Source organism: Pseudomonas retamae, from assembly GCF_043496865.1.
In the GTDB taxonomy this organism is placed as follows: Bacteria; Pseudomonadota; Gammaproteobacteria; order Pseudomonadales; family Pseudomonadaceae; genus Aquipseudomonas; species Aquipseudomonas retamae.
Genome location: NZ_JBIEIL010000019.1, coordinates 1 through 57,281, shown reverse-complemented (window position 1 = coordinate 57,281; position 57,281 = coordinate 1). Strand labels below are relative to the sequence as shown.

51 protein-coding genes (1 of these 51 running past the window's edge) are annotated in these 57,281 nt (G+C 59.4%); 23 read left to right on the top strand and 28 right to left on the bottom strand.

Annotated elements, in window-relative coordinates; all coding sequences use genetic code 11:
* The 8 genes from ACGSLL_RS26865 to ACGSLL_RS26830 all read right to left on the bottom strand — a co-directional run.
* Positions 1-832 carry the 5' end (the start) of a dermonecrotic toxin domain-containing protein gene (locus ACGSLL_RS26865; RefSeq protein WP_394508535.1) on the bottom strand. It extends 4,892 nt beyond the left edge of the window, so only the first 832 of its 5,724 coding nucleotides appear in the window; it begins with the start codon at positions 830-832; its stop codon lies beyond the left edge, outside the window.
* Between the two features lie 145 nt (positions 833-977).
* Positions 978-2,693 carry an N-acetylglucosamine-specific PTS transporter subunit IIBC gene (gene nagE, locus ACGSLL_RS26860; RefSeq protein ID WP_394508534.1) on the bottom strand — a complete coding sequence of 572 codons (1,716 nt, stop codon included), beginning with the start codon at positions 2,691-2,693 and terminating at the stop codon, positions 978-980.
* Positions 2,694-2,727: 34 nt separating this feature from the next.
* On the bottom strand, positions 2,728-5,241 hold the full coding sequence (ptsP, locus tag ACGSLL_RS26855) for a phosphoenolpyruvate--protein phosphotransferase (protein ID WP_394508533.1): 2,514 nt from the start codon (positions 5,239-5,241) through the stop codon (positions 2,728-2,730).
* 34 nt (positions 5,242-5,275) lie between these two features.
* Positions 5,276-6,298 carry an SIS domain-containing protein gene (locus ACGSLL_RS26850; protein WP_394508532.1) on the bottom strand — a complete coding sequence of 341 codons (1,023 nt, stop codon included), beginning with the start codon at positions 6,296-6,298 and terminating at the stop codon, positions 5,276-5,278.
* Complete coding sequence (gene nagA / locus ACGSLL_RS26845) at positions 6,279-7,385, bottom strand: N-acetylglucosamine-6-phosphate deacetylase (RefSeq protein ID WP_394508531.1); 1,107 nt, start codon at positions 7,383-7,385, stop codon at positions 6,279-6,281. Before nagA ends, ACGSLL_RS26850 begins: the two co-directional genes overlap by 20 nt.
* Positions 7,386-7,412: 27 nt before the next feature.
* Complete coding sequence (locus ACGSLL_RS26840; protein ID WP_394508530.1) at positions 7,413-8,144, bottom strand: GntR family transcriptional regulator; 732 nt, start codon at positions 8,142-8,144, stop codon at positions 7,413-7,415.
* Between the two features lie 285 nt (positions 8,145-8,429).
* Positions 8,430-8,945, bottom strand: a complete 516-nt coding sequence (locus ACGSLL_RS26835; RefSeq protein WP_394508529.1) for a L,D-transpeptidase family protein — start codon at positions 8,943-8,945, stop codon at positions 8,430-8,432.
* A gap of 100 nt (positions 8,946-9,045) precedes the next feature.
* Entirely contained in the window at positions 9,046-9,597 is a 552-nt protein-coding gene (locus tag ACGSLL_RS26830) for an NUDIX hydrolase (protein WP_394508528.1), read from the bottom strand.
* Positions 9,598-9,744: 147 nt separating this feature from the next.
* On the opposite strand from ACGSLL_RS26830, the gene ACGSLL_RS26825 reads away from it, so the two are divergent.
* The 5 genes from ACGSLL_RS26825 (at position 9,745) to purT (ending at position 13,115) form a co-directional block, all read left to right on the top strand.
* Positions 9,745-10,344: a CoA pyrophosphatase gene (locus tag ACGSLL_RS26825; protein WP_208938614.1), complete on the top strand. Its 600-nt coding sequence runs from the start codon at positions 9,745-9,747 to the stop codon at positions 10,342-10,344.
* Positions 10,345-10,389: 45 nt separating this feature from the next.
* Entirely contained in the window at positions 10,390-10,914 is a 525-nt protein-coding gene (locus ACGSLL_RS26820) for a gamma carbonic anhydrase family protein (RefSeq protein WP_090281911.1), read from the top strand.
* Positions 10,911-11,123, top strand: a complete 213-nt coding sequence (locus ACGSLL_RS26815; protein WP_394508527.1) for a DUF1289 domain-containing protein — start codon at positions 10,911-10,913, stop codon at positions 11,121-11,123. Before ACGSLL_RS26820 ends, ACGSLL_RS26815 begins: the two co-directional genes overlap by 4 nt.
* A 242-nt stretch (positions 11,124-11,365) precedes the next feature.
* Complete coding sequence (locus ACGSLL_RS26810; RefSeq protein WP_016986366.1) at positions 11,366-11,833, top strand: VUT family protein; 468 nt, start codon at positions 11,366-11,368, stop codon at positions 11,831-11,833.
* 100 nt (positions 11,834-11,933) lie between these two features.
* A complete protein-coding gene (gene purT, locus ACGSLL_RS26805; RefSeq protein WP_394508526.1) occupies positions 11,934-13,115 on the top strand; it encodes a formate-dependent phosphoribosylglycinamide formyltransferase in 1,182 nt (393 codons plus the stop codon).
* 93 nt (positions 13,116-13,208) lie between these two features.
* On the opposite strand, the gene ACGSLL_RS26800 is transcribed toward purT, so the two are convergent.
* The 3 genes from ACGSLL_RS26800 to ACGSLL_RS26790 form a co-directional block, all read right to left on the bottom strand.
* Positions 13,209-14,525 (bottom strand): MFS transporter, encoded by a 1,317-nt coding sequence (locus tag ACGSLL_RS26800; protein ID WP_394508525.1) that lies wholly within the window; start codon positions 14,523-14,525, stop codon positions 13,209-13,211.
* 223 nt (positions 14,526-14,748) lie between these two features.
* Entirely contained in the window at positions 14,749-15,990 is a 1,242-nt protein-coding gene (locus ACGSLL_RS26795) for a transporter associated domain-containing protein (protein ID WP_394508524.1), read from the bottom strand.
* Positions 15,991-16,001: 11 nt separating this feature from the next.
* Positions 16,002-16,814: a cytochrome C assembly family protein gene (locus ACGSLL_RS26790; protein WP_090281917.1), complete on the bottom strand. Its 813-nt coding sequence runs from the start codon at positions 16,812-16,814 to the stop codon at positions 16,002-16,004.
* Positions 16,815-17,024: 210 nt separating this feature from the next.
* Between ACGSLL_RS26790 and ffh the strand changes: the two genes are divergently transcribed.
* From ffh to rplS, 5 genes are all read left to right on the top strand, one after another.
* A complete protein-coding gene (gene ffh / locus ACGSLL_RS26785; RefSeq protein ID WP_394508523.1) occupies positions 17,025-18,401 on the top strand; it encodes a signal recognition particle protein in 1,377 nt (458 codons plus the stop codon).
* 297 nt (positions 18,402-18,698) lie between these two features.
* Entirely contained in the window at positions 18,699-18,950 is a 252-nt protein-coding gene (gene rpsP / locus ACGSLL_RS26780) for a 30S ribosomal protein S16 (protein WP_003198088.1), read from the top strand.
* Positions 18,951-18,955: 5 nt separating this feature from the next.
* The gene (rimM, locus tag ACGSLL_RS26775) at positions 18,956-19,492 is read left to right on the top strand and encodes a ribosome maturation factor RimM (protein ID WP_085688896.1); all 537 of its coding nucleotides are present in this window, start codon (positions 18,956-18,958) and stop codon (positions 19,490-19,492) included.
* Between the two features lie 43 nt (positions 19,493-19,535).
* Positions 19,536-20,246: a tRNA (guanosine(37)-N1)-methyltransferase TrmD gene (gene trmD, locus ACGSLL_RS26770; RefSeq protein ID WP_231988031.1), complete on the top strand. Its 711-nt coding sequence runs from the start codon at positions 19,536-19,538 to the stop codon at positions 20,244-20,246.
* Positions 20,247-20,291: 45 nt separating this feature from the next.
* On the top strand, positions 20,292-20,642 hold the full coding sequence (gene rplS / locus ACGSLL_RS26765; RefSeq protein ID WP_003175895.1) for a 50S ribosomal protein L19: 351 nt from the start codon (positions 20,292-20,294) through the stop codon (positions 20,640-20,642).
* Between the two features lie 217 nt (positions 20,643-20,859).
* Here rplS and ACGSLL_RS26760 read toward each other — a convergent pair whose 3' ends face one another.
* Positions 20,860-22,668 (bottom strand): cation:proton antiporter, encoded by a 1,809-nt coding sequence (locus tag ACGSLL_RS26760; protein ID WP_394508522.1) that lies wholly within the window; start codon positions 22,666-22,668, stop codon positions 20,860-20,862.
* 108 nt (positions 22,669-22,776) lie between these two features.
* Here ACGSLL_RS26760 and xerD point away from each other — a divergent pair, with 108 nt between their 5' ends.
* From xerD to ACGSLL_RS26725, 7 genes are all read left to right on the top strand, one after another.
* Positions 22,777-23,673: a site-specific tyrosine recombinase XerD gene (gene xerD / locus ACGSLL_RS26755; RefSeq protein ID WP_394508521.1), complete on the top strand. Its 897-nt coding sequence runs from the start codon at positions 22,777-22,779 to the stop codon at positions 23,671-23,673.
* A 257-nt stretch (positions 23,674-23,930) separates the two neighbouring features.
* Complete coding sequence (gene dsbC / locus ACGSLL_RS26750; RefSeq protein WP_394508520.1) at positions 23,931-24,662, top strand: bifunctional protein-disulfide isomerase/oxidoreductase DsbC; 732 nt, start codon at positions 23,931-23,933, stop codon at positions 24,660-24,662.
* Between the two features lie 131 nt (positions 24,663-24,793).
* Positions 24,794-26,098, top strand: a complete 1,305-nt coding sequence (locus ACGSLL_RS26745; RefSeq protein ID WP_394508519.1) for a homoserine dehydrogenase — start codon at positions 24,794-24,796, stop codon at positions 26,096-26,098.
* A gap of 107 nt (positions 26,099-26,205) precedes the next feature.
* The gene (gene thrC / locus ACGSLL_RS26740) at positions 26,206-27,615 is read left to right on the top strand and encodes a threonine synthase (RefSeq protein ID WP_394508518.1); all 1,410 of its coding nucleotides are present in this window, start codon (positions 26,206-26,208) and stop codon (positions 27,613-27,615) included.
* Between the two features lie 120 nt (positions 27,616-27,735).
* A complete protein-coding gene (locus ACGSLL_RS26735) occupies positions 27,736-29,109 on the top strand; it encodes a transporter substrate-binding domain-containing protein (protein WP_394508517.1) in 1,374 nt (457 codons plus the stop codon).
* 116 nt (positions 29,110-29,225) lie between these two features.
* Positions 29,226-29,633, top strand: a complete 408-nt coding sequence (locus ACGSLL_RS26730) for a response regulator (protein ID WP_394508516.1) — start codon at positions 29,226-29,228, stop codon at positions 29,631-29,633.
* A 166-nt stretch (positions 29,634-29,799) separates the two neighbouring features.
* A complete protein-coding gene (locus ACGSLL_RS26725) occupies positions 29,800-30,081 on the top strand; it encodes a DUF3509 domain-containing protein (RefSeq protein ID WP_394508515.1) in 282 nt (93 codons plus the stop codon).
* A 176-nt stretch (positions 30,082-30,257) separates the two neighbouring features.
* On the opposite strand, the gene ACGSLL_RS26720 is transcribed toward ACGSLL_RS26725, so the two are convergent.
* The gene (locus ACGSLL_RS26720; RefSeq protein WP_394508514.1) at positions 30,258-31,211 is read right to left on the bottom strand and encodes a TIGR02285 family protein; all 954 of its coding nucleotides are present in this window, start codon (positions 31,209-31,211) and stop codon (positions 30,258-30,260) included.
* A complete protein-coding gene (locus ACGSLL_RS26715) occupies positions 31,159-32,358 on the bottom strand; it encodes a CaiB/BaiF CoA transferase family protein (protein WP_394508513.1) in 1,200 nt (399 codons plus the stop codon). Before ACGSLL_RS26715 ends, ACGSLL_RS26720 begins: the two co-directional genes overlap by 53 nt.
* 146 nt (positions 32,359-32,504) lie before the next feature.
* Between ACGSLL_RS26715 and ACGSLL_RS26710 the strand changes: the two genes are divergently transcribed.
* The 3 genes from ACGSLL_RS26710 to ACGSLL_RS26700 all read left to right on the top strand — a co-directional run bounded on the left by ACGSLL_RS26710 (position 32,505) and on the right by ACGSLL_RS26700 (position 36,184).
* Positions 32,505-33,047 carry a YaeQ family protein gene (locus ACGSLL_RS26710; RefSeq protein ID WP_394508512.1) on the top strand — a complete coding sequence of 181 codons (543 nt, stop codon included), beginning with the start codon at positions 32,505-32,507 and terminating at the stop codon, positions 33,045-33,047.
* A 55-nt stretch (positions 33,048-33,102) separates the two neighbouring features.
* On the top strand, positions 33,103-34,812 hold the full coding sequence (gene recJ / locus ACGSLL_RS26705) for a single-stranded-DNA-specific exonuclease RecJ (protein WP_394508511.1): 1,710 nt from the start codon (positions 33,103-33,105) through the stop codon (positions 34,810-34,812).
* A gap of 265 nt (positions 34,813-35,077) precedes the next feature.
* On the top strand, positions 35,078-36,184 hold the full coding sequence (locus ACGSLL_RS26700) for an NADH:flavin oxidoreductase/NADH oxidase (RefSeq protein WP_394508510.1): 1,107 nt from the start codon (positions 35,078-35,080) through the stop codon (positions 36,182-36,184).
* A 177-nt stretch (positions 36,185-36,361) separates the two neighbouring features.
* On the opposite strand, the gene ACGSLL_RS26695 is transcribed toward ACGSLL_RS26700, so the two are convergent.
* Complete coding sequence (locus tag ACGSLL_RS26695; protein ID WP_394508509.1) at positions 36,362-37,987, bottom strand: glucan biosynthesis protein D; 1,626 nt, start codon at positions 37,985-37,987, stop codon at positions 36,362-36,364.
* A 404-nt stretch (positions 37,988-38,391) separates the two neighbouring features.
* Here ACGSLL_RS26695 and ACGSLL_RS26690 point away from each other — a divergent pair, with 404 nt between their 5' ends.
* Positions 38,392-38,577 carry a hypothetical protein gene (locus tag ACGSLL_RS26690; RefSeq protein ID WP_208938597.1) on the top strand — a complete coding sequence of 62 codons (186 nt, stop codon included), beginning with the start codon at positions 38,392-38,394 and terminating at the stop codon, positions 38,575-38,577.
* A gap of 170 nt (positions 38,578-38,747) precedes the next feature.
* On the opposite strand, the gene ACGSLL_RS26685 is transcribed toward ACGSLL_RS26690, so the two are convergent.
* A complete protein-coding gene (locus ACGSLL_RS26685) occupies positions 38,748-39,242 on the bottom strand; it encodes a BRO-N domain-containing protein (protein ID WP_394508508.1) in 495 nt (164 codons plus the stop codon).
* Positions 39,243-39,600: 358 nt separating this feature from the next.
* Here ACGSLL_RS26685 and ACGSLL_RS26680 point away from each other — a divergent pair, with 358 nt between their 5' ends.
* On the top strand, positions 39,601-40,239 hold the full coding sequence (locus ACGSLL_RS26680; RefSeq protein ID WP_394508507.1) for a hypothetical protein: 639 nt from the start codon (positions 39,601-39,603) through the stop codon (positions 40,237-40,239).
* Between the two features lie 151 nt (positions 40,240-40,390).
* Here the strand turns inward: ACGSLL_RS26680 and ACGSLL_RS26675 are convergent, their stop codons facing one another.
* The 5 genes from ACGSLL_RS26675 to ydcS all read right to left on the bottom strand — a co-directional run bounded on the left by ACGSLL_RS26675 (position 40,391) and on the right by ydcS (position 46,151).
* Positions 40,391-41,815 carry a gamma-aminobutyraldehyde dehydrogenase gene (locus ACGSLL_RS26675; RefSeq protein WP_394508506.1) on the bottom strand — a complete coding sequence of 475 codons (1,425 nt, stop codon included), beginning with the start codon at positions 41,813-41,815 and terminating at the stop codon, positions 40,391-40,393.
* Positions 41,816-41,970: 155 nt separating this feature from the next.
* Positions 41,971-42,795, bottom strand: coding sequence for an ABC transporter permease (locus ACGSLL_RS26670; RefSeq protein WP_394508505.1), 825 nt, complete (start codon positions 42,793-42,795; stop codon positions 41,971-41,973).
* Complete coding sequence (locus ACGSLL_RS26665; RefSeq protein WP_394508538.1) at positions 42,785-43,705, bottom strand: ABC transporter permease; 921 nt, start codon at positions 43,703-43,705, stop codon at positions 42,785-42,787. Before ACGSLL_RS26665 ends, ACGSLL_RS26670 begins: the two co-directional genes overlap by 11 nt.
* A gap of 16 nt (positions 43,706-43,721) precedes the next feature.
* Positions 43,722-44,759 (bottom strand): ABC transporter ATP-binding protein, encoded by a 1,038-nt coding sequence (locus tag ACGSLL_RS26660; RefSeq protein ID WP_394508504.1) that lies wholly within the window; start codon positions 44,757-44,759, stop codon positions 43,722-43,724.
* 240 nt (positions 44,760-44,999) lie between these two features.
* Positions 45,000-46,151: a putative ABC transporter substrate-binding protein YdcS gene (ydcS, locus tag ACGSLL_RS26655; RefSeq protein ID WP_394508503.1), complete on the bottom strand. Its 1,152-nt coding sequence runs from the start codon at positions 46,149-46,151 to the stop codon at positions 45,000-45,002.
* Positions 46,152-46,449: 298 nt separating this feature from the next.
* On the opposite strand from ydcS, the gene ACGSLL_RS26650 reads away from it, so the two are divergent.
* Complete coding sequence (locus tag ACGSLL_RS26650) at positions 46,450-47,172, top strand: tellurite resistance TerB family protein (RefSeq protein WP_394508502.1); 723 nt, start codon at positions 46,450-46,452, stop codon at positions 47,170-47,172.
* A gap of 167 nt (positions 47,173-47,339) precedes the next feature.
* Here the strand turns inward: ACGSLL_RS26650 and ACGSLL_RS26645 are convergent, their stop codons facing one another.
* The 7 genes from ACGSLL_RS26645 to ACGSLL_RS26615 all read right to left on the bottom strand — a co-directional run bounded on the left by ACGSLL_RS26645 (position 47,340) and on the right by ACGSLL_RS26615 (position 57,137).
* Positions 47,340-47,810 (bottom strand): hypothetical protein, encoded by a 471-nt coding sequence (locus tag ACGSLL_RS26645; RefSeq protein ID WP_394508501.1) that lies wholly within the window; start codon positions 47,808-47,810, stop codon positions 47,340-47,342.
* A 74-nt stretch (positions 47,811-47,884) separates the two neighbouring features.
* Complete coding sequence (locus tag ACGSLL_RS26640; RefSeq protein ID WP_394508500.1) at positions 47,885-48,196, bottom strand: hypothetical protein; 312 nt, start codon at positions 48,194-48,196, stop codon at positions 47,885-47,887.
* A 185-nt stretch (positions 48,197-48,381) separates the two neighbouring features.
* Complete coding sequence (locus ACGSLL_RS26635; RefSeq protein ID WP_394508499.1) at positions 48,382-48,933, bottom strand: hypothetical protein; 552 nt, start codon at positions 48,931-48,933, stop codon at positions 48,382-48,384.
* A gap of 211 nt (positions 48,934-49,144) precedes the next feature.
* Entirely contained in the window at positions 49,145-49,408 is a 264-nt protein-coding gene (locus ACGSLL_RS26630; protein ID WP_394508498.1) for a hypothetical protein, read from the bottom strand.
* 10 nt (positions 49,409-49,418) lie between these two features.
* Positions 49,419-54,368 carry an RHS repeat-associated core domain-containing protein gene (locus tag ACGSLL_RS26625; protein WP_394508497.1) on the bottom strand — a complete coding sequence of 1,650 codons (4,950 nt, stop codon included), beginning with the start codon at positions 54,366-54,368 and terminating at the stop codon, positions 49,419-49,421.
* Entirely contained in the window at positions 54,365-55,105 is a 741-nt protein-coding gene (locus ACGSLL_RS26620; RefSeq protein WP_394508496.1) for a DUF4123 domain-containing protein, read from the bottom strand. Before ACGSLL_RS26620 ends, ACGSLL_RS26625 begins: the two co-directional genes overlap by 4 nt.
* Positions 55,095-57,137, bottom strand: a complete 2,043-nt coding sequence (locus ACGSLL_RS26615; protein WP_394508495.1) for a type VI secretion system Vgr family protein — start codon at positions 57,135-57,137, stop codon at positions 55,095-55,097. Before ACGSLL_RS26615 ends, ACGSLL_RS26620 begins: the two co-directional genes overlap by 11 nt.
* Between the last annotated feature and the right edge of the window lie 144 nt (positions 57,138-57,281).

Sequence of the window (57,281 nt, the reverse complement as noted above, 5' to 3'; positions counted from 1 at the left end):
ACGCGCGCTCGATATCCTGCGTACGTTTTTCGATCAGCGCGTCGTAGGTGTGCTCGAACAAGGGTTTGCTGTCGATGGGCGTGAGCGACAGCGGCCAGATTCCTGCGGCACCGACATCGTGGTAGCGCGTCGGCAGCAAATGCATGAAATCATCGTGGCCGCTGCGCGAGTTCAGCGACTCGCGCAGGTGGGTGTCGAGATCGGCCAGCGAATTGAACAACTCGATGCCCCGTGCGGGGCTGAACAGCACGGCGTAGCCAACGCGCTGGTCTGTCAGCAAATCAGTCACCTGCGGACTGTCCTTTTCCGTGACGACAAAGGCTCCGGCCAATTCGATGTTGGTGTTCTGATAACTGAACTGCAGCGCGTAGGTGGCGGGACGCAGCATCGGTCCCAGATCGAGTTTATTCAGCAGTTCGCCGGCTTGCGCGGGGAGCAGGCGATCGCTGACAGCTTGTCGCGCTTCGTGGCCAACGGCGGTGAATCCGGCGTCGTACTTGAGGAAGGTTTTCGCCGGTTTGCCGTCGATCTGGTCGCGCAGGTCCATGTTGATCAACTGGGTGTTGAGTCGGATCTTCAGCGTCGCGATGAGCTTCTTGCCGGCGACGCTTTGCAGGTCGCTGGTTTGCAGCGTCTGGTAGAGCGCGCGGCTACGTTGCAGGTAGCCGGTGCGGTAGGTTTGCAACTGCTCGCTGAGCTTCTTCAGGTAGGCCTGTTCGGTGGTCGGCTGGTGTTCGGGCAGTAAGGGGTTGGGGGTCTTGAACAGGAAGTCGCCGATCTGGTTTAGGTCACTTTTGATCTCTTCGGCGGTGGTGGCATTGGGCGTGCTCATGGGCACTTTCTCCAGGCTGGGGATGAAGGCCCAGCATGGCGAGGGGATGTTTTGCGAGGTGGTATATATGTAGCGTTTTTTGCCGTAGATCCAATGCGAGGAGAGCGGGCCCCCGTCGCGAAGGCCCGCCCGTGACGCTGAAAATTCAAGCCTGCGCGCTGATCTCCCGACGACTCACCAAGCGCTCGATCGCGTCACTCAAACTCGCGGCTTTGTCGCCGACCAGCAAGTGCCAGATCCCGTCCTGCAGTTGGCTGATGCCCTGACATCCCAGCGCTTTGAGCTGCGTCTCGGACAATGCCTCACCATTGGCCAGTTGCAGACGAATCCGGGTCAGGGCGATGCAGTCCAGTTGCAGCACATTGTCGCCACCACCCAATGCCTTCAGCCATTGCTGCGCCTCAGCACTGGCGATCGTCGGCGCTTGCGCTTGATCGACAACCGCCGCCGGCGAGTTGATCGGGGCACGACCCAAAGTCGGCAAGGCGAGGCGAATCTCATCGGCGATGCTGTCAGCCAGCGGCCCGACCACTACCTGCAAACTGCCGCCCTTACCGGGGCGAACCACCGCCATTGCGCCCAGCGCTTTCAACTCGCTATCCAGCGCCTTGTTGCGGTCGACCATCTCCAACCGCAACCGTGTCGTGCAAGCGCCCACGGTCAGCAGGTTTTCCGCGCCGCCCAACGCCTTGATATAGGCACTGGCGCGCTCGTTCTCGGTGAGTATGGCTTTCTCTGCGACCGCCACATCTTCGCGCCCTGGTGTCTTCAGTTTGAAACGACGGATGCAGAAGTCGAAAACGCAGTAATAGATCACGGCATAGGCAAGTCCTACCGGAATCACCAGCCAGCCATTGGTCGAGCGACCCCAGCCGAGAATCATGTCGATGAAGCCGCCGGAGAAGGTGAAGCCAAGATGGATGTTCAGACCATTGGTGATCGCCATCGACAAACCGGTGAGCAACGCATGCAGCAGATACAGCAGCGGCGCGAGGAACATGAAGGCGAATTCGATTGGTTCGGTCACCCCGGTCAAAAACGAGGTCAGCGCCATCGACAGGAAAATCCCGCCCATGACCTTGCGCCGCTCCGGCAGGGCGTTGCGGTACATCGCCAGACACGCCGCCGGCAGGCCGAAGATCATCATCGGGAACATCCCGGTCATGAACTGGCCGCCCTTCGGATCGCCGGCGAAATAGCGCGACAGATCGCCCGTCACCAGTGCGCCAGTGCTCGGATCGGTGAAGTTGCCAAACACGAACCAGGCCATGTTGTTGAGGATGTGGTGCAGACCGGTGACGATCAGCAGGCGGTTGAACACGCCGAACACGAACGCGCCGATACTGCCGCTTTCCATCATCAGCGCGCCGAACGCGTTGATGCCGTGCTGGATCGGCGGCCAGATGTAGCCGAACAGCACGCCCAGCCCGACGGCCGCAAATCCGGTGACGATCGGCACGAAACGTCGGCCGCCGAAGAACGCCAGATACTCCGGCAGCTTGATGTCCTTGAAACGGTTGTACAGCGCACCGGCCATCAGGCCGCTGACGATCCCGGCGAGCATGCCCATGTTGATGGTCGAATCGAGCACCTTCAGGGTCGAGATCATCACCAGATAACCGATCACCCCGGCGAGGCCCGCCGTGCCGTTATTGTCCCTGGCGAAACCGACCGCGATGCCGATGGCGAAGATCATCGCCAGGTTGGCGAAGATCACCTGCCCGGCGTCATGAATGATGGCGATGTTCAACAGATCGGTATCGCCCAGGCGCAGCAACAGGCCGGCGATCGGCAGGATCGCGATCGGCAGCATCAATGCACGGCCGAGGCGTTGCAGGCCTTCGATGAAAAGTTGGTACATGGTGGTTCTCCTGCTCTTTAGCGAGAGCTTGTTGTTAGGGCAGCGGCCAATGTTGCTGACAGGCGTGACGTACGGCGGCGGCGCTGCCGTGCTTGATCAGGTCGTGGCTCAGACGCTGGCATTCGCCTTCGTGCACTTGACGCACGCGGTCCTTGATTTCACCGATCTGCACCGGGCTCACCGACAGTTCGGTCACGCCGAGGCCGATCAGCACCGGCGTCGCCAACGGGTCGGAGGCGAGAGCGCCGCAGACGCCGACCCAGCGTTTGTGCACCGCTGCACCGGCGCAGGTCATGGCGATCAGGCGCAGCAATGCCGGGTGCAGGGCGTCAACGCGTGCGGCGAGACCGGCATGGTCGCGGTCCATGGCCAAGGTGTATTGCGACAGGTCATTGGTGCCGATGGAGAGGAAGTCGGCATGCTCGGCCAACTGTTCGGCTTGCAGCGCAGCGGCGGGGACTTCGATCATCACGCCGATTTCCGGGCGCTCGCTGATGTTCAGTTCCACGCACAAAGCGTCGACCTGCTGGCGAATCTGCAACAACTCGTCGACTTCGGTGACCATCGGCAAGAGGATCCGGCAACGGCGCAACGGCTTGACCTGCAACAGCGCGCGCAATTGCTGATCAAGGATTTCCGGGCGTGCCTGCGCCAGACGAATGCCGCGCAGACCGAGCACCGGGTTGGCTTCGGCGGGCAGCGGCAGGTAGTCCAGTTGCTTGTCGCCGCCGACGTCGATGGTGCGGATGATCACCGACTTGTCGCCCATGGCATCGAGCACCGCTTGATAAGCGGCGCGCTGCTCCTCGACATCGGGCGCAGTCTGGCGATCGACGAACAGAAACTCGGTGCGCAGCAGACCGACACCATCGGCGCCGTTGGCGAAGGCGTCTGCGGCTTCGCTGCCGGAGGCGACGTTGGCGACGACTTCGATGGCTACGCCATTGCGCGTTTCGGCTGGCAAATGGGCTTTGGCTTGTTGAGCATCGCGCCGCTGCTGGCGCTCGATTTGCGCTTGTTGCACATCGGCCAGACGTTCTGCATTCGGCGTCAGTTCGAGGCGGCCATCATCGGCATCCAGCACCACCGGCTGATCCTGTGCCTGATCGAGCAATGCCGAACCCAGCGCGACCAGGCACGGCAGACCTTTGCCGCGAGCCAAAATCGCCACATGCGAGGTCGCGCCGCCTTCGGCCATGCACAACCCGGCCACACCTTGCGCGCTGAGTTGCAGCAGATCCGACGGTGTCAGCTCATGCGCCGCGACAATCGCGCCGGCCGGCACATCGTAGTGCCAGGCCTCGCCGAGCAGGCCGCGCAAAACCCGCTGCTTGAGGTCGCGTAAATCATTGGCGCGCTCGGCCAGCAACGGGCTGCCGGTGTCCTGGAGCATGTCGCACTGTGCGTCGATCGACTGACTCCAGGCGTGGGTCGCCGCGCTGCCTTGCTGGATCAATTGCTCTGTGGCGTCGAGCAGCGCCGGGTCTTCGAGCAAAGCCATGTGCGCGGCGAAGATGGCTTCTTCGTTGGCGTTGTTGTGCTTTTTCGCCTGGGCGAGGGTGGCGGCGATGTCGCTGCGCACCGCGTTCAGTGCCGCATCGAGAATCTGTTGTTGCTGCACTGGATCGTTGTTGCCCGCATCCGCCGGCAAGCTGATCGCGTCCAAGCGAAACAACGGCCCGGCGACCAGCCCCGGCGCCGCGCAAACACCGTGCAACACACCCGCCTCGGCCGGGCGTTTCAGCGGCGCCGTGCTGACTGGCGCTTGCGCGTGATGATCGTCGGGCAGCGCGGTGGCCAATGCGCTGAGCAAGGCTTGCAGCGCCGCCTCGGCATCCGCGCCCTGACAGATGACCTGGACCTCGTCCTGCTCGCCAATCGCCAAACCCATCAGCCCGATCAGGCTGTTGCACGGCGCCGACTTACCGGCGAAGTGCAGCTTTGACTGACTGTTGAAACCCTGCGCAGTCTGGCGGATCAGTGCCGCCGGACGGGCATGCAAGCCACCGCGATGGGCCACGCGCACCTGCCCGCGGACTTCGGGGCCAGCGCTGGCTTCAACACCTGACACTGAGTCGTTGCGTGCGACGATGTGCAGCAACGGCTCGCCGACTTTCACCGCTTTGAGCGTGATCGGGCGCACCTGAAAGTCGTGGCTGTTGGTCAGGATCAACAGGCTGACCAGACTTTTGCAGTGCTGGCCAACCTGGTCCTGGTCATAGCGCAACAGCGGCTGGCCGAGGCTGACCCGCTGATTTTCGCTGACCAGCATCGAGAAACCGGCGCCGTTCAACTCAACGGTATCGAGGCCCAGATGCAGAAGAATTTCTGCGCCATTATCGGCGCGTACGGTGACGGCGTGAGCGGTGCGCGCGACGTGGATGATGACCCCGGCGCACGGCGAATACAGCGTGTCGTTGAGCGGGTCGATGGCGATGCCGTCGCCCATCGCGCCGCTGGCGAACACCGCGTCCGGGACTTTGGCGAGCGTCAGCACCGGGCCGCTGAGCGGGGCGCTGAGGGTCAGCTCTTTATTGTTGTTGTGCATGGCTCGGTCTCATCAGGTGTGCAGTCAGGGGCACTCAGTGGGTGCGGGTCACTTTGCTCAGGTGGCGCGGCTGATCCGGGTCCATGCCGCGAGCCACGGCGAGGCCTGCGGCCATGACGTAGAAGCTCTGGATCGCCAGAATCGGGTCGAGGGCCGGGTGTTCAGCGCGGCTCAGGGTCAGGTCACGCTCGGCCACGTCATCAGGGGCAGCCAGCAACACGCGGGCGCCGCGCTGACGCATTTCCGCCGCGAGGCTCAACAGCCCGGCCTGTTCCGCCCCACGCGGGGCGAATACCAGCAGCGGATAATGCTTATCGATCAGCGCCATCGGACCATGACGGACTTCGGCGCTGCTGAAGGCTTCGGCCTGAATCGCCGAGGTTTCCTTGAATTTCAGCGCCGCTTCCTGGGCGATGGCGAAACCAGCGCCACGGCCAATCACCATCAGCCGCTGGCAATCGCGCAGCGCATCGATGGCGGCGCTCCAGTCCTGGGTCGCGGCTTCGCGCAGCCCATCCGGCAGCGCGTTGTGTGCCTGCAACAGTTCGTCATCCTCTTTCCAGTGCGCGACCAGACGGGCGCTGGCGCTGAGGGTGGCGATGAAGCTTTTGGTCGCGGCGACACTGCTTTCGGTGCCGGCAAGCAGCGGCACGCTGAATTCACAAGCCGCTTCCAGCGGCGAGTCGGCGGCGTTGACCATCGACACGCTCAGCGCGCCACGTTTGCGCAACAGGCGCAGGCTGTTGACCAGATCCGGGCTTTGTCCCGACTGGGAAAAGGCGAACGCGACCTGACCGCTGACCTTCAATGGCGCCTGCTGCATGGTCACCACCGACATCGGCAACGACGCCACCGGCACGCCCAGTTGCTGCATGGTCAGGTAGGCGAAGTAGCTCGCCGCGTGGTCGGAGCTGCCCCGGGCCACGGTCATCGCCACTTGCGGCGGCTGACGGCGCAGGCGCCCGGCGATCTCGATCAGCTGTGGGTCGAGCTGTTGCAACTGGGCGTGCACGGCCTCGAACGAGGACAGCGCCTCCTCAAGCATTTTTGAAGTCAATGTCTTCTCCTTCGACCATGACGGCGGTCAGTGTGAGTGAGCGATCGAGCCGCACGCAGTCGGCCCAGGCGCCGGGGGCGAGGCGCCCGCGTTTGTTGAGGCCGAGGTAATCGGCGGGGAATTGCGACAGGCGCTGCGAGGCTTCGCTGATCGGCAGACCGATCTTCACCAGATTGCGCAGGGCCTGATCCATGGTCAGTGTGCTGCCGGCCAGGGTGCCGTCGGGCAGGCGCACGCCGCCCAGGCATTTGGTCACGGTGTGGCTGCCGAGCTTGTATTCGCCGTCGGGCATGCCGGCAGCGGCGGTCGAATCGGTGACGCAGTACAGGCACGGGATCGAGCGCAACGCCACGCGGATCGCACCGGGGTGCACATGCAGCAGATCCGGGATCAGCTCGGCGTACTGCGCATGGGCCAGTGCCGCGCCGACGATGCCCGGCTCGCGGTGATGCAGCGGGCTCATGGCGTTGTACAAGTGGGTGAAACTGGTGGCGCCGGCGTTCAACGCGGCAACGCCTTCTTCGTAGCTGCCGAGGGTGTGGCCGATCTGCATGCGGATACCGCGGCTGCTCAGCTCACGAATCAACTCGTCGTGGCCGGCAATTTCCGGCGCGATGGTGATCACCCGGATCGGCGCCAGGGCCAGATATTCTTCGACTTCTGCCATCAACGCGGTGTGGGCGAAGTTCGGTTGCGCGCCGAGTTTGCCCGGATTGATATACGGGCCTTCGAGGTGGACGCCGAGGACCCGCGCCGCGCCTTGCGCACGCTGCTCGCAGAATTCTCCGACCTCTTTCAGGACGCTGGCGATCTCGGCACGCGGCGCGGTCATGGTCGTGGCCAGCAGCGACGTGGTGCCGAAACGCACGTGGGTTTTGCTGATGGTTTCGAAAGCGCTGGCGCCTTCCATGACGTCTTTGCCACCGCCGCCGTGGACGTGCAGATCGATGAAGCCAGGCAGCAGGTACGGCAGGGCGTTGTCGGCCGGATCGCAGGGCTCGCCTTCGACCGCCACGATTTTGCCGTGAGCGTGGATCAGCCGGCCGCGAATCCAGCCGTCAGCGGTGAGGATGTTGTCTTCGGACATGATGTTTTCTCGGTTCCGGCGCCGCTTTCAGCGGCGCAGCTCTGCCACAAAGTCGTAGTAGTCGTTGCGGCAATAGGTGTCGGTGACTTCGATTGGCGTGTTGTCTTCCAGATAACCGACCCGGGTCATCAGCAACATGGCGGTGCCGGGGGCGATGCCGACCAGTGCGGCGAACTCGTCCGAGGCATTGATCGCCTGGATGTGCTGCAGGGCGCGGACGATCGGTTTGCCGATGCCGTCGAGGTATTCGTAGAGCGAATCGCCCACCGCTTGCGGTTTGGGCATGATCGAGGCGGGCAGGGTGCTCATCTCGATGGCCATCACCGTGTCGTCGGCTTTGCGCAGACGCTTCATGCGCGCCACTTTGTCGTTCGGCGACAGACCAAGGCGGATCAGTTCTTCGTGGGTCGGCAGGGTGATTTCCCGTTCCAGCCACTGAGAGCTGGGGACGAAACCCTTGAGGCGGAGCATTTCGCTGAACCCCGAGAGGCGCGACAGCGGTTGTTCCAGGCGCGGGGTAATGAACGTGCCAGAACCCTGCAAACGACGGATCAGGCCTTGCTCCAGCAGGACTTCCAGTGCCTTGCGCGCGGTCACTCGGGAAATCCCCAGCAATTCGCTGAGATTGCGCTCCGAAGGCATCGCCTGTTCGGCTTTCCATTGCCCGGCGTGGATCGCCGCTTCCAGATTGCGCGCCAGTTGCAGGTACAGCGGCGTTGGCTGGGCGTCATCGGGGCGTAGGGCGAGGAGATCATTCATGTAGGGCATTTCCGGCGCTGATATAGGATTGTTGTCGCTCGGTAGTCGGGCGAAAACTAATACCACTTGCATACCATGTCAACGCGGGGAAAAGCCGGTTTCAAGGCTTGCAGGGGGCTTGGCTGGAGGGTGGGATTCAAGTGGTATTAGTGGTGGGCGAGGAGCACAAAAAAAATCGCAGCCTGGGTCAGCCCTGTCGGTGAGAGTGGTATCACCGGGCAGACGCTGACGCAGGCTGCGATTTTTTTGATTTATTTTTCAGGCCGACCGGCGGTCGCGCTGAAATTACGGACGAATTTCGATCATCGTGCCGTCCGGCACCAGATTCCAGACTTCGCGCATATCGACGTTACGCATGGCGATGCAGCCATCGGTCCAGTCGAGTGTGTGGAACAACTGCTCTGGGTTGTCTGCGGAATCGGGCGTGCCGTGGATCATGATCATGCCGCCAGGCTCGACACCTTCACGGCGAGCACGGGCCGAATCGCTGATGTTCGGATAGGAAATGTGCATCGACAGGTTGAATTTGTCGCTGGTCTTGCGCCAGTCGATCCAATAGAAGCCTTCCGGTGTGCGCTTGTCGCCTTCGATCAGTTTCGGACCTTTCTTCGCGCCCTTGCCAAGGGAAATCCGATAGGTCTTCAGTGGCTTGCCGTCGGCGATCAATTGCAATTGATGCGCCGATTTGAGCACCAGGACTTTTTCGATCAGCGGCGTATTCGACGGTGTCACGGTGGTCACGAATGACGCTTGCGAAACCGTGGCGAACGACAGGCAAAACAGGGCAAGCAACCAGCGCATTGAAACGATTCCCCAAGAGTGACGCAAATACGAAGTGGACAGCGGTTGTGTCGCCGTGTGACCGGCGTTATGTGGTGTTATCGGCCGGCGGGCAACGAAATCAAGTGATCGCCGGTTGCGCCAGCGGTGGAATCGATTCCGAGCGCACCGGGTAACTTTCGGCGCGCCGGTCCGCGAAGAAGCACTCCAGCGTGCGCCCCACTGTGCGGAAGGCCAGATCGTCCCAAGGGATGTCGGCTTCGTCGAACAGCTGCACTTCGAGGCTTTCGGGACCGGCGGCAAAATCCAGATCGACCAGCTCGGCGCGGAAGAATACATGCACCTGGCTGATGTGCGGCACGTCGATCAGCGTATAGATGCTCAGGTTGCGCACCCGGGCGCAGGCTTCTTCGGCGGTTTCGCGCACGGCGGCCTGCTCGATGGTTTCGCCGTTTTCCATGAAACCGGCGGGCAGGGTCCAGTAACCGAGGCGCGGCTCGATCGCACGACGACAGAGCAGTACCTGGCGGCCCCAGGTCGGCACGCACCCGGCGACGATATTGGGATTCTGATAATGAATGGTCTGACAGCTTTCACAGACATATCGCAGTCGCGAATCGCCTTCGGGAATGCGCTGGGTGACCGGGTTACCGCAGTGGCTGCAAAATTTCATGCTGAGGTTCCTGAATGCTGCGCCTATCTTGGCGTGCAGCGGTGCCGGTCGGCAAGTTGTCGTTTCGCGACACGGCGGGTTTCGGGGGCTTGGGCGCTCGCATCGATTGGTGCATGATGCAGGGTAAGGTACCGATCGAGAACACTCATGCTGGATGAGCTACTGCACAGGGTCAGCAACCACACACCGCGCACGCTGGAGACCGACGCACGCTTTCCCGAGGCCGCCGTGCTGGTGCCGATCACCCGCAGCGACGAGCCGGAACTGGTCCTGACCTTACGGGCCAGCGGGCTCTCGACCCACGGCGGCGAAGTCGCCTTCCCGGGCGGTCGGCGCGACCCGGAAGACCCGGACCTGATCTTCACCGCGCTGCGAGAGGCCGAAGAGGAAATCGGTCTGCCGCCGGGGCTGGTGGAAGTCATCGGCCCGCTCAGTCCGTTGATCTCCCTGCATGGCATCAAGGTCACGCCGTACGTCGGGGTGATTCCCGATTTCGTCGAATACCAGCCCAACGACGCCGAAATCGCTGCGGTGTTCAGCGTGCCACTCGAGTTCTTCCGCAAAGACCCGCGCGAGCACACCCATCGCATCGACTATCAGGGCCGCAGCTGGTACGTGCCGAGCTACCGCTTCGGCGAGTACAAGATCTGGGGGCTGACAGCGATGATGATTGTCGAACTGGTCAATCTGCTCTATGACGCCAGAATCAACCTGCACCAGCCGCCGAAAAGCTTCATCAATACCTAGCCATCGTTCGAATGGCCCATCACCGCAAGCCCTGAGGACCACACCATGAAATACCGCCTGGGCGACGCCCGTGTCGAAACCCACCCCCAGAGCTGGGTCGCCCCCAATGCCGTGCTGGTGGGCAAGGTCAGACTGGAAGAGGGCGCCAACGTCTGGTTCAACGCCGTGCTGCGCGGCGACAACGAACTGATCCTGATCGGCAAGAACAGCAATGTGCAGGACGGCACGGTGATGCACACCGACATGGGCTATCCGTTGACCATTGGCACCGGCGTAACCATCGGCCATAACGCCATGCTGCACGGCTGCACGGTCGGCGATTACAGCCTGATCGGCATCAACGCGGTGATCCTCAACGGTGCGAAGATCGGCAAGAACTGCATCATCGGCGCCAATTCGCTGATCGGCGAGGGCAAGGAGATTCCCGATGGTTCTCTGGTGATGGGTTCGCCGGGCAAGGTCGTGCGCGAACTCACCGAGGCGCAAAAGAAGATGCTCGAAGCCAGCGCCGCGCACTATGTGCATAACTCGCAGCGTTATGCCCGCGATCTGGCCGAGCAAGAACAATGACCACCGCTGAACGACCTGTTGCCTCGCCCTGCGTGAATATCTGTGCGCTGGATGAGGCTGATGTCTGCACCGGGTGCCAGCGTACCGTCGAAGAAATCACCCGCTGGAGCCGCATGAACAATGACGAGCGCCGTGCGGTGCTGGGGTTGTGTCATGAGCGGGCGAAGGCCAGTGGGTTGGTGTGGATGTTGCCGGCGAAATCTTCGTGAACGGTAGAAGCCCCTCACCCTAGCCCTCTCCCGGGGGGAGAGGGGACTTACCGGGTGTCTTGCGCTATACGCCGACCTGGAACATTTTGGCGATTATGGATTCAACAAGGTTCTCGCTGGTCTCCGCACCTCTGCAGCATCCCCTAATCGGCTCCCTCTCCCTCGGGAGAGGGCTGGGGTGAGGGGTGGCTCTTGACCTTGCGGTCCAGTAACCTGTGCGCCAAACCACCAGGCCACCCTCCATGATTTTCCTCATCGCCTACATCAGCAGCGTCGTGCTGATCAACTTCGCCTTCTCCACCGCACCGCACCTGGACATCATCTGGTCGGCCTGGGGCGGGCTGGTGTTCGTGCTGCGTGACATGGTGCAAACGCGCTTCGGTCACGGTGCGATCGTGGCGATGCTGGCGGCGCTGGTGCTGTCCTACGTCACTTCCGATCCGTCCATTGCGCTGGCCAGTGCTACGGCGTTCGCGGTGTCCGAGTGTATCGACTGGCTGGTATTCAGCATTACCAAACGGCCGTTGCGCGACCGCCTGTGGATAAGTTCAGCGCTGAGCATTCCCCTCGATACCTTCATCTTTTTCGGCATGATCGACCTGCTGACCCCGCCAGTGATCATCACTGCCCTGGCCTCGAAATTCGCCGGGGTCACCGCCGTCTGGCTGATCATGGCCTGGCGCGAGCGCAAACAGGCCGTCGCCGGCTGAAGCCAAACCCTCGGGTTCATGTAAAATGCCGCGCTTTCTCCCCATGGAAAGCGCGGCTGGCGTTGCTTTCCTCGATGATCCGCTGCTTTGAGGACCTGAGATGACCCGTATCGGAACTCCACTGTCGCCAACCGCGACCCGCGTATTGCTGTGTGGCTGTGGTGAGTTGGGCAAAGAGGTGGTGATCGAGCTGCAGCGCCTGGGCGTTGAAGTGATTGCCGTCGACCGTTACGCCAACGCGCCGGCCATGCAGGTTGCGCATCGCAGCCATGTGATCAACATGCTCGACGGCGCCGCCCTGCGCGCCGTGATCGAAGCCGAGAAGCCGCACTTCATCGTGCCGGAAATCGAAGCCATCGCCACCGCCACTCTGGTCGAACTGGAAGCCGAAGGCTTCACCGTGATCCCGACTGCCCGTGCGGCGCAGTTGACCATGAACCGCGAAGGCATCCGTCGCCTGGCCGCTGAAGAACTCGACCTGCCGACCTCGCCGTATCACTTCGCCGATACGTTCGAGGACTACAGCAAAGCCGTGGAAGACCTCGGCTTCCCGTGCGTCGTCAAACCGGTCATGAGTTCGTCGGGCAAAGGCCAGAGCCTGCTGCGCAGCGTCGATGACGTGCAGAAGGCCTGGGACTACGCGCAAGAGGGCGGTCGCGCCGGCAAGGGGCGGGTGATCATCGAGGGGTTCATCGATTTCGACTACGAAATCACCCTGTTGACCGTGCGTCACGTCGGCGGCACCACGTTCTGCGCGCCGGTCGGTCACCGTCAGGAAAAGGGCGATTACCAGGAATCCTGGCAGCCACAGGCCATGAGCCCGGTAGCCCTGGCTGAATCCGAGCGTGTGGCCAAGGCGGTCACCGAAGCGCTGGGTGGCCGTGGCATCTTCGGCGTCGAGCTGTTCATCAAGGGCGATCAGGTGTGGTTCAGCGAAGTGTCGCCGCGCCCACACGACACCGGTCTGGTGACGCTGATTTCCCAGGATCTCTCGCAGTTCGCCCTGCACGCTCGGGCGATTCTGGGCCTGCCGGTTCCGCTGATCCGTCAGTTCGGGCCATCGGCTTCAGCGGTGATTCTGGTGGAAGGGCAATCGACCCAGGCGGCGTTCGCCAACCTCGGCGCCGCGCTGAGCGAGCCGGACACGGCGTTGCGTCTGTTCGGCAAACCTGAAGTCAACGGCCAGCGCCGCATGGGCGTGGCGCTGGCGCGGGACGAGTCGATCGAGGCTGCGCGTGCCAAGGCGACCCGTGCTTCTCAGGCTGTCGTAGTCGAGCTCTGACAGCGTCGCGGCATTTGCGAGCAGGCTCGCTCCCACGGTGGAATGCATTCCAATTGTGGGAGCGAGCCTGCTCGCGAAGCTTTTGATCTGCCGTCAGGCAACCCGATTCAGATCGTTATTCCTCGTTTCCTTCAGGCACAGCACCGCAATCAAACTCAGCACCGCGGCCGCCGACACATACCCGCCGACATAACTCAAACCGCCCATCGCCACCAGTTTCTGCGCAAAGAACGGTGCCGCCGAGGCGCCGACGATTCCGCCCAGGTTGTACGCCGCCGACGCGCCGGTATAACGCACATGGGTCGGAAACAGCTCCGGCAACAGCGCGCCCATCGGCGCGAACGTCACGCCCATCAGGAACAGTTCGATGCACAGGAACAGCGCCACGCCCCAGGTCGAGCCCTGCGTCAGCAACGGTTCCATCAGAAACCCGGAAAGCACCGCCAGCACGCCGCCGATGATCAGCACCGGTTTGCGCCCGTAACGGTCACTGGCCCAAGCCGATAACGGCGTGGCAGCGGCCATGAACAGCACGGCGAAACACAACAGGCCGAGGAAGGTTTCGCGGCTGTAACCCAGGGTGGACACGCCGTAGCTCAGGGAAAACACCGTCGAGATATAGAACAGCGCATAGCACACCACCATTGCCGCTGCGCCCAGAAGCGTCGGCGCCCAGTACTGGCTGAACAGCTCGACCAGCGGCACTTTCACCCGCTCCTGACGAGCAATCGCGTTGGCGAACACCGGCGTTTCATGCAGCTTGAGGCGTACATACAGGCCGACCATCACCAGCGCGGCGCTGAGGAGAAACGGAATGCGCCAGCCCCAGCTGCGGAACTGCTCGTCATCGAGGGTCATGGCCAGGGTCAGGAACAGACCGTTGGCGGCGAGAAAACCGATCGAAGGCCCCAGTTGCGGGAACATGCCGAACCATGCGCGCTTGCCTTTCGGTGCGTTTTCCGTGGCCAGCAACGCGGCTCCGCCCCATTCGCCGCCCAGCCCCAGGCCTTGGCCGAAGCGCAGCACACACAGCAGAATCGGCGCCCATGCGCCGATGCTGTCGTACCCCGGCAACACGCCGATCAAGGTGGTGCAGACGCCCATCAGCAGCAATGAGGCGACCAGCGTCGATTTACGCCCGATGCGGTCACCGAAGTGGCCGAACAGCGCCGAGCCCAGCGGACGGGCGAGGAAGGCGATGCCGAACGTCAGAAACGCCGAGAGCATCTGTGCGGTGCCGGACGTTTGCGGAAAGAACACCGGCCCGATCACCAGCGCGGCTGCGGTGGCGTAAACGTAGAAGTCGTAGAACTCGATGGCGGTGCCGATAAAACTTGCCGTCGCCACGCGGGTGGCGGAATTGGTCGGCTGGGCAGGCGCGTCGTCGCGCAAAGCGGTCGTGGTGGTCATGCGGTGATCCCTGACAGTCATGAGCTCCATTGGAGCGAATTATTATGGTCGAACACCCAGGGATGTGGGGTAGGGCGCGAGCGCTGTTTCGAGTAGGAACAGTCGTCGGTTTGCAACGGAAACAGTCGCGATCCGTGGCGTGCCGGGTAAGCACAGGGATCGACGGCGCTTGGGTAAGCTCGGCGATTATAGGAAGCGCGCTAACGATTGAACAAGAGGCGATCTAGCGTGCCGGTACCAGGGCTGGCACAGAGGCGGTCAGCCAGATCAGCACTTTGCTCACGCGGTTGTCTTCGGTCTCGAGGATTTCCAGCCGGTAACGGCCGATCTTCAGGCAAACCGCGCTTTCCGGAATGGTTTCCAGCGCCTCGGTCACCAGCCCGTTAAGGGTTTTCGGCCCGTCGCTGGGCAGGTGCCAGCCCAGGCATTTATTCAGTTCGCGGATCGACGCCGCACCATCGATCACCATGCGCCCGTCGGCTTGCGGGTGGATGTGCGGGTTATCGAGGCTGTGCTCGCTTTCGAATTCACCAACGATCTCTTCGAGAATGTCCTCCAGCGTGACAATGCCGAGGACTTCTCCGTATTCGTCGACCACCATGCCCAGGCGCCGCTGTTGCTTGTGAAAGTTCAGCAGTTGCAGTTGCAGCGGGGTGCTTTCCGGAACGAAGTACGGTTCGTAGCTGGCCGCCAGCAAGGCTTCGCGGGTCAGTTCGCCGTTGCTCAGAAAGTGGCCGACCTGACGGGTGTTGAGGACTGCTTCGACCTGGTTGATGTCGCTGTGAAACACCGGCAGACGCGTGCGTTCGTTATTGCGCAGTTGCTCGATGATCGCTTCGATCGGATCGTCGAGGTTGATGCCCTCGACGTCGCTGCGTGGTACCAGAATGTCGTTGACCGTGATGTTGTCCAGCGCGTGGATCCCGGAGGCCGGGTGTGCGCGAACCGGATGCTCGGCATCGTCGTGGCGGTCGGCGGGCACGTCATCTTCGCTGTGCTGAACGACTTGCGCCTTGCGCACGAACGGGCTCATCAGCAAGCCGCTGAGGCGGCTGAACAGCCAGGCAAACGGATAGACAATCTTCAGCGGCACCGCAAGCAGGGTGTTGCCGAGCGCCAGCACCGCATCGGGATAACGCTGGGCCACGCTGCGCGGGAAGTAATCGGCGAATACCAACAGGATGGCACCGACGCCGAGGCATGCCGCCCACGGGCCGTTTTCCGCGCAGAGGAAAATCGCCAGCAAAGTCGCAATCACCACCGCCAGCGCGCGGCACAGGGTGTTGCACAGGATCAGGCTGTCGAGAGGGAAGCTGAGCTTCGCCAGCGGCTTATCGCTGGCGCGCGAGGCGGTGCGCTGTGCAAGCAACTGCTGTTGCGCGATTTCGACGGCGGTAAACAGCCCTGACCACACAATCAGCAGAGCGAATACCGCGAGCATCGGCCCTATGGGCAAACCGTCCATTTATACGCCCGTCAGATGTGCAGAATGTATTCGCGAACCAGTTTGCTGCCGAAATACGCCAACATCAGCAGGCAAAAACCGGCGAGCGTCCAGCGAATCGCCTTGTGCCCGCGCCAGCCGAGGCGATTGCGCCCCCACAACAGCACGCTGAACACGATCCACGCCAGGCACGCCAGCAGGGTCTTGTGCACCAGATGCTGGGCGAACAGGTTCTCGACGAACAGCCAGCCGGAGATCAGCGACAACGACAGCAGCGTCCAGCCGGCCCAGAGGAAGCCGAACAGCAGGCTTTCCATGGTTTGCAGCGGCGGGAAGTTCTTGATCAGCCCGGACGGGTGCTTGTGCTTGAGCTGGTGGTCTTGCACCAGCAACAGCAAGGCCTGAAACACCGCGATGGTGAACATGCCGTAGGCAAGGATCGACAGCAGGATGTGGGCGAGAATGCCCGGCTCCTCATCGATGATCTGCACCGTGCCGGTCGGCGCGAATTGCGCCAGCAGTACGGTGATCGCACCGAGCGGGAACAGCAGCACCAGCAGATTTTCCACCGGAATGCGCGAACACGCCAGCAGGGTCAGCGCGATCACCGCTGCGGCAATCAGGCTGGAGGCGCTGAAGAAATCAAGGCCCAGGCCAATCGGCGTCAGCAGATGAGTCAGCAGGCTGGCGCCGTGGGCGACGACGGCGAGCACGCCGAGGCTGACCAGCAGGCGCTTGTTCGCCTTGGCGCCAGTGGCCAGACGGGTGCTTTGATACAGGGTCGCAGCGGCATACAGGAGGGCGGCGGCGAGGGTGGTCAGTAAGCTGGGTGACAAGGGGAGCATAAATCCTGATGGGCGGGCCCGAAAGACGCTGAGTTTGGCATAGAACCGCCGCGACACGAAAGACTCGGCAAGCTGACAGCGAGGTGTGCGCCGGGCGCAGTCTTCGCTATAATCCGCGACCTGCCCACGCCGCAGGCTCGCCGAGCACATGTTGATTCCGGTCTGGGCCGCCATTATCCCGGTCTGTACAGGGCCTGAAAGGATCGCGCAATGTTTGAAAACTTAACCGACCGTCTCTCGCAGACGCTGCGCCATGTCACCGGCAAGGCGAAGCTGACCGAGGACAACATCAAAGACACCCTGCGTGAAGTGCGCATGGCGTTGCTCGAAGCCGACGTCGCGCTGCCGGTGGTCAAGGACTTCGTCAATTCGGTCAAGGAACGCGCCGTCGGCACCGAGGTGTCGCGCAGCCTGACGCCGGGCCAGGCGTTCGTGAAGATCGTCCAGGCCGAACTCGAAAGCCTGATGGGCGCGGCCAACGAAGACCTCAACCTGAGCGCCGTGCCGCCAGCGGTCATTCTGATGGCCGGTCTGCAGGGTGCCGGTAAAACCACCACCGCCGGCAAGCTCGCGCGCTTCCTTAAAGAGCGCAAGAAAAAGTCGGTCATGGTCGTCTCGGCTGACGTTTACCGTCCTGCGGCGATCAAACAGCTGGAGACCCTGGCCAACGATATCGGCGTGACGTTCTTTCCGTCCGACCTGAGCCAGAAGCCGGTCGACATCGCCAGCGCCGCTATTAAAGAAGCCAAGCTGAAATTCATCGACGTGGTCATCGTCGATACCGCCGGTCGTCTGCACATCGACGAAGAGATGATGGGCGAGATCAAGGCGCTGCACGCCGCGATCAACCCGGTCGAAACGCTGTTCGTGGTGGATGCCATGACCGGTCAGGACGCGGCCAATACGGCCAAGGCCTTCGGTGATGCGCTGCCGCTGACCGGCGTGATCCTGACCAAGGTCGACGGCGACGCCCGTGGCGGTGCCGCGCTGTCGGTACGCGCGATCACTGGCAAGCCGATCAAGTTCATCGGTATTGGCGAGAAGAGCGAAGCGCTCGATCCGTTCCATCCCGAGCGTATCGCCTCGCGCATTCTCGGCATGGGCGACGTGCTCAGCCTGATCGAACAGGCCGAAGCGACCCTCGACAAGGACAAGGCCGACAAACTGGCCAAGAAGCTGAAGAAGGGCAAGGGCTTCGACCTCGAAGACTTCCGCGATCAGCTGCAACAGATGAAGAACATGGGCGGCCTCGGCGGGCTCATGGACAAGCTACCGAGTATCGGCGGCGTCAACCTGTCGCAAATGGGCAATGCCCAGAACGCCGCTGAGAAGCAGTTCAAGCAGATGGAAGCCATCATCAACTCGATGACCCCGGCCGAGCGCCGCGACCCGGAACTGATCAGCGGTTCGCGCAAGCGCCGCATCGCCATGGGTTCCGGCACTCAGGTGCAGGACATCGGTCGCTTGATCAAGCAGCACAAGCAGATGCAGAAGATGATGAAGAAATTCTCCGCCAAGGGCGGAATGGCGAAAATGATGCGCGGCATGGGCGGAATGTTGCCCGGCGGCGGCATGCCGAAAATGTAAGCTGTCCGGTCTCACCGAAATCAGCAAAACAGGTGAGGCAGGACACCAAGACTTCGCCGGTCGTCGCACCGGCGCAGACCCTGCAAGGACGCAGGATCAACAGCAAACCCGCACTTGGCGGGAGCTGACTGGCCGTTTTCATCGACGGCTCTTTATGCAAATCTGCACGGCATGCCACAGGCGCCGGAAAAAGTCATTTGCAAATATCCGGATATTCCTTAGAATATGCGGCCTTTCGGGCACCCATGCCCGCTGTGCATTTAGATTTGCAGCACCGACTACAGGAACGATGTTCACATGCTAACAATCCGTCTTGCCCTTGGCGGCTCCAAAAAGCGCCCGTTTTACCACCTGACCGTAACCGATTCGCGTAACCCGCGTGACGGCTCCCACAAAGAACAGGTTGGCTTCTTCAACCCTGTTGCCCGTGGTCAGGAAGTTCGTCTGTCCGTGAACCAAGAGCGCGTAGCCTACTGGCTGAGCGTTGGTGCACAGCCTTCTGAGCGCGTTGCTCAGTTGTTGAAGGAATCTGCCAAGGCTGCGGCCTGAGCAATATGAACGCGACGCCTGCTGTTGCCGATGATTTGATCGTTATTGGCAAAATTTATTCTGTTCATGGCGTTCGCGGCGAAGTGAAGGTTTATTCCTTTACTGATCCGACTGAAAACCTGTTGCAGTACAAAACCTGGACGCTCAAGCGCGAAGGCAATGTCAAACAGGTCGAGCTGGTCAGTGGACGCGGGAGCGACAAGTTCCTGGTCGCAAAGCTCAAGGGTCTTGATGATCGTGAAGAAGCTCGTCTTCTGGCCGGTTACGAGATCTGCGTGCCACGCAACCTGTTCGCTGAATTGACCGAAGGCGAGTACTACTGGTACCAGCTGGAAGGTCTGAAGGTCATCGACACCCTTGGGCAATTGCTCGGGAAAATCGATCATCTTCTGGAAACCGGCGCCAATGATGTGATGGTCGTCAAGCCTTGCGCTGGCAGCCTGGATGATCGCGAACGCCTGTTGCCCTATACCGAGCAATGCGTGTTGGCCGTCGACCTGGCCGCGGGCGAGATGAAGGTGGATTGGGACGCGGACTTCTGACGTGGCTAACTTGCGCGTTGAAGTGATCAGTTTGTTTCCCGAGATGTTTTCCGCCATTGGCGATTACGGCATCACCAGTCGTGCGGTCAAACAGGGGCTCTTGCAGCTGACCTGTTGGAATCCGCGAGATTACACGACGGATCGGCATCACACTGTGGACGATCGCCCGTTTGGCGGTGGTCCGGGCATGGTGATGAAGATCAAGCCCCTGGAAGATGCTCTGGTTCAGGCCAAGGCAGCAGCCGGGGAGGCGGCGAAGGTGATTTACCTGTCCCCCCAAGGCCGTCAACTGACTCAGTCGGCGGTACGCGAGTTGGCACAATCGGATGCATTGATCCTGATTGCCGGCCGCTATGAAGGCATTGACGAGCGTTTTATTGAGGCTCATGTCGATGAAGAGTGGTCGATTGGCGACTATGTACTGTCTGGCGGCGAGCTGCCGGCCATGGTCCTGATCGATGCGGTTACACGACTGCTGCCTGGAGCTTTAGGGCATGCGGATTCCGCTGAGGAAGATTCCTTTACGGATGGTCTGCTGGATTGCCCGCACTACACCCGACCGGAGGTGTATGCGGATCAGCGTGTTCCCGACGTGTTGCTGAGTGGCAATCACGCGCATATCCGGCGTTGGCGTTTACAGCAGTCCCTTGGTAGGACCTATGAACGACGCGCCGATCTTCTGGAAAGCCGCTCGCTTTCTGGAGAAGAGAAGAAGCTGCTCGAGGAATACATCCGCGAGCGGGACGATAGTTAACAACGTATCGATGGTAGATCGAACGATTTACCTTAGGAGCACAGCATGACCAACAAAATCATCCTTGCACTCGAAGCAGAGCAGATGACCAAAGAAATCCCTACCTTTGCCCCGGGCGACACCATTGTCGTTCAGGTGAAAGTGAAGGAAGGCGATCGTTCCCGTCTGCAAGCGTTCGAAGGCGTTGTCATCGCCAAGCGTAACCGCGGCGTGAACAGTGCGTTCACCGTTCGTAAAATCTCCAACGGTGTTGGCGTAGAACGTACTTTCCAGACCTACTCGCCGCAAATCGACAGCATGGCTGTCAAGCGTCGCGGTGACGTACGTAAAGCCAAGCTGTACTACCTGCGCGATCTGTCGGGTAAAGCAGCTCGCATCAAGGAAAAACTGGCTTAAGTCCAGCTTCCGATGCAGAAAAAAGCAGCCTTCGGGCTGCTTTTTTGTTGTCTGCGTTTTATGCCTTGAAGGCTTTGCGGTATTGAACAGAACCGAGTCGCGGCCTTCGCGAGCAGGCTCGCTCCCACAAGGGGAACGCATTGCGAATGTGGGAGGTTTGCTCACACAGGGGAACGCATGCCCAATGTGGGAGCGAGCCTGCTCGCGAATCGATCTGTCAGGCGCTGGAAGCTTCCGGTTGTATCAACGCCAGCAACGTCCACCCCGACCCCGGCTTCAACGCGGTTTCCGGTGTCACCACATGCACCCAGCCACTGTCATCGCGCATGAACAGCAAGGTGGCACGATGGCCATGCAGCGCGCGGTAATCCTCCCAGCCAAATCCTTCCGTCAGCGTTGTACTGTACAGCTCGGCGCCTTGGCCCATTTGCCCGGCCAGTTTCGAATAGGTCAGCGCCTCACTGCCCAGTTGATTGCCGCGATGCTCCAGACTCGCCCGATGCTTGTCGCTACGCCGACTCTCATGACCGCTGGCCAGACCAAACAAGCGCTGATGGCCGAAGTCATGACGAAAGCGCATCGCCGCCAATGTATTGAGTTCACCCGACGGTGACAGCGCCAGCAAATGCCCCAGGCCGACGAGGTCGAGATGCGCATCGGCGTGCTGCGAAGCAGGGTTGCCGAAGTAGGTCGGCAAGCCTTCCATACGCGCCGCACGAATGTTTTCCCAGCTCGAATCGGTCAGCAGCACGCGACTGCCCAGTTGTTGCAGTGACTTGCCCAGTTCTCGCGCCGGGCCGTTGGCGCCGACGATCAGGAAACCACTCGGCGCCGGCTCCGCGACCTTGAGCAGGCGTGCCAGCGGGCGCGCCGTCGCACTTTGCAGTACAACCGTGCCGATGATCACGGCAAACGTCAGCGGCACCAGTAGTAGCGCGCCTTCGTGGCCTGCTTCATCCAGACGAATGGCGAAGATCGCCGACACCGCGGCCGCGACTATTCCGCGTGGGGCAATCCAGCACAGCAGCGCGCGTTCACGCCAGCTCAAGCTGGAGCCCGCCGTACTGAGCAGCACGTTCAACGGGCGAGCGACCAACTGGATCACCAGCAGCAGAATCAACACCAGCGGTCCCAGCCCGATCAGCGCATTCAGGTCGAGCCGCGCGGCCAACAGAATGAACAATCCGGAAATCAGCAAAACGCTGAGGTTTTCCTTGAAGTGCAGGATGTGCCGCACATCCACGCCTTTCATGTTCGCCAGCCACATGCCCATCAGCGTGACTGCCAGCAGTCCGGACTCATGCATGGTCGCGTTGGCGGCAATGAAGATTCCCAGCACTGCTGCCAGTGAGGCAAGGTTATGCAGATACTCCGGCAACCATTGTTGGCGGATCACCGTGCCGAGTACCCAGCCGCCGATAATGCCGAACGTTGCACCGCAGACAATCACCCCGCCGAAAGTGAACAGGCTCTGCCTGAGACCATGGCCTTCGGCGCTGGCGATGATAAAGCTGTACACCACCACGGCGAGCAGGGCGCCGATAGGATCAATGACGATGCCTTCCCAGCGCAGAATGTTGGCGATCGAAGCTTTCGGCCGCACCACCCGCAGCATCGGTACGATCACCGTCGGGCCGGTGACCAGCGTCAGGCTGCCGAACAGGATCGCCAGCATCCAGTCGAAACCCAGTAAAAAGTGCGTGGCGACCGCGATGACGATCCAGGTCGAAATCGCCCCGACCGTGACCAGGCGATGGACGACGCTGCCGATTTCTTTCCATTCCGACAAATGCAGGGTCAGGCTGCCCTCGAACAGAATCAGCGCAACCGCCAGCGACACCAGTGGCATCAGTAGCGGTCCGAACATTTCCTGCGGATCAAGCCAGCCAAGCACCGGGCCGGCGAGGATGCCGGTCAGCAGCAGAAACAGAATCGCCGGCAACTTCAAGCGCCAGGCCAGCCACTGACATCCCAGCGCTGCGGCGCCGATCCCGCCAAATGCCAAGAGAATTTGCTGCTCGTTCATTGATGCTCCCTGTTCCTTGATCTGGCTGGCTATGAAAGACTAGCGGCCATTCCCGTCGTTCACTGTCTATTTGCACGCAGTGTTAAAAACTGCCTGCCCTGAGCACACATGCCTGCCATCGACCATCCGCTGATTGACCAATTCCTCGACGCTTTATGGCTGGAAAAAGGCCTGTCGGATAACACCCGCGGCGCCTACCGCAGCGATCTGGCGCTGTTCAATGGCTGGCTGCAGGAGAAAAACCTCGAGCTGATCAACGCCGGCCGCGAGCTGATCCTTGATCATTTGGCCTGGCGCCTCGAGCAGAACTACAAGCCGCGCTCCACGGCCAGATTTCTCTCCGGCGTGCGTGGTTTTTATCGCTATCTGCTGCGGGAAAAGCTGATCAGTGTCGACCCGACTTTACGCGTCGACATGCCGCAACTGGGGCGGCCACTGCCCAAGTCGCTGTCCGAGGCGGACGTCGAAGCGCTGCTCAAGGCGCCGGACCTGAGCGAAGCCATCGGCCAGCGTGATCGCGCCATGCTCGAAGTCCTGTATGCCTGCGGCTTGCGCGTGACCGAACTGGTCAGCCTGACGCTGGAGCAGGTCAACCTGCGCCAGGGTGTGCTGCGGGTGATGGGCAAAGGCAGCAAGGAACGCCTGGTGCCGATGGGCGAGGAGGCGATCGTCTGGGTCGAACGCTACATGCGCGACGGACGTGGCGAACTGCTGGGTGGGCGGCCCAGCGATGTGCTGTTTCCCAGCCAGCGCGGCGAACAGATGACCCGTCAGACCTTCTGGCACCGGATCAAGCATCAGGCCAAAGTCGCCGGGATCAATAAATCGCTGTCACCGCACACCCTGCGCCACGCATTTGCCACTCATTTGCTCAACCACGGCGCGGATTTGCGCGTGGTGCAGATGCTGCTCGGCCATAGTGATCTATCCACGACGCAGATCTACACCCATGTCGCGCGCGCACGTTTGCAGGATCTGCACGCCAAACACCACCCGCGCGGCTGAACACACAACCCCTTGTGGGAGCGAGCCTGCTCGCGAAGAGGGAGTGTCAAACGACATCGTTTCAACTGACACACCGCCTTCGCGAGCAGGCTCGCTCCCACGGGGGATCTGATCGTCGTGAAAATGCGGCGACCGGCGCATTCGGCCACCGTGACCTTATGTGTTAGGCTTTGCCGGTTTGCACGATGGGCGGTTATGACCCGGTGTTCCGGCACGGGCGTTCTGATCGTTCCATTTGTCCGCCTTCAGGAGTCCTCATGCGTCTGACCCAGATTTTCGCCGCCGCAGCCCTTGCGTTGGTCAGCACCTTTGCCGCCGCCGATGACGCGGCCGATAAAGCCATTCGTCAAAGCCTGGAAAAGCTCGAACTCGAGGTTCCGGTCGAAAGCATCAACGGCAGCCCACTGCCGGGCATGTACGAAGTCAAGCTCAAGGGCAGCCGTGTGCTTTACGCCAGTGCCGACGGCCAGTACATCGTTCAGGGCAACCTGTACCAGCTCGAAAACGGCAAACCGGTCAACCTGACCGAGAAGACCGAACGCCTGGGCATCTCCAAACTGATCAACGCCATTCCGGTGGCCGAAACCGTGGTCTATCCGGCGGTCGGCGAAACCAAGTCGCACATCACCGTATTCACTGACACCACCTGCCCGTACTGCCACAAACTGCACGCTGAAGTGCCCGAGCTGAACAAGCGCGGCATCGAAGTGCGTTATGTGGCGTTCCCGCGTCAGGGCCTGAATTCGCCGGGTGACGAGCAGCTGCAAGCGGTGTGGTGCTCGAAAGACAAGAAAGCGGCCATGGACAAAATGGTCGATGGCAAGGAAATCAAGGCCGCCAAGTGCGATAACCCGGTTTCCAGACAGTTCGCCCTCGGCCAGTCGATCGGCGTGAACGGCACACCGGCCATCGTTTTGGCCGACGGGCAAGTCATTCCGGGCTACCAGCCTGCGCCACAAGTCGCCAAACTGGCGCTGGGCGCAAAGTAATTCGCATCGTCACGGTCCGCCGCTGACGATCATGGTCCGGCAGCCACATTGCCGGGCCATCAATAGAGAGCCGCGAGCACGCGGTTGTTTTCCGGCCGACCCTGCGTCGGCCGTTTTATGGGGAGTTCACAGTGAATCCGGTCAAAGTAGGCATCTGTGGGTTAGGGACCGTCGGTGGCGGTACCTTCAACGTACTTCAGCGCAACGCCGAGGAAATTGCTCGTCGTGCCGGGCGTGGGATCGAAGTGGCACAAATTGCCATGCGCACGCCAAAGCCTCAGTTCCAGACGACCGGTATTGCGATTACCAACGATGTCTTCGAAGTGGCCACGAACCCTGAGATCGACATTGTCATAGAGCTGATGGGCGGCTACACCGTTGCCCGCGAGCTGGTACTCAAGGCCATCGAGAATGGCAAGCATGTGGTCACCGCGAACAAGGCGCTGATAGCCGTTCACGGTAATGAGATTTTCGCCAGGGCACGCGAGAAAGGCGTGATCGTGGCATTCGAAGCAGCGGTAGCCGGTGGCATTCCGGTGATCAAGGCGATTCGTGAAGGCCTGTCGGCCAACCGTATCAACTGGGTCGCGGGGATCATCAACGGCACCGGTAACTTCATCCTCACCGAAATGCGCGAGAAGGGCCGTACCTTCGAAGACGTGCTGGCCGAAGCGCAGGCGCTGGGTTATGCCGAAGCCGATCCGACCTTCGACGTCGAAGGCATCGATGCGGCGCACAAGCTGACCATCCTGGCGTCGATCGCATTCGGTATTCCGCTGCAGTTCGACAAGGCGTACACCGAAGGCATCACCAAACTGACCACCGCTGACGTGAATTACGCCGAAGCGCTGGGCTACCGCATCAAGCACCTGGGTGTGGCGCGTAGCACTGACGCTGGCATCGAGTTGCGCGTACACCCGACGCTGATCCCGGCCGATCGCCTGATCGCCAACGTCAACGGCGTGATGAACGCGGTGATGGTCAACGGTGATGCGGCCGGTTCGACCCTGTTCTACGGCGCTGGCGCTGGCATGGAGCCGACCGCTTCGTCGGTGATCGCTGATCTGGTCGACGTGGTGCGTGCCATGACCTCCGACCCGGAAAACCGCGTACCGCACCTGGCCTTCCAGCCGGACTCGCTGTCGGCGCACCCGATCCTGCCGATCGAAGCCTGCGAAAGCGCTTACTACCTGCGCATTCAGGCCAAGGACCATCCGGGCGTTCTCGCTCAGGTGGCGAGCATCCTGTCGGAGCGCGGCATCAATATCGAATCGATCATGCAGAAAGAAGTCGAAGAGCATGACGGCCTGGTGCCGATGATTCTGCTGACTCACCGCGTGGTCGAGCAGCGCATCAACGATGCGATCGCCGCCCTCGAAGCACTGGCAGGCGTAGACGGCCCGGTCGTACGGATCCGCGTCGAACATTTGAACTAAAAAAGCAGCTGCGAGCTTCGAGCTGCAAGCGGCAAGAAAAAGCAGTCCGGCTTTTACTTGAAGCTTGTAGCTCGTAGCTGGCAGCTCAAACCAAAGGTTTGCCCCTTATGCGATATATCAGTACTCGCGGCCAGGCACCGGCCCTGAATTTCGAAGAGGTTCTGCTGGCCGGTCTGGCCACGGACGGCGGTTTGTACGTCCCGGAAAACCTGCCACGTTTCACCCAGGAAGAAATCGCTTCCTGGGCCGGCCTGCCGTATCACGAACTGGCCTTCCGGGTGATGCGTCCGTTCGTGACCGGTAGCATTCCCGACGCCGATTTCAAAAAGATTCTTGAAGAAACCTACGCGGTATTCGCCCACAGCGCAGTGGCGCCGCTGCGTCAGCTCAACGGCAACGAATGGGTGATGGAGCTGTTCCATGGCCCGACCCTGGCGTTCAAGGACTTCGCCCTGCAACTGCTTGGTCGTCTGCTCGACTACGTGCTGGAAAAGCGCGGCGAGCGCGTGGTGATTGTCGGTGCCACTTCCGGTGATACCGGTTCGGCCGCCATCGAAGGCTGCAAGCACTGCGAAAACGTCGACATTTTCATCCTGCACCCACACAACCGGGTTTCGGCAGTGCAGCGCCGGCAGATGACCACGATCGTTGGCGAGAACATCCACAACATCGCCATCGAAGGCAACTTCGATGACTGCCAGGAAATGGTCAAGAACAGCTTCGCCGACCAGAGCTTCCTCAAAGGCACGCGTCTGGTGGCGGTGAACTCGATCAACTGGGCGCGGATCATGGCCCAGATCGTCTACTACTTCCACGCCTCGCTGCAGTTGGGCGGGCCGGCGCGTTCGGTGTCGTTCTCGGTACCGACCGGCAACTTCGGCGACATTTTCGCCGGTTACCTGGCGCGCAACATGGGCCTGCCGATCAATCAGTTGATCGTCGCCACCAACCGCAACGACATCCTGCACCGCTTCATGAGCGGCAACCAGTACGTCAAGGAAACCCTGCACGCCACGCTGTCGCCGTCGATGGACATCATGGTCTCGTCGAACTTCGAACGCTTGCTGTTCGACCTGCACGGTCGCAACGGTGCGGCAATCGCCGGGTTGATGGATACGTTCAAGCAGGGCGGTGGTTTCAGCGTTGAACAGGAACGCTGGACCGAAGCGCGCAAACTGTTCGACTCGCTGGCGGTGGACGATGCGCAAACCTGCGAGACCATCGCCGAAGTCTATGCACAGACCGGTGAGGTGCTGGATCCGCATACCGCGATCGGCGTCAAGGCCGCGCGCGAGTGCCGTCGCAGCCTGGACATCCCGATGGTGATCCTCGGCACGGCGCATCCAGTGAAATTCCCGGATGCGGTAGAGAAAGCCGGTGTAGGAAAAGCGCTCGAACTGCCTGCACATCTTTCTGATTTGTTTGAGCGAAACGAGCGCTGCACAGTTTTGCCGAACGAGCTGAAAGCCATACAGGCCTTTGTCAGCCAGCATGGCAACCGCGGCAAACCACTGTAAGCCTGTAAAAGCTGTCACATTTTGAAGCCCGTCTCCTGACGGGCTTTTTTGTTTTCGCTGCCACACTGCTCGGGTTTTCACCCACGCAGGACGGGTGAGTCGATCACGAAGGAAGTGGCAATGCTGTTTGATAGAGGTTTGAAACCGGCACTGGTCGGGGTGTTCTTGTGCGGATTGTTGGGGCTGATGCGCTGCAGTGTGGCGGCGCAACTGGTGCTGCACGGCGATGCCGCGGTACACAACGTACATGCCGTCGAACTGGCCGCACATGAGCGCGAGTGGATTCGCGACAACCCGACGGTGACCGTGGCGTCGTTGCAATATCCGCTGTATCTGTTTCAGGATGAACACGGCCAGTGGAGCGGTTTGAACAACGATGTGCTCAAGCGGGTAACGGCGATGACCGGACTGCAGTTCGTGCACCAGGAGTCGTTCTCGACCGATCACATGCTCGAGCGCCTGAAAAGCGGTGCGGCGGACATCAGTACGACGTTGGCGATCAGCGAAGAGCGCAAGGCGTTTCTTGATTACAGCCACGCCTTCGGTGGGGCGGGTTGGGTGTTCGTCGGGCGAGCCGACGCGCCGCGGCTGGAGTCTTTCGAGCAACTGGCCGGGCGCAGGCTAGTGCTGCCGGCCCGGCATGCCCTGGAGGACACGATCAGGCGCGACTTCCCGACCATCAAGATTCATTCGGTCAAGACCTACGCCGAAGCGCGGGCGCTGGTCGAAAGTGGCGAAGCCTACGCCACCATCGAAAATGAAATCGGCGCGCAACTTTATCCGTTGGGTCTGCTCAAGGTCGGTGGGCTGGTTGAAGGCAAGTGGGAGGCCGACAATCTCGCGGTGCGCAAAGGCATGCCGGAGCTTCTAGGCATCCTCAACAAGGCCCTGGAGGCCTTTCCGCCCGCCGAACTCCGCGCGATCCGCCTGAAATGGCTGGAGGGGATAGCGCCGGCGCCGGTGCCGACTATCGGTCAGCAGATGCTTGAATGGGCCTGCTGGGCCATGGGCGGTCTCGGCGTGTTCGGCTTGCTGTCATTGGTATGGAATCGAAGGCTGACGGCGGTGATCAAGTTGCGACGTGCCGCAGAGAAGGATCTGGGCGATCAACTGGCGTTTCAGCATGCATTGATCGACGCCTTGCCTGACCCGGTATTCGTCCGCGATCTGCACGGACGCCTGATCACCTGCAACCGCAGTTATGAGGAGGCGCTGTCGGTGCGCCTGGATCAGGTCACTGGCCGCTTGCTGGTCGAGCTCGATACGCTGCCCGAAGCCACGGCGTTGATGCTTCATGACGAGTTCATGCTGCAGTTGCGCACGCGCAAGTCGCGCTTCAGCAAACGCCGCTTGCAGTTCAAGAACGGCCCGCGCGAGGTCTATCAATGGACCGTGCCGTTCTACAGCGCTGATGGTAAATTGCGCGGTCTGCTCGGCGGCTGGACGGACATCACCCAGCGCCGCACAGAGAGCGGTTGTCGATGTCCACAGTGAAGATGGGAAATGTCCTATAGGACGCGGCTACTTTTCCGATGGGAGGCTTAGGACGGCTGGCCTAGAGTGACAACCACTGCGGTGAAAGTCCGCGATTGTCGCTTCAGAGGTCGCTCATGCGCTCGCTTAAAGTCCTGATACTTGAACCCAATCCGTTCCAGCTGATGGCGTTGCACCAGATGCTCAATGCCGTCGGCATTTACGACGTGCTCACCGCGCCATCGCTGGCTGCGGCGCTGTCGTCGCTGGAACATCGCGGCGTGGTCGACATCGCCATCTGCGATCCACAACTCAAGGGTGGCGATGGCCTTGCGCTGATGCAGCATCTGACGGCTCGCCAGCAAGCGCGTGCGGTGATTCTGCTGGGGACGATCGCGGCAAGTCTGCTCAACGATCTCGAGCCGCTACTGGACGAGCACCGCGTGCGTTTGTTGGGGCGCCTGCAGACGCCGGTATCGGCGGTGCTGATGCGGGGGTTGCTCGACAGTTATCTGAGCGCCGCTTCGTCGCCACTCGGTGTGTAAAACGTACGGAAGTTTTTCTGTCATCTTCGCCGTGCATGCTCTGCCAGACCGGTGACGCTGCGATGTGGAGGCAATCGATACGCAGAACTTTCTTCTCGGGCCGGTGGTCATTTATGGTGTACACGCCCCAGGCGCACAGTTTTCGGACTATTGAGTGGAGATCGAGATGGAAAGTATCAGTCTATTGCTCGGTGAGGCTCTGAGCCCGTATCAGGTTTCGTTGACCCCCAGCGGCCGTGATGGCCAATGCCTGGTGACGCTGAAGAACAGTCACGGCGCGATCGTGGTGGAGCGCGAATTCAATCAGGCGCAACTGACCGACAAGCGTCTGCTGACCGACGTTGTCGATGGTTTGCACCGTGACGTGCTGATCGCCGAAGGCCGGCTCGAACCCTGCGTGATCGCGGCCTTGCGCAACGCCGCGCTGGAGAAGCAGGCAGCGCTGTAAAGATGAAATATTTTTTGTGGGAACCTTCCTGCATCCCTGTCAGTCAGACCCCATAACAGCAGGATCAAGCATTGTGCTCCGGTGCTTGTCGCTTGCTGCTACGGGTCTTTATGTAGGCCACGTTTAACCCCGAGTCGTCTCCCCACTTCTCGGGGTTTCTTTTTGCCTGCGATTTCTCATTGCGCGGCCTGGCGGTCGAAAAACGTGCGGGCCTGTTGCAGGTAGTCGGCTCGGCGCTCCGGGTCGAGCCATTCGGCGTACAACCGATTGAGCGGTTCGTGGGGTACCGTGCGCAGCAGATTGTTGATCTCGACGATGGCCTGACGTCCCTCGGCAGAGTTGGAGCACGCCACATGCCCCGAGAGATATTTCTGCGTACCACGAATCGGGTAGAACGCCAGTTCATCCTCGGCAATTTGCGCCTGCGTGGCCTGATAGCGGATCTCCGGCCAGTAACCGAGCACCACCTGCAAACGGCCCAGACGTTGCATCGACAGCAGATTGCTCAGCGCATCGTTTCCATAATGCGGCGTCAATGCGTCGCGCGGCGCCTGCTGCAGAATGTTGTCGATGAACTCGCCATAGCTGCGTTCGGCGACGATGCCGACCTTGCGCTCAGGCGCTGCCAGCAAAGCCGCCAGGTCAACTTCTCCTTCCACCAGATAAGGCGCAAGTACTGCGCGATCTTGTTGGCGTACCACCAGACCATTGCTCACGGCGCGGATCGCCGGAATCGAATACACAATCCACTGCGCACGCTCCTTGCTCCACAGCAGCGCGGGATCGCAAGCGAACGAATGTTCTTGCAGCATCTGCAGTCCGCGGGCGCGATTGACCCGCAGCAGTGTGTGCTCGTATTGCGGCATGCCGGCGATCAGCAGTGGCATCAAATGATCGATGACGCCCTGACCCTTTTTCGGTCCCTCGAAAATGGTCATCGGCGGCAGGTCGCGCAGCAACCAGATCAGCGTCGGTTTGGCCTGCGCGGCGCTCGACAGCAAGAGCAGGCACAGCAAGCCGAACAGCCGCCACGTCCACCCGGAGTGCGCGCCGTTGGCAAGCGAGGGCCGCTTCAGCTTAAATGGCTCCGTCTTCGCGTAATCTGGCGATCTGCTCTGCGTCGTAGCCAAGGTCGTGAAGTACCTGCGAGTTGTGCTCACCCAATTGCGGGCCGACCCACTCGGAACTGCCGGGTGTCTCGGACAGTTTCGGCACGATGCCGGGCATCTTGAAGTCTTTGCCGTCGGGCAGCTTCGCATGCAGGAACATTTCTCGCGCCAGGTACTGCGGATCGTTGAACATGTCCTCGGCGCTGAAAATCCGGCTGGCCGGCACTTCGGCCTGATTGAGCAGGTCGAGCACGGTCTGCAGCGGCAGCGAATTGACCCAGCGATCGATCACGCCGTACAACTCGTCGCGGCGGCTGTCGCGTCCGTCGTTGCTGGCCAGTGCCGGGTCGTTGGCCAGGTCTTCGCGACCGATGATCAACATGAAGCGTTTGAAGATCGCATCGCCGTTGGCGCCGATCTGCACATGCTTGCCGTCGGCGCTGGTGTGGATGGAGGAGGGCGTGATGCCCGGCATGATATTGCCGCTGCGCTCGCGGATGAAGCCGAACACATCGAACTCCGGCACCATGCTTTCCATCATCGCAAAAATCGCTTCATACAGCGCGACATCGACGACCTGGCCGAGGCCGCCGTTGACTTCGCGGTGACGCAGCGCCATCAGTGCGCCGATCACGCCCCACAGCGCGGCAATCGAATCGCCGATGGAAATCCCTGTACGCACCGGTGGGCGGTCTTCGAAACCGGTGATGTAGCGCAAGCCGCCCATGGATTCGCCGACCGCGCCGAAACCGGGCTGGTCTTTCATCGGCCCGGTCTGGCCGAAACCGGACAAGCGCACCATCACCAGTTTCGGGTTCAGCGTGTGCAGGGTGTCCCAGTTCAGACCGAGCTTTTCCAGCACGCCGGGGCGAAAGTTTTCGATGAGGATGTCGGCTTCGCTGAGCAATTGTTTGAGGATCGCCAGACCGTCCGGGTGCTTCAGGTTCAGCGTCAGCGATTTCTTGTTGCGCGCCTGAACGAACCACCACAGCGAGGTGCCTTCATACAGCTTTCGCCATTTGCGCAGGGGATCGCCGCCGTCCGGCGATTCGATCTTGATCACTTCGGCACCGAACTCGCCGCAAATACGCGAGGCAAACGGCCCGGCAATCAATGTTCCCAATTCAATGACTTTCAGACCCGAGAGCGGTTTGCTGGTGAACGGCATGCGAGATCCTGTAGGACAAGGCTGAGCGGATACAGCGTTTTAACATAGCCGGCCGTCAGACGCCGCAGCTTGATCGCCATCAATTCGATGATTGCCTACCGCATCGGTTAGACTTGCCGACTTTCCTCGTATCAAGAAGCCCGTTCATGGCCCAGCCGTCCACTACCTATAAATTCGAACTGAACCTCACCGACCTCGACCGCGGCGTCTACGAGAGCGTCAAGCAGACCATCGCCCGTCACCCTTCGGAAACCGAAGAGCGCATGACCGTGCGCCTGCTGGCCTACGCCCTCTGGTACAACGAGCAGTTGTCGTTTGGCCGCGGTCTGTCGGACGTGGATGAGCCGGCCTTGTGGGAAAAGAGCCTGGACGACCGCGTCCTGCACTGGATAGAAGTCGGTCAGCCAGACGTCGATCGCCTGACCTGGTGCTCGCGCCGTACCGAGCGCACCAGCCTGCTGGCCTACGGCAGCCTGCGCGTTTGGGAGACCAAGGTGATTCCGGCGATCAAGAACCTGAAGAACGTCAACATTGCCGCCGTCCCGCAAGAAGTGCTGGAAACCCTGGCCAAGGACATGCCCCGCGTCATCAAGTGGGACGTGATGATCAGTGAAGGCACGGTGTTCGTCACCGACGATCGCGGTCAGCACGAAGTCCAGTTGCAATGGCTGCAAGGTGAGCGCGGCTGATCCTGCGCCAGCACCGGAATAATCCCACGTAACCAAGAGAAGTCTCCGTCACTCCATGCGTATCGAACCTCGTCAACTGCCCGCCACGCTGCCCTTTCTGGGTGATCTGCCACCGCTGCTGACGCGCCTGTATGCGGCGCGTGGCGTGCAGTTCGAGGCCGAGCTGGACAAGAGCCTGGCGCGGTTGATTCCGTATCAGCAACTCAAGGGCATCGATGCCGCCGTCGACCTGCTGGTGACCGCGCTGGAGCAACGTCAGCGCATCCTCATCGTCGGCGACTTCGATGCGGACGGCGCCACGGCCAGCACCGTTGGCGTGCTGGGTTTGCGCCTGCTGGGTGCGGCCCATGTCGATTATCTGGTGCCAAACCGTTTCGAATATGGCTATGGTCTGACCCCGGAAATCGTCGACGTCGCGCTGACCCGCGAGCCGCAATTGCTGATCACCGTCGACAACGGCATCTCCAGCGTCGAAGGTGTCGCCGCAGCGAAACGCGCTGGCCTGAAAGTGTTGATCACTGACCACCACTTGCCCGGCGATGAGTTGCCGCAGGCCGATGCGCTGGTCAACCCGAACCAGCCGGGCTGCGAATTTCCGAGCAAGGCGCTGGCCGGGGTCGGCGTGATCTTTTACGTGCTGATGGCGTTGCGCGCGCGCCTGCGCAGCCTCGGCTGGTACGAGAGCAAGCCGCAGCCGAACATCGGCGAACTGCTCGATCTGGTGGCGCTGGGCAGCGTCGCCGACGTGGTGCCGCTGGACGCCAACAACCGCATTCTGGTGCACCAAGGGCTTGAGCGGATTCGCGCCGGCCGGGCGCGACCGGGGATCAAAGCGATTCTGGAAGTGGCCAAGCGTGACGCCGCGCGTATCACGTCTACGGATCTGGGCTTTATTGTCGGCCCGCGTCTCAACGCTGCCGGGCGTCTCGATGACATGAGCCTGGGCATTGAATGCCTGCTCACCACCGATGCCAGTCTGGCCCGGCAAATGGCTGCGCAACTGGACGGCATGAACCAGGATCGCAAATCCATCGAGCAGGGCATGCAGCGTGAAGCGCTGGCGCAGCTCAAGGACCTGCCGGTGGAGTCGATGCCGTTTGGTCTGTGCCTGTTCGACCCGGAGTGGCACCAAGGCGTGATCGGCATCCTCGCCTCGCGAATGAAAGAGCGTTATTTCCGTCCAACCATTGCCTTCGCCGATGCTGGCGATGGCCTGCTCAAGGGCTCCGGTCGCTCGGTGCAGGGCTTTCATATTCGCGATGCGCTGAGTGTGGTCGCGGCGCAGCATCCGAACCTGATCGCCAAGTACGGTGGCCACGCGATGGCGGCCGGTCTGACCTTGGCGCAGGAGAATTTTCCGTTGTTCGCCGAGGCCTTCGACGCCGAAGTGCGCAGGCAACTTCGCGAGGAAGATCTGACCGGGCGCATGCTCACCGATGGCACGCTGGCGGTCGAGGAATTCCACCTCGAACTGGCCCGCGCACTGCGCCATGCCGGGCCGTGGGGACAGCACTTTCCGGAGCCGGTGTTTCATGGCGTGTTCCAGTTGGTCGAACAGCGCGTGGTTGGCGAGCGGCATTTGAAAGTGGTGCTGAAAAGCGAGTGTGGCTCGGTGAAGCTGGATGGCATTGCGTTTGGTATTGATCGCGATATCTGGCCGAATCCGACGATTCAATGGGTTGAGCTGGCTTACAAACTCGACGTTAACGAGTTTCGTGGCAATGAGACTGTGCAACTGATGATTGCCCATATCGAACCGCGTTAAAGCCAATCGCGAGCAGGCTCACTCCTACAGGTCCGGTGTTGTCCATGGGGGAGCGAGCCTGCTTGCGAAAGCGTCCTTCACATACTGAATCACTCTGAACCCTCCTTCTTCCCGCGTTGTCGACTAGGCTCTAAGCACTGCTTGATTGGCCTTGTGACGTCTTGTCGAATTTTTGCCCGCGGGGGCGGGTGCTGCACTTTTTCTGTCACTCGTCGACTATTCAAACAGAACCCTGGAGCCTGCCCACTGATTCGAGAGGTGCCCCATGAGTCTGCTGCTTGAACCTTTTACCCTGCGCCAACTGACCCTGCCCAACCGCATCGCCGTCTCGCCGATGTGCCAATACTCCAGCGTCGACGGCCTGGCCAACGACTGGCATCTGGTGCATCTGGGCAGTCGCGCGGTGGGCGGTGCCGGTCTGGTGTTTACCGAAGCCACGGCAGTCACCGCCGACGGGCGGATCACCGCCGAAGACCTTGGCCTGTGGAACGACGAACAGATCGAACCGCTGCAACGCATCACCCGCTTCATCACTTCTCAAGGCGCAGTCGCCGGCATTCAACTGGCCCACGCCGGACGCAAGGCCAGCACCCATCGGCCATGGATCGGCAAGCATGGCAGCGTCAAACCAGAGGAGGGCGGCTGGACCCCGGTCGGGCCGTCGCCGATCGCGTTCGATCCGCAGCACACGCAACCGAAACATCTGGATGAAGGGCAGATTGCCGCCGTAATTCAAGCGTTCGTCGATGCTGCCAAGCGCGCATTGACGGCGGGTTTCAGCGTGGTCGAGGTGCATGCTGCGCACGGTTATCTGTTGCATCAGTTTCTTTCGCCGCTGAGTAATCAGCGTCAGGACCAGTACGGCGGCTCGTTCGAAAATCGTATTCGACTGGTGCTGCAAGTGACCGAAGCGGTTCGCGCAGTGTGGCCGGAAGAATTGCCGGTGTTTGTTCGGGTGTCCGCCACCGACTGGGTGGAAGATGGCTGGAACCCGGATGAAACCGTCGAGCTGGCGCGGCGTCTGCACACGCTGGGCGCTGACCTGATCGATGTGTCCTCGGGCGGTACGGCGGCCAACGCGGAGATTCCGGTCGGGCCGGGTTATCAAACGCGCTTCGCTGAACGGGTGCGCAAAGAGTCAGGCATCGCCACCGGCACCGTGGGCATGATTACCGAGCCGGCGCAGGCCGAGCATATTTTGCGCACCTGTCAGGCCGATATCATTTTCCTTGCCCGGGAATTGCTGCGCGATCCTTACTGGCCGCTGCACGCCGATGATGACCTGGGCGGGCGCAAAGCGGTGTGGCCGGCGCAGTATCAGCGCGCGACCCATCGGGATCAGCCGATTCATGAGTCTGATTTGCGAGATTGATTGAGGCTGAAAAGCAAAAGCCCCGAGCCGGTGAAGGTCGGGGCTTTTTTGTGTCCTGTGAATTTGTATTGCCTGAGCCGGCCTCTTCGCGAGCAGGCTCGCTCCCACAATTGGAATCTTTACTCCTGTGGGAGCGAGCCTGCTCGCGAATGGCGCCAGAACTGGCGCCTCAAATCCTCAAGGATATTTGCGCTTGTCCGGCGCCGGCGGGAAGTACTGGTACAACCAGGTCTCACTCAAGGTGCGGTCGTTGGTGCGGATAAACAGGCGCAGTTCCACCGGCTCGACGCTGTCACTGGTCGGGTACCAGTCGAACAGGATCCGGTAACCCTTGATGTCATCCAGCACCAGCACGCTGAAGTCCTGCACCTTGCCGTTCGAGCAGGTCACCACCGGTTCAATCCCGGTGCCCTGCGGCAAGCGCTCGAGACCGCCACCGGTGAAGTCCACGGCAAAGCGTCGTGCCCACACCTTCGGGTAATGCTCGCCCGGTGCCCAACCCTCGGTGAAACCACCCATGCCGGAACGGGTCGCATGTACCCGCGCCAGCGGCGTGCCTACGGGCGGCAATGCGCTCCAGTAGAGCTTGTAGCCGTAATTCAGCGAATCGCCGGCCGCCACCGGCTTTTTCGGCGTCCAGAACGCCACGATGTTGTCCAGCGTCTCGCCGGTCGTAGGGATTTCCAGCAAGTCGATCGAGCCTTCGCCCCACGCGGTTGTAGGCTCTACCCATAGGCTCGGGCGCTTGCTGTACCAGTCGACGGTGTCCTGATAGTTGGCGAATTCGTGGTCGGTCTGCACCAGGCCGAAACCCTTCGGATCCTTGTCGGCAAACGCGTTGAATTGCAGAGTGGCCGGGTTGTTCAGCGGGCGGCAGATCCACTCGCCGTTGCCGCGCCACATGGCCAGGCGATCCGAGTCGTGGATTTGCGGGTGAATGGTGTCGCACATACGGCGTTCGTGGGTGCCACAGCTGAACATGCTGGTCATTGGCGAAATGCCCAACTGTTCGATGGCGGTACGCGCATTGATGTGCGCGTCGATTTCCATCACCACGCGTTCGGCCTGGCAATCAATATCAAAGCGATAGGCACCGGTGGCGCTCGGCGAGTCGAGCAGAGCGTAGACCACAAAACGCGTGGCGTTCTTGTCCGGCGTCTCGAACCAGAATTTGGTGAAGTCAGGGAATTCTTCGCGCTTCTTGGCGTAGGTGTCGATCGCCAGCCCGCGCGCCGATAGGCCATATTGGCCACTAGCATCGACGGCACGGAAATAACTGGCACCGAGAAACGACACCACGTCATGTCGATCCAGTTCCGGCGCCTTGAACAGTTTGAACCCGGCGAAACCCAAATCGCCTTTCAACTGCTGGGTGTCAACCGAAGTGTTCTCGTAATTGAACAGCGCCGGACGGAAATGCACCTCGCGCGCCATGCGCGTTTTCGGATCGACGCTGTACATACGCACCGGCTGACGGAAGCCCATGCCGACGTGGAAGAACTGCACATCCAGCTGGCCTTTGTTTTCCTTCCACAGGGAGTGCTCGCCGTCGTAGCGGATCGCGTTGAAATTCTGCGGCGTCATGGTCGCCAGGGTGGGCGGCAATACCTGTTTCGTATCCTGATAGGCGCTGCCGGCCAGTTGCTTGGCCTGACGCTTGAGCGCTTCGAAATCGAACGCCTGCGCTTCGCCATCGGCGGCGCCATTGGCTGCCCAGGCACGCGCGGCCAGCAGGCCAGTGGCCGAAAGACCGGTATAAGCCGCAATGGCCATGGACGCTTTGAGCAAATTCCTGCGATGCATATATACAACCTGTCGTGTGCAATCCCGTGCCGTTCCTGGCACGTAGCGGATCGGAAATTACGGTTCGGTCATGCCTTCGGCCAAACGCAACGGACTATAAACAGATGCCCGCTAGCTTAATCGGTTCGATTGTCGAGCAAAAAGCCTTGTTTGCGTGGCGTCAGGTGGCAATGAAACAAGACATGTCTGTAATTTTTCTGACAGGGTCATCTGATTTAAAGGGCATAACTGCTTTTTTCGATTAATTACTCTAAAAACTGCTTTTCAGCGCCGATTTAATTCCTATTCTATGGGCAAGACCGGATACAAGCCTTCGTGTCGGCGGGGCACACGACACTGCTCAAAAGAGGCAGGGCGATGTGAGGTTCAGCAGTTTCTTGACTCATCAGAGAAGGACATCGTCCATGGCAAAAATACACGGAATCACCGAAATGTTAGGAATCTTTCCTTGCTTGGGCCTCGGGCGCAGAAGACGCCGGCTCAGTTCGGAAGAGTTGAAGCTGGTTGAGCGTTATCGAGAGCTTTCCGAGAATGACCGGATCGCGATGAGGTATCTGGTGGATGCGATGCGGAGTGTTTCGCGGTTTTAAAGCTGGGGCGGGAGCCGTGAAAGCCATTTGGCTTTTACGGCGACCAGATCAGTCAGCCACTCGCGTCGGCATCGGCGAGGCCTATATCGATGGCCATTCAACTGGCTAGATGGTTTGCAGGCTGGCCTTGTAGCGAGGGCGAAAGCTTCCTCGCTACAAGGCCTTCTGGTTTAGCGGACCGGATACGGTTGCTGGCCGTGCATCAAGTCCGGTACATCACGCCATTTGACCCACGCCTGCTGTTGCCAGTGCAGCAATGGCACGGTGACGCCTGCCCAGTGCATCGAACTGAGGCTCGGTTGATTGTCCACAGGATTCGATTGCACTTCGCGCAGCATCGGAATGACTTCATGGCTTAACCATTGGCGCAGGTGACGGTTTTCCGGGACGAAGTGATGGATGAGCAGGGCGAACAGCCCAGACTCGCTGACCATCGCGCAATCGACGATTTCGCCGTTCTTTCGCAATAGCACATTGCGACGCTGGTCGGGATCGAGTTTCAGGGTGAGACGTTCGTTGAGGTGGTAACCCATCAGGCGCCCAAGGTCCTGAACACAGAACCATACCTCGTGTTCTTGCATGAAGGCATGAAGGAAGCGGTTATGGCGGGTGAAGATGGTGGGGGTGAAGTGCGAGCCTGTTTCAGTTGGAATTGATGTGTGCATTTCTGACTCCATGTTGAAATGAAAGTCGCCACCAATCCTTCGACAGATTTTGGGTGGCGAACCGTGCGGCGTTCGAAGTCGGAACGTTCTCGATCAACATGGAAGCCGAGAGGCCCGCGCCACACGGCCCGCCATAACGCGAAACTGACAGACAGAAATGCCTGGGTTTCATGGTGGGCGCAGAGCGTCATGTTGATAATGTTCCGGCTTCGACCCCGGGTCACTAAGTTAGCAGTGACGGGATAAAGCCTATCGGTCAGGCGCTAGCGGCGACTAGTCTACTCTTTCGCCGCACAGCGTAGGAAATCGAGCTTTTTTGGGAAGGCCGCATCTGTAGGAAATGCCTGTTTGTACGCTGATGGAAGCGACCAGATCCCTGACCGGCAATTTTTCCGTTATTTATGTGAATCATCGCGAAGTGCTCGACTACTTGAACTCAATGACGACTGTATTTATTGCCGGCTCTATCAATATCAAGAACCTTGATCCCAAGGTAAAGGAGCGCATCAGTAATATCGTGGCGTCCGAGTTTGAGGTGGTAGTGGGTGATGCGGGTGGCGCAGACACCTCGATTCAGGAGTACCTACTGAGCCTCGAAGGATCCAGAACAACGGTCTTTTGCAGCGGTTCGGTACCGAGGAACAACCTTGGGCGGTGGCCCGCCAGGACCGTGGTCTCAAAACATTCCAAGGGATCGAGAGCCTTTTTCACCGAAAAAGACCTGGTCATGGCCGAAGCGGCTGATTACGGGCTAATGATATGGGATGCCAAGAGTACCGGTACGCTCAGCAACGTTATTGAACTGTTGTCGAGAAAAAAGAAGTCGCTGGTATTCGTCAACAAGGAAAAGCAGTTCAAAGTGGTCGGGGACGTCAGTCAGCTCGAGGAGTTGATTGCAGTCATGTCCGATCACGCCAGGCAAAAAGCCAACGAAAAAATCCGGTTGTTTGATCGTATTTCCTTACTGAAACATGATCAGGCGGAGCTTTCCTTCTAATGATTGTTCTTGGCTTTCTGACCCTCGGCAGCCTGTCTGTGAGGGCTCAAATAGGGGGCGTTGAGCCAAACCGAGTTCTTCGCTAACAGGCTCGCTCTCACAGAGAAGTGCCGATCGTAGGTAGTGCCAGCCTGCTCGGAAGTTGTTGACCTCAGTGCCTGAACATCACATGCCGAACCGTGGTGTAGTCCTCCAGCCCATACATCGACATGTCCTTGCCGTACCCGGACATTTTCTGACCGCCATGAGGCATTTCGCTGACGAGCATGAAGTGCGTGTTGACCCAGGTGCAGCCGTACTGCAGCCGCGCTGACAGGCGATGCGAACGTCCTGTGTCGGCGGTCCAGACGGAGGAGGCGAGGCCGTAGTCGGAATCGTTGGCCCACTCAAGCGCTTGTGCTTCATCGGTAAATTTGGTCACCGAAACCACTGGACCGAACACTTCACGGCGGACGATTTCGTCATCCTGCTGCGCGTCGGCCAGCACCGTGGGTTCGAAGAAGAACCCATTGCCTTCGACAGCCTTGCCGCCGGTGATCAACCGAATGTGCGGCTGCGCCACGGCGCGCTCGACGAAAGCGGCGACCCGGTCGCGGTGTTGTGCCGTGATCAGCGGTCCCAACTCGGTGGAGGGATCATCCTGCATGCCGTATTTGATCGTGCTGACCGCCGCGCCGAGTTTTTCAACGAATTTGTCGTAAATCCCTTGTTGCGCGTAGATCCGGCACGCGGCAGTGCAGTCCTGCCCGGCATTGTAGAAGCCGAAGGTCCGAATGCCTTCCACCGCCGCGTCGAGGTCGGCGTCGTCGAAGATGATCACCGGTGCCTTACCGCCCAGTTCCATGTGCATGCGCTTAACGCTGTCGGCGGTGCTGGAAATGATGTTCGACCCGGTGGCGATCGAACCGGTCAGCGACACCATGCGCACTTTCGGATGGCTGACCAGTGGACTGCCGACGGTAGGACCGCGGCCGAACACCAGATTGAGTACACCGGCCGGGAATATGTCCGACGCCAGTTCGGCCAGACGCAACGCCGTCAGCGGGGTTTGTTCCGACGGCTTGAGCACCACGGTATTACCGGCGGCCAACGCGGGAGCGATTTTCCAGGCGACCATCATCATCGGGTAATTCCACGGCGCGATGGAGGCGATCACCCCGACCGGATCGCGACGGATCATCGAAGTGTGTCCGGGCAAATATTCGCCAGCGGCCGAACCGCTCATGCAACGACTGGCGCCGGCGAAGAAACGGAACACATCGGCAATCGCCGGGATCTCGTCGTTGAGTGCGGCGCTGTAGGGTTTGCCGCAATTGTCGGATTCCAGTTTCGCCAGTTCCTCGCCATGGGCTTCGATGGCGTCGGCGAGTTTGAGCAACAGCCGCGAGCGGTCTTTCGGCGCGGTTTGCGACCACTCGGCAAAAGCGTTGTCGGCGGCGCGCACGGCGGCATCGACCTGGGCTTCGCTGGCTTCGTTGATGTCCACCAACACATCGCCCCGCGCCGGGTTGAGCACCGGTTGTGCAGGGCCTTCGCCGTTGACCAGTTGGCCGTTGATCAAGAGTCGGGTTTGCATGGTTTTGTCCTCTATTGTTCTGCCGAAACCGGTTCAAAACTGTGGGAGCGAGCCTGCTCGCGAAGGCGGTGTGTCAGGCGACATCAATGCTGGATGTGACGGCCGCTTCGCGAGCAGGCTCGCTCCCACAAGGTTGTGTGTGGTCTGTTAGATATTCATTTTCCGCCGCTACCGGCAACACTCTCGCCCCCGCGCGTCAGGTAATACGCTCCCAGAATCGGCAGCATGGTGACCATCATCACCAGCATCGCCACGACGTTCGTCACCGGCACATCCCGTGGCCGGCTCAACTGATTGAGCAACCACAACGGCAGCGTGCGCTCATGCCCGGCGGTAAACGTGGTGACGATGATTTCATCGAACGACAGCGCAAACGCCAGCATGCCGCCAGCGAGCAAGGCTGAGCCGAGGTTCGGCAGGATGATGTAGCGGAAGGTCTGCCAGCCGTCGGCACCGAGGTCCATCGAGGCCTCGATCAGACTGTGCGAGGTGCGGCGCAGGCGAGCGATGACGTTGTTGTAGACGATCACCACGCAGAAGGTCGCGTGGCCGACGATGATGGTGAACATGCCCGGTTCGATGCTCAGCGTCTTGAACGTCGCCAGCAAGGCGATCCCGGTGATGATCCCCGGCAGCGCAATCGGCAGGATCAGCATGAATGAAATGCCCTGTTTGCCGAAAAAATCCCGCCGGTACAACGCCGCCGACGCCAACGTGCCAAGGACCATCGCGATCAACGTGGCGATGGCGGCGATCTGCAGCGACAGCTTGATTGCCTCCAAAACATCCGGCCGGGAAAACGCCACGCTGAACCAGCGCAGGGTGAAGCCCTTCGGCGGAAAACTGAACGCGGCTTCTTCGGTGTTGAAGGCATAGAGAAAGATGATCAGGATCGGGAAGTGCAGAAACACCAGCCCACCCCAGGCTGCGATTTTCAAACCCAAAGACGCACGCCCTTGTGCTGAAGCGTCAGAGTGCATCGAAAGCCCCCAGTCGTTTGACGATGGACAGGTAAACCGCGATCAGCACGATCGGCACCAGGGTGAACGCCGCGGCCATCGGCATGTTGCCGATTGCACCCTGCTGCGCGTATACCATGCTGCCGACGAAGTAGCCCGGCGGCCCGACCAGTTGCGGCACGATGAAATCGCCCAGCGTCAGCGAAAAAGTGAAGATCGAACCTGCGGCAATCCCCGGAATCGACAGCGGCAGGATCACTTGCATAAAGGTCTGACGCGGCTTTGCGCCAAGGTCGGCCGAGGCCTGCAGCAGCGATGGCGGCAGACGTTCCAGCGAAGCCTGAATCGGCAGAATCATGAACGGCAGCCAGATGTAGACAAACACCATGAACCGTCCCAGATGCGAGGTCGACAAGGTGCTGCCGCCAACCCCGGGAATCCCCAGGATGAACTGCAACAATGGCTCCAGCCCCAGATGCTGAACGAACCACTGCGCCACGCCGCCCTTGGCCAGCAGCAAGGTCCACGCATAGGCCTTGACGATATAACTGGCCCACATCGGCAGCATCACCGCGATGTAGAAAAACGCCTTGGTCTTGCCTGTGGTGTAGCGCGCCATGTAGTAGGCAATCGGGAACGCGACGACGGCGCTGGCGATCGACACGGCGATGGCCATGCTCAACGTGCGCAGGATGATGTCGAAGTTCGAGGGCTGAAACAGCGCGGCAAAATTGGCCAGCGTCAGGTCCGGCGTTACCGCCATGGTGAAGTCGTCGAAGGTGTAGAAACCTTGCCACAACAGCATCAGCAACGAGCCCAGATAGATCGCCCCGAACCACAGCAGCGGCGGCACCAGCAACATCGACAGATACAGGTTCGGCTTGCGGTAGAGCAGGTCGGAAAACCTGTGCATCGGTGGCGACGAAGTCATCGCGAGCGAGCTCATTTCATACCCCGCTGGCCACGGTGTCGTGCAGCGCGATCATCGCTTCCCGTGCCCAGCGTGCGCTCAGACGCTGGCCGGTCTGTAGCTGTACGCCGCTGTCGAGCCACTGGTTGTTGGCTTGGCTGATGCTCAGGGTCTGGCCGTTTTCCAACTGCAATTCATAGCGCGTGGCGCTGCCCTGATACTGGATATCGTGTAGCAGGCCGCTGACTTCGATTTCATGGCTGGCCAGTGGGCCTTCGGCGAAACGCACGTGTTCCGGGCGGATCGAAAACGGCTGTGGATGGCCGCTGATTTCCCGCGCCAGATCGCCGCGGATCACATTCGAGGTACCGACGAATTCGGCGACAAACGTGGTGCTCGGTTTCATGTACAGATTGCGCGGACTGTCGACCTGCTCGATGCGGCCCTTGTTGAACACCGCGACGCGATCAGACATCGACAGCGCTTCGGTCTGATCGTGGGTGACGAAGATGAAAGTGATGCCGAGCTGACGTTGCAGCTTCTTCAGCTCGCTTTGCATCTGCTCGCGCAATTTCAGATCGAGCGCCCCCAACGGCTCGTCGAGCAACAGCACGCGCGGGCGATTGACCAAGGCGCGGGCGAGGGCGACACGCTGGCGCTGACCGCCAGACAACTGCACCGGTTTGCGCGAGCCATAGCCGCCGAGGGCGACCATGTCCAAGGCTTCTTCGGCACGCTGGTGGCGCTCGGTCTTGCCGACGCCTTTGACCTTCAAACCGTAGGCGACGTTGTCGAGCACGTTCATGTGCGGGAACAACGCGTAATCCTGGAAAACCGTGTTGACGTCGCGTTGATACGGCGGCAAACCCGCAGCTTCGGCGCCGTGAATGCGGATCGAACCGGCGCTGGGTTGCTCGAAACCGGCGATCAGGCGCAGGCAGGTGGTCTTGCCGGAGCCGGAAGGGCCGAGCATGGAAAAGAACTCACCGTCCTCGATATCGATGGACACCCGGTCAACGGCCTTCACTTCACCGAACTGCCGGGAAACGTTGGTGAACTGGACTGCAAGCGTCATGGTGCGGTGCTCCGGAAAGGCGAGGGCTGCCGTGGCGGCCGTCCTGAAACCGTGAAATATCGCGGTGAACGCGCTCTGCTTTTAGCTCCCTCTCCCTCCGGGAGAGGGCGAGGGGTGAGGGCAGCCATTTCTGCCATTGCTCTGAATTCAAGGGCAAGATCAAAAGCCACCCCCTCACCCCAGCCCTCTCCCCCAGAGGGGGCGAGGGGGAAAGGGAGCCGACCGCGTCGCTGTTTAAACCTAGCGCCCGCCCATAATCGCAATGTAATCCTGCGTCCAGCGGCTATACGGCACGAACTGGCCACCTTCAGCCTGCGGGGTTTTCCAGAAAGCGATCTTCTCGAACTGGTCGAAACCGTTGGTCTTGCAGCCCTCGGCGCCAAGCAACTCGCTCTCTTTACAAGCCGCTGGCACCGCCGGCAACGAACCGAACCACGCCGCCACATCGCCCTGGACTTTCGGCTTCATCGACCAGTCCATCCACTTGTACGCGCAGTTCGGGTGCTTGGCCTCGGTGTGCAGCATGGTGGTGTCGGCCCAGCCGGTGGCGCCTTCTTTGGGGATAGTCGAAGCGATCGGCTGCTTCTCGTTGATCAGGCCGTTGACCTGATACGGCCAGGCGCCGGAAGCGACCACGCCTTCGTTTTTGAAATCGCTCATCTGCACCGTGGTGTCATGCCAGTAGCGATGAATCAACGGTTGCTGCGCGCGCAACAAATCGAGCACGGCTTTGTACTGGTCTTCGGTGAGTTGATACGGATCCTTGATGCCCAATTCAGGCTTGGTCGATTTCAGGTACAGCGCCGCATCGGCGATATAGATTGGGCCGTCATACGCCTGCACGCGTCCCTTGTTCGCCTTGCCGTCGGGCAGATCCTGTGCGGCGAACACCACACTCCAACTGGTCGGCGCCGTCTTGAACACATTGGTGTTGTACATCAACACGTTCGGCCCCCATTGATACGGGGTGCCGTAAGTCTGGTGGTTGACCACGTACCACGGCGCATCTTTCAGGCGCGGGTCGAGGGACTTCCAGTTCGGGATCAACGCCGTGTTGATCGGCTGCACACGCTTGCCAGCGATCAACCGCAGCGACGCATCGCCGGACGCAGTGACCAGATCGTAACCGCCCTTGGCCATCAGGCTGACCATCTCGTCGGAAGTCGCGGCGGTCTTGACGTTGACCTTGCAACCGGTTTCCTGCTCGAAACCGCTCACCCAGTCATACGCCTTGTCGCTCTCGCCACGCTCGATGTAACCCGGCCACGCCACGATATCCAGCTGACCTTCGCCAGCCCCGACAGCCTTCAGCGGCTCGGCAGCCTGCAGGCTGGCACTGGCCAGCACGGCCGTGGTGATTGCACTGAACAGTGCGGTCTTGTGCACGAACATGGTTGATCCCTCTTCTTCATATTATGGTCGGGGCAGTGGTGAACACGGTGCAGCGTGCCGTGGGCGGCTTGTTATTAGCGTAGTCAGAGATGGCCGTGGCGGGGCGGGCGCCTCTCGACCTTAGCGATGAAGATTTCGCGCTGGGCTGAAGTGTAGATCGGTTTTTTCAAGGTCAGCCGCAGACTTCAATTCCGAATGCGAGCAACATCTCGAAGCACACTCGCACGGCCGCTTCGGGCACTTTCGCACTAGGCTGAGGGCCTTACAGATCCGGATAACCCCTGTTTGGAGGCGGAACATGAACACCCGTGGATTGCTCGATCAACTGCTCAAGTCCGGCCAGGATCTGCTGCAGAACAAGGCTGGCGGCGCATCGAACAAATCGGCTGCCGGCGGGCTGGGCGGCCTGCTCGGCGGCTCGTCAGGCGCCAGCGGCCTCGGCGGCCTGCTCTCCGGCGCAGGCGGAGGCGCACTGGCGGCCGGCGCCATGGGCCTGCTGCTCGGCAACAAAAAAGTGCGCAAGGTCGGCGGAAAAGTCGCCATCTACGGCGGCCTCGCCGCACTCGGCGTGCTGGCCTACAAAGCCTACGGCAACTACAACGCGCAAAAAGGCAGCGCCCCCCAAACCGAACCGCAAACCCTCGACCGCCTGCCACCGGCACAAGTCGAACAACACAGCCAGGCCATCCTCAAAGCCCTGGTCGCCGCCGCCAAAGCCGACGGCCACATCGACGAGCGCGAGCGCGAACTGATCGAAGGCGAATTCAGCAAACTCGACAACGACCAGGAACTGCAACACTGGCTCCACGCCGAACTCAACAAACCCCTCGACCCCACCGACGTCGCCCGCGCGGCGAGCACGCCGGAAATGGCGGCAGAGATGTACATCGCCAGTGTGATGCTGGTGGATGAGGAGAATTTTATGGAGAAGAGCTATCTGGATGAACTGGCGCGGCAGTTGAAGCTGGAGCCGGGGTTGAAGGTGGAGTTGGAGAGACAGGTGCGGTTGGCGGGGGGGTAAAGTTCTTGGGGGAAATCGCAGCGTTGAGTTGCGATTTTTCCGTATGCGGGATGGAGAAAACCAGAATTAGACAAATGAGAAAGACAAATGGGGACAGATATATTTATAGGTTTAGAAAATAAATCTGTCCCACTTTTCTAAAAATATGTTGGGTTTCGCTGAACAGATTAGAGGTTCTCTATGTTGGTTGGGCCACCGTCATCAATGAGTTTCCTCATGCGACGATTATAGAGTTCAAGGTCTTGAGCATCATTGTTGGCTTCGATTGTTTCTCCCAGAAAAGCCATGATATGTGAGATTTTCTGTTTTTCACTTTCAGTCGCCTCGCGCACGAGATCAAATCCGTCTTTTGACAAGAAAGGGTGTTTGTTTCTTAGGTAATAATAGCAGCCAATGTTTTCAAGCAATTCACTGGCGTCATTTTTTGTAAGCTCAACCGAATTTAAGTATTCGCTAAATGCATCTGTCAATATTTCGATCGAGGTTTCTAGCGGCTCTAAATAGGTGCACAGTCCTTGCCAATTTATGATATGCAACTGGGTTCCCCAGTCAGGGTCTCTTGTGAAATATTGGCCATTACCTTTGAAGTAGTCAGGGAATTGATTTTTGTTCAAAGCTATTTCAAAGTTTGGTGTCATTGAGGTTGTTCTCAGTTGTCAAGTTGGCTTGGCAAGCAAGTCTTTACTCATTTTAGTTTATTGTTTCGGACTGATCAAAATCTAATTGTATCTACATTGTCAATATGCGCGGTTAGCTTTTCCAGAAAAGCCTTTTCGCTGCTGAAGTTGTTGTTAGTAATCATATCTAAGAACCAAGTGGAGTCTAAAATTGTAAATATTTCAGTCCACTCTGGACTTCTAGCTTTCCATTCGGGTATGACGTTCGCGGCAAAGCCGTGACCTTTGCCTTGGGATAAGTGAAAATAGTTTTCTTCGAATGAGTAGCCTATAATTTTCGGCCAGTTCGAGCTGTGCGGAAGATTTGGCTCCATATCCTTCCTAGCAATCACATAAAAAATTCTCATCGTTCTTCCGGAAGTATCCGTGATTTGTCGAAGTTGGCTGTGCGTGGGGTTGGGTGGATTTTTTTGCTCCGCTGTCACACTTTCTAATGAGTGCTTAAAATAAGGGCTGAATTTTGGGTTTGTTCAACAGGGCATGTCATGTTTCAGTGCACGGTGGCGTAAAAATTTAGCATTATACGCTCTGCTCAAAAAAATTCGAGATTAAGCACGCAACCCTTCAGTTTTAACCGCTTGATCTCGTCGTCGAACTTGTATTTTGGCAATTCTTTGTTTTTTATATCGTACTGCTGTCTAAGGAGGCGAAATAATTTCCCTGTATTTTTCTTGCTTTGTTCATCAAGGCTTTCAATTAGGTCGTAATTACTGGCTGACAGAAACGCGATTTTGTTTTTAAGTGTGTAGTAAGCGCTTATGTTTGAAAACAATGCCTCTGCATCTGAATAGTCTTCTTTTGAATGTTTTGCGTAATCTTCGAGTATGGTCGTTAACAGGCTTTGTGCCGCTTTTTGATTTTTTAAAACTCCGCACATTTCCTGCCAGTTGCTGATGAAGAGATGGTCTCCCCAATCGGATCCGCGGGAAAAATATTTTCCATTCCCTTCAAAGAAGTCAGATGTTTCGTGAAGTTCTAAAGCCGTTTCAAAAGTAGTCTTCATTGTGCTTTTCTCAGTCATCAAGGTTTTTTCACGCAACGTTCCAATGTCAATGCTTTGATGAGCTTTTTTTGAATCACGCATTTGTGAATTCGGAACCTAAGGATGCTCTATCTTCGGAATATACCGCTGTCATTATTTTCCTAAGTACGGTTGGCTGTCAGTTAGAGTTAGCAGTCCAAGTCAAAAGCATGCGACTGTGAAAGGCCGCAATCGGCTGAACCGAGATACCTATCCCGAAAAAGGGCTAGAGCCTTTCCGAGAAAATAGCAAGTTCGCGTCGCCAGAAGATTTTTTAGGTCGCAACTCCGCGGTCTGCGCCTGGCTTGAACATGAGAGACTCGTCTTCTTGTCTAGCTTTACAGCGCTCTACAAAAATCAGTGCTGCGGACGGATCTTTAAGAAAGAGTTCGTACGACTCTTTGCTTATTTCGTAATACTCATCATAGTCAACCAAGCGGTTGCTAACGGGGATAGAAACATAATACTTTCCACTAACTGCTTCTATTCCTATGGTAAATCGCTCGTCTGTATTGATAAAAGTGTCATTGAATTTCATGATCATCCTCTTATAGAGATAGTGGTGATATTTCAAGTTTTGGTGCAATCGGGCCTTTAGCGTCGACTATTGCTTCACTATTTCCATTTGGCAACTTTCCACCCGGAATCCATAGGTCGTTAGCGCCGGCTTCATTTCCTGATGGGATTCTTAGTCCAAGTTCCCTTGGGTTAGTGATGTCCACGCGCAATAATTGATTGTTGCTAAGAAAGCCAGGTTCAAGGCCCAAGGAACTCTCAAGAACAGAGCTATCTCCGTTAGCGGATGCTAGCAGCCTATCGGCTTCGCTTCTCGGCATAACAAAGGATGTGCCATCGCGTTGCCCAATACCATATCTGTCCAAGTTGTTTTGAGTCATAAAACGGGTCGCACCTCCATCAAACTGAGAAAGATGATTCGATATGTAGTCGGCGGACAGATAACTGCTTGGATCGGGGCGCATACCCTTTGGTGTCGCAATAATCTCGTCTATTTGCGACTGTGTTAGTGGAGGTGAAACATCAGGGCAGTCCCCTTTACCACACATCAAACCTAATGGATCAACCCACCCCGTAGGGTTGGGCACGTACTGGTAGTTATTCAACCCACCCGCAAGCCTGATCGGATCCGGTGTCAAAAACCGTCCAGTCCCAGGATTGTAGTAGCGGTGCCGGTTGTAATGTAACCCTGTCTCAGCGTCGAAGTACTGACCTTGGAAGCGCAGCGGGTTGTCGATTTTGCTGACGTCTAGGGCGGCAAGATTGCCGTAGGCACGGTATTTCGCCGACCACATGATCTCGCCACTGAAGTCGGTGAGTTCTTGGGGCGTGCCGAGATGGTCGAGTTGGTAATAGAACGGCGTGGCCTTCAGTGGGCCTTCGCCATCTAGCATTGCCAGCGGGCGGAAGCTGCCAGGCTCGTAGATGTAGGTGCGGTAGCGACTCTCAGCGCTTTCGGCGATCAGGCGCTCGCCTTGCCAGAGGAATTCAGTCGTTTGCCCGTCAACGGTTTTTTCAATGCGACGGCCAAAAGCGTCGTATTTGTAGCTTGCGGTACTGCCTCCGGGTAGGCTGACGCCGATCAAACGGTGCTGGCAGTCATAGTGGTATTCGGTGACCAGACGCTGGCCGGTTCCACGCCGTTCGCGGGTCAGGTTGCCATAGGCATCGTAGTCGTAGTGGCGGTCGCCTTGCATAAGCAGGCGATTACCTTTGACGTTGGCAAGGTTTGCCGTTGGCAGATCGTTTTGACCGAGCAAGTTGCCGGCTGGGTCATGAGCGAAGGTTTCGGGTGTGGCACCGCGAACACTGACCAGACGATCCAGTGGGTCGTAGTGGTAGCTGCGGTTTCCCTTGCGGCTGTCATCGATGCCGGCCAGATTGCCATTTGCATCGTAGGCGTAGCGGCGCTGGAACAGGTTGCGGTCTTGCTGACCCACGGTGTGCGCTTGAAGTCTGCCCTGTTCGTCGTATTGGTATTGGCTCAGCAGTACGCCTTGTTGGCGCTGCCGTTCGCGGCCAGCGTCGAATTGGTGCGTAGTCAGGCGCGAGCCATTGAGGTCGATACTGCTCAGCCGGCCGCCGGACAGGTGACGATAATCAAGCGTGCTGCCATCAGGGAGTCGGCAGTGACTCAATTGGCCGACGCTGTCGTACTCGTAACGCGTGGTGCCCCAGCCTTGGTGCTCAGTGATCAGGCGATCTTGTATGTCGTATTCATAGGCGAGGGGCCAGTGGCCGTCGTCAACGTTTACCAAGCGACCCAAGGCATCGTAGCCGTAATGGATTTCCTCGCCATCAGCGAGGGTTTTGACCAGCAAGCGGCCAGCGGCATCGCGCTGATACTCGGTCACCAGCTCACTGCCGTCGTCACCGAACTCGGTTTTCTTCAACAGTTTGCCGTTGAGGTCGTACTCATACGCAGTGCGACGCCCGTCGAAGCCGGTTTCCTGCTGGATCAGGCCGTTGCTGTAGTAATCGAGATGGTAATGCTCACCTCGTTCGTTTTCGATTTCAGTGAGCAGAAGACGCGCATTATCGTAGCGATAGTGCAGCTGGCTGCCGTCCGGATTGATTCGACGGCTGACCAGATGGAGATTGTCGGCGTACTCATAGCGGGTGATGCGCCCCAGTTCGTCGCGTTCTGCGGTGACGCGGCCGTATGGGTTGTAGGTGAAGGCACGGGTAGCGCCGCCGGGCAAAGTGATTTGTGCCAGCCGATTGGCGGCATCCCACTGATAATGAGTAATCGCTCCGGTTTCAGCCTGACGTGTGATCTGTCGGCCGAGCGCATCGTAGCGGTACTTACGCTGGCCGCCGTCCGGCAGACGCTCCTCCAGCAATTGGCCGAGATTGTTCCACCCCAGTTGGTGACGGCTACCGTCAGGATGGCGGATCTCTAGCAGGCGTCCTTGGCGATCATAGGTGTAATGCGTCGAGTTGCCGTCCGGGTCGACTTGTTCAGTGATGTCACCCTGGTCGTTACGCCAGTAGACCCATTTGGCGGTACCGCGATTCACCACACGGACAAAGCCCTTGTAGTACTCGTAGGTAGTCGGCGCATCTTCTGGCGGTATCACCGCGATCAAACGGCCGGCCTCGTTGTACTGATATTCCGTGACCGCCCCCATCGGGTCTTTTTCGGCGATCAGTCGGCCTTTGTCGTCATAGGCTTTTAAGTGCTCGGCACCATCCGGATCAACCTTGGCGACGAGCCGCGCCTTGTCATCGTGGGTATAGACTTCTTCACTGCCATCGGCGTTGGTAACGGTGACGCTGCCTTTGTCATCCCACGCATAGTGCGCATCCATCTGAGAGAAACTGGCCCAGTGGTGGATGCAGCGTGCGGACTTGCCTTCCTTTTCCCACTCCCAGTAGAAGCTCGCGCCACCTGCAAGTTGCCGCTCGAGAATGACGTTCTGTTCGTTGTAGGTGTAACGCTCAGACTCACCGGCAGCGTTCGTCGCGTTGGTCAGGCGCTGCTGAGCATCGTACGTGTAAGTGACCAGGGTCTGCACGGTGCTCCACGCATCTTCCAGTGTGTCTGCCGGGACAAATTGCTGATAGTCGATAGCGATGATGTGTTTGCGGTCATACCGGACCAGAAGTGCTCGACCGGCCCCGTTGTCCACACGCTTGATGCGACCATGGATATCTCGGGTGATATGCACACGGTTGTCGTAATTATCGCTGATGGCAATCAGCGTCGCGCCTTTGCTGTTGAAGCGGAAGTGATAGAACTGCTTACGTTCATCTGCTTGTGTGAGTACGAGCTCGGAAGGATCACCGCCAATGAAGATGGCCGCTTCCGAAAGGCTATTGGTGATTGCCGGACGCTGTTCGCTCGGCAACGGAAACGTCGTGACACGGTTTTCGTGGTCAGTCCAAACGACTTCATCGCCATTGATGTCCACTCGCTGGGCGAGGGCGTGACTCCAACCATAACCGAGGCCGCAGTCGATTTCCGCCGCACTGGTGCGATAGAGACGTGTCCATGTAAAGGGCAGCAAACCGCCGAGTTCACCGTCGGTAATCGTCAACAGCTCTTCACCCGTCACCATCGAAACCGGGCAGCCATTGGTGCAGGTTTTCTTGGCGCAGGTGGCGCTTTTGTCGTCGGGCGTCTTGGATTGATCGGGAGCGTCGTCGACCTTTTCCTTGGGCTGGAGCGAGGTTTGATTCTGTTTTTTGTCTCGTGGAAACGAAGAGGCGTCTTTGACTTCCTGTTTTGGAGTATCTGTAGTTTTCGGCAGCTGGCTTTTGGGCGGCAGCCCCGCTACATGACTTTTGGGTTCAGCGTTACGCGAGCCAGCTTTTGGCGCCTCGGTGGTAGCTTCATCGATTTTCAGCACTGCGGTTTTGGCAGGCTTCATCGGCACATTCTTGGCGCTGGCGATGATTGGTTTCGACGCTTGCGCATGGGCGGGCAAGGCGTGTTTGCTACTGAGTGTCATCAGGGTAGATGCAAGATCGTCCAGATACTTGATCGCTTCGCCCGATTTGACCGTGGTAATGACTTTTGTCCCGGCTCTTACAGCAAGTCCAGCGCCACCTGTCAGGCAGATACCCAGTAGTATGTTGATCAGAAACTCCGAAGCGATCGCCGTCATGACGTCGACGATGACCTGCGGCGGGAGCATGCCGACCCAAGCCACAATCGCCGAGACATAGATGAACATCAGCGGTTCGTCGCTGAGGATCAGCAACCCTGAAGCAATGGACTCTTTCGAAGCAGCGTATAGCTTGTCGATTTCGACGTCCGACAAATATTCTTTGAGTTTTGCGTAGTTTTTTTGAGGGTGAGCGAGCAGGTCGAACAGGCTTTTGATGTCATCCCACAGACGGAGTAGAGCTTGCTCAAAACCGTCCAGCGCTCGTTTGAGCAGAATGACCGAGCGCCCCGCACGATCTGCCGCCGAGTAGCTCGCCCACTGCGGCTGAAACTTGCTCGACCATTCGCTTTGCAGCCAGCCTTCAAGCTTGCCGATAACGCCTTGATAGGAGTCATAGAGTGCTTTGACGTCACTCTGGGATACGTTGGGGAAGAACGTGATGCGATAGGTCTGGCCCTTTTTGGCCCCATCGATCACTTTGATGCCGCTTGGGCCGATCATGGTTTCGATGACCGGACCGGTAACGTCGTCGTAAAAGGTGCCTTTGGTGACTGGCTCCAGTTTCACTGGAGTATTTCCGATAGGTACAAATCGCGCTGACTCAAACATGTGGATCAGCGTGAAATCACCCACCAGTGGGCAGGTCGCGTATGTTTCCACGGCACCCGTTTTGGTCTTGCGTTCCGTCACGCTGACTTCATTGCCGACCTTGAAGGTCTGGTCGACGTCCAGCGCCCAGCCAGTCCAGAAACCGTCTGCCCACTCCTTGTAATCACTCAGGCAATTTTTGAAGTCTTTTAGTATCAGATTCACGTCAGGCGCTTTGGCGTCCAGCACACGCAGGACCAGGGTACCAATCGGGGTATTCATGACGTGACTTCCTTTGTCAGCTGTGCGGTGAGACGTTCTGCCATATCTTCTGTGTTTGGGTTCTGGCGCACGAAGCGCTCAACCTTTCTGCGCAAGTTGGCTTCGGGGAATTCGAAGTACAACTCAGGGCAGTTTTCTGATAACCACTGCATCAGGTTCTCGACGACGGTGGTGTGATCTTTTTTAGCGAGGGAATCCATTAGCGTTTGGGGAATTTCCCACCAAGGCCACTCTTTTGCGGGAGGTACCGCTCTTCTGCCGACTTCGAGAGGCTGTCCGTTAATAAGATAGCGTTGGAACACGGGCAGCAATTCACCTGCCGTAGCACCTAACCCCTCGATGATCGGATGGAAATGCCGACCATCCCAGAATCTGAAAAACACTTCAGTAGCGTCGGGCATTTTTACTTGAGTCAGGCTGCGCAAATGCTCCAGCACCGATTCCGGCGCGCTGGTGGATACCGCCAGCCAACCCCAATCCATTGCGTCGGTTTCAGTAATCCATTGCAGAAAACTGGCATTGGGACTGATCTCGGCGAGATACGGCATTACGGGAAGCCAATCGGCGTAAGGTGTTCCACTCCAGATAGGCAGTAGTTGTGGTGCGACATCCTGTTGATAGAAGGGCTTGAGCGGTTCGAAATCACTCGCCGCACTGATCACCAGATACAAACGTTCGCCACTCTGCAGCGGCTGTTGCGCCAGCCAGTCCTTGGGTGTGATTCGATCAGATGGCACAGGCACCTGCCTTGCATTTTTCGCATTCTTCGCAGAACGGCGCATTGCGTTTGAGGGTGTTGATTTGCGCTGGGGTCAGGACCTGGCCAGCCTTGTCGGCATCGGCCTGTTTCAGCACGCCGGGCATCAGCGGCGCGGCGCCCGTGCCGACGCCGGGGCTGCCGCCGGAGTTCATGTTGATCACCGGGCCGCTCATGGTCACGCCGCCGGCGTCGATCTTGATGAAGCTGCCGCCGCCGACAAGGGTCAGTTCTGCGCCGGCTTCCATCACCACTTTCATGCCGCTGCTGAGGTGGATTTCCTGACCGGCGTCGATGAACTGGCCGGTACCGATCTTGATGTGCTGGTTCACGCCGACGGTGAGGTGGTCGTTGGCGCGGGTTTCGACTTTGCGGTCGGCGTAGACGGTGTGGTGTTCTTCGGCCTTGAATTCGCTGTAGCTGTTTTGCTCGACGGTGTCGTGGCGTTCGTTGCCGACGCGGATTTTCTGGTCGTGCTCGATGTTCTCGTCCCAGTCGCGCTGGGCGTGCAGGTAGATCTGCTCCTGGCCTTTTTTGTCTTCGATGCGCAGTTCGTTGTAGCCGCCACCGCCCATTGAGCTGAGGGTCTTGAAGGTGCTGCGGGTCTTGTTCGCCGGCAGGGCGTACGGGACGGTGTTTTCCTTGTGGTACAGGCAGCCGCTGATCAGCGGTTGATCGGGGTCGCCTTCCAGGAAGGTGACCAGCACTTCCATGCCGATGCGCGGGATGGCGATGCCGCCGTACTGGGCGCCGGCCCAGGCGCTGGAGACGCGCAGCCAGCAACTGGTCTTATCGTCGGCCTGACCTTCGCGGTCCCAGTGGAACTGGACTTTGACCCGGCCGTATTCGTCGCAGTGGATTTCTTCGCCTTTCGGGCCGGTGACCACGGCGCTCTGGCTGCCGAGGATGCGCGGTTTCGGGTGGCGCAGCGGTGGGCGATTGGGCACGTCCCACGGCGTGGCCTGGAAGCGGTTGCGATAGCCCTGATGGAAATCGTCTTTCAGCGCGGTGGTGTCGCTGGTCACCGATTCTTCGAGCACTTGCGGTTGTTTGCCTTCGTGCAGGACTTCGGTGAGCAGCCAGAGGTCGTTCCACTTGGCTTTCGGGTGTTCGGTCAGGGCAAGGAAATGGCCGCTGACCAGCAGTGGCTGATCGCTCTTGCCTTCGGCGAGCTGGAAGTCGCTGCGGTGGCGTTCGAGAGCGCGTTTGGCCAGGTGTTTGCCGCGCTCGCGGTCGATGAAACGGCCCGGGTAATCGTAGTCTTCGAGGTCGGGCAGGGCGTCGCCACGGTTTTCGCTTTCCAGGGTCAGGCGCGGTTTTTCGAAGTCGTAGTCGCGGCGCGTGGTGCGACTGGTGCGGGTTTCCAGGCGCAGGTCGAAGCGCTTGATCACCGGGTTGCTGGCGACCATGCCGGAGTCTTGCTGATAGGGCACCGGCGCGAGTTTCGGGAACACCGTCTGGTCATCGCCGAACAGCAGTTTGTGCGCCGTGGCGCTGTGCTGGAAGTGGTAGTGAATACCTTCTTCCTCGCACAGGCGTTGGATGAAATGCAGGTCCGATTCATCGTACTGCACGCAGTAGATGCGCTCGGGATAAATCGAACCGGTTTTGAATTCGTAAGCATTGCTTTGGATGCCGTGCTCTTCGAGGACCATGCCGATGATTTTCGGCACGCTGAGGTTCTGGAAGATGCGCTGGTTGATGCGGTGCGCGAGGTAGGACAGTTGCGGGCGCAAGGTCACCGAATAACGGGTCAGGCGCTTGCCGGAATCGCCCTGCGCGGCGCGGTAGATCTGGCCATGAATGCCGCTGCCGTCGGGCGACAGCTGCAGAAAGGCCGGTTTGTGCAGCAGGGTTTCGAGGTCCAGCGACGGCTGCTCACTGACCAGCTCCACCTCGAAGACAAAAGGCTGGCTGATGGCTTCCCGGCCGGTGAGGGTAAACACCTGAAAGTCGGCGGAAAGCCCTTCGATGGTCAGGGCAAAGTGGGTTTCATTGGCCGGCGCGAACATCCCTTGTTCCTCGTGCTGTACAGCGGCGCTCGTCGACGGCCGCAAAAAACGGCTCAACGTACGCGAAATTCTGGAGGGGCGTAAACAACATCGACCAGCAGAGCTGGCCGATGCTTGTAACGATCAGCCGTAATTAAACGACTG

Excerpts from the sequence above, each read along its gene's own strand:
- ACGSLL_RS26665 (WP_394508538.1), bottom strand. The coding sequence starts at position 43,705 with ATGACTTCGTCGCCACCGATGCACAGGTTTTCCGACCTGCTCTACCGC.
- ACGSLL_RS26730 (WP_394508516.1), top strand. The coding sequence starts at position 29,226 with ATGCGCTCGCTTAAAGTCCTGATACTTGAACCCAATCCGTTCCAGCTG.
- ACGSLL_RS26835 (WP_394508529.1), bottom strand. The coding sequence starts at position 8,945 with ATGCGCTGGTTGCTTGCCCTGTTTTGCCTGTCGTTCGCCACGGTTTCG.
- ydcS (WP_394508503.1), bottom strand. The coding sequence starts at position 46,151 with ATGTTCGTGCACAAGACCGCACTGTTCAGTGCAATCACCACGGCCGTG.
- ACGSLL_RS26615 (WP_394508495.1), bottom strand. The coding sequence starts at position 57,137 with ATGTTCGCGCCGGCCAATGAAACCCACTTTGCCCTGACCATCGAAGGG.
- ACGSLL_RS26825 (WP_208938614.1), top strand. The coding sequence starts at position 9,745 with ATGCTGGATGAGCTACTGCACAGGGTCAGCAACCACACACCGCGCACG.
- nagE (WP_394508534.1), bottom strand. The coding sequence starts at position 2,693 with ATGTACCAACTTTTCATCGAAGGCCTGCAACGCCTCGGCCGTGCATTG.
- trmD (WP_231988031.1), top strand. The coding sequence starts at position 19,536 with ATGTTTTCCGCCATTGGCGATTACGGCATCACCAGTCGTGCGGTCAAA.
- ACGSLL_RS26670 (WP_394508505.1), bottom strand. The coding sequence starts at position 42,795 with ATGCACTCTGACGCTTCAGCACAAGGGCGTGCGTCTTTGGGTTTGAAA.
- ACGSLL_RS26650 (WP_394508502.1), top strand. The coding sequence starts at position 46,450 with ATGAACACCCGTGGATTGCTCGATCAACTGCTCAAGTCCGGCCAGGAT.
- nagA (WP_394508531.1), bottom strand. The coding sequence starts at position 7,385 with ATGTCCGAAGACAACATCCTCACCGCTGACGGCTGGATTCGCGGCCGG.
- ACGSLL_RS26645 (WP_394508501.1), bottom strand. The coding sequence starts at position 47,810 with ATGACACCAAACTTTGAAATAGCTTTGAACAAAAATCAATTCCCTGAC.
- ACGSLL_RS26795 (WP_394508524.1), bottom strand. The coding sequence starts at position 15,990 with ATGGACGGTTTGCCCATAGGGCCGATGCTCGCGGTATTCGCTCTGCTG.
- ACGSLL_RS26800 (WP_394508525.1), bottom strand. The coding sequence starts at position 14,525 with ATGACCACCACGACCGCTTTGCGCGACGACGCGCCTGCCCAGCCGACC.
- ACGSLL_RS26725 (WP_394508515.1), top strand. The coding sequence starts at position 29,800 with ATGGAAAGTATCAGTCTATTGCTCGGTGAGGCTCTGAGCCCGTATCAG.
- ACGSLL_RS26710 (WP_394508512.1), top strand. The coding sequence starts at position 32,505 with ATGGCCCAGCCGTCCACTACCTATAAATTCGAACTGAACCTCACCGAC.
- ACGSLL_RS26820 (WP_090281911.1), top strand. The coding sequence starts at position 10,390 with ATGAAATACCGCCTGGGCGACGCCCGTGTCGAAACCCACCCCCAGAGC.
- recJ (WP_394508511.1), top strand. The coding sequence starts at position 33,103 with ATGCGTATCGAACCTCGTCAACTGCCCGCCACGCTGCCCTTTCTGGGT.
- ACGSLL_RS26685 (WP_394508508.1), bottom strand. The coding sequence starts at position 39,242 with ATGCACACATCAATTCCAACTGAAACAGGCTCGCACTTCACCCCCACC.
- ACGSLL_RS26635 (WP_394508499.1), bottom strand. The coding sequence starts at position 48,933 with ATGCGTGATTCAAAAAAAGCTCATCAAAGCATTGACATTGGAACGTTG.
- dsbC (WP_394508520.1), top strand. The coding sequence starts at position 23,931 with ATGCGTCTGACCCAGATTTTCGCCGCCGCAGCCCTTGCGTTGGTCAGC.
- ptsP (WP_394508533.1), bottom strand. The coding sequence starts at position 5,241 with ATGCACAACAACAATAAAGAGCTGACCCTCAGCGCCCCGCTCAGCGGC.
- ACGSLL_RS26840 (WP_394508530.1), bottom strand. The coding sequence starts at position 8,144 with ATGAATGATCTCCTCGCCCTACGCCCCGATGACGCCCAGCCAACGCCG.
- ACGSLL_RS26630 (WP_394508498.1), bottom strand. The coding sequence starts at position 49,408 with ATGAAATTCAATGACACTTTTATCAATACAGACGAGCGATTTACCATA.
- rplS (WP_003175895.1), top strand. The coding sequence starts at position 20,292 with ATGACCAACAAAATCATCCTTGCACTCGAAGCAGAGCAGATGACCAAA.
- rimM (WP_085688896.1), top strand. The coding sequence starts at position 18,956 with ATGAACGCGACGCCTGCTGTTGCCGATGATTTGATCGTTATTGGCAAA.
- ACGSLL_RS26760 (WP_394508522.1), bottom strand. The coding sequence starts at position 22,668 with ATGAACGAGCAGCAAATTCTCTTGGCATTTGGCGGGATCGGCGCCGCA.
- purT (WP_394508526.1), top strand. The coding sequence starts at position 11,934 with ATGACCCGTATCGGAACTCCACTGTCGCCAACCGCGACCCGCGTATTG.
- rpsP (WP_003198088.1), top strand. The coding sequence starts at position 18,699 with ATGCTAACAATCCGTCTTGCCCTTGGCGGCTCCAAAAAGCGCCCGTTT.
- ACGSLL_RS26625 (WP_394508497.1), bottom strand. The coding sequence starts at position 54,368 with ATGAATACCCCGATTGGTACCCTGGTCCTGCGTGTGCTGGACGCCAAA.
- ACGSLL_RS26830 (WP_394508528.1), bottom strand. The coding sequence starts at position 9,597 with ATGAAATTTTGCAGCCACTGCGGTAACCCGGTCACCCAGCGCATTCCC.
- ACGSLL_RS26680 (WP_394508507.1), top strand. The coding sequence starts at position 39,601 with ATGGAAGCGACCAGATCCCTGACCGGCAATTTTTCCGTTATTTATGTG.
- ACGSLL_RS26695 (WP_394508509.1), bottom strand. The coding sequence starts at position 37,987 with ATGCATCGCAGGAATTTGCTCAAAGCGTCCATGGCCATTGCGGCTTAT.
- thrC (WP_394508518.1), top strand. The coding sequence starts at position 26,206 with ATGCGATATATCAGTACTCGCGGCCAGGCACCGGCCCTGAATTTCGAA.
- ACGSLL_RS26700 (WP_394508510.1), top strand. The coding sequence starts at position 35,078 with ATGAGTCTGCTGCTTGAACCTTTTACCCTGCGCCAACTGACCCTGCCC.
- xerD (WP_394508521.1), top strand. The coding sequence starts at position 22,777 with ATGCCTGCCATCGACCATCCGCTGATTGACCAATTCCTCGACGCTTTA.
- ffh (WP_394508523.1), top strand. The coding sequence starts at position 17,025 with ATGTTTGAAAACTTAACCGACCGTCTCTCGCAGACGCTGCGCCATGTC.
- ACGSLL_RS26675 (WP_394508506.1), bottom strand. The coding sequence starts at position 41,815 with ATGCAAACCCGACTCTTGATCAACGGCCAACTGGTCAACGGCGAAGGC.
- ACGSLL_RS26790 (WP_090281917.1), bottom strand. The coding sequence starts at position 16,814 with ATGCTCCCCTTGTCACCCAGCTTACTGACCACCCTCGCCGCCGCCCTC.
- ACGSLL_RS26715 (WP_394508513.1), bottom strand. The coding sequence starts at position 32,358 with ATGCCGTTCACCAGCAAACCGCTCTCGGGTCTGAAAGTCATTGAATTG.
- ACGSLL_RS26660 (WP_394508504.1), bottom strand. The coding sequence starts at position 44,759 with ATGACGCTTGCAGTCCAGTTCACCAACGTTTCCCGGCAGTTCGGTGAA.
- ACGSLL_RS26735 (WP_394508517.1), top strand. The coding sequence starts at position 27,736 with ATGCTGTTTGATAGAGGTTTGAAACCGGCACTGGTCGGGGTGTTCTTG.
- ACGSLL_RS26640 (WP_394508500.1), bottom strand. The coding sequence starts at position 48,196 with ATGAGAATTTTTTATGTGATTGCTAGGAAGGATATGGAGCCAAATCTT.
- ACGSLL_RS26815 (WP_394508527.1), top strand. The coding sequence starts at position 10,911 with ATGACCACCGCTGAACGACCTGTTGCCTCGCCCTGCGTGAATATCTGT.
- ACGSLL_RS26690 (WP_208938597.1), top strand. The coding sequence starts at position 38,392 with ATGGCAAAAATACACGGAATCACCGAAATGTTAGGAATCTTTCCTTGC.
- ACGSLL_RS26810 (WP_016986366.1), top strand. The coding sequence starts at position 11,366 with ATGATTTTCCTCATCGCCTACATCAGCAGCGTCGTGCTGATCAACTTC.